General features: G+C 69.5%; 46 protein-coding genes and 9 pseudogenes (2 of these 55 only partly in view). 28 read left to right on the plus strand and 27 right to left on the minus strand.

Features of this window, described 5'->3' with window-relative positions:
- Positions 1-2,688, plus strand: partial view of an AAA family ATPase gene (locus ACFYXM_RS12700; protein ID WP_389289012.1) — the 3' portion only. It extends 102 nt beyond the left edge of the window; 2,688 of the gene's 2,790 nt are visible here — the last part of the coding sequence; its start codon lies beyond the left edge, outside the window; it ends in the stop codon at positions 2,686-2,688.
- 376 nt (positions 2,689-3,064) lie between these two features.
- Here ACFYXM_RS12700 and ACFYXM_RS12705 read toward each other — a convergent pair whose 3' ends face one another.
- Positions 3,065-3,931 carry an alkaline phosphatase family protein gene (locus tag ACFYXM_RS12705; protein ID WP_389289013.1) on the minus strand — a complete coding sequence of 289 codons (867 nt, stop codon included), beginning with the start codon at positions 3,929-3,931 and terminating at the stop codon, positions 3,065-3,067.
- Positions 3,932-3,997: 66 nt separating this feature from the next.
- Positions 3,998-6,124 carry an alpha-galactosidase gene (locus ACFYXM_RS12710; RefSeq protein ID WP_389289014.1) on the minus strand — a complete coding sequence of 709 codons (2,127 nt, stop codon included), beginning with the start codon at positions 6,122-6,124 and terminating at the stop codon, positions 3,998-4,000.
- 178 nt (positions 6,125-6,302) lie between these two features.
- Here ACFYXM_RS12710 and ACFYXM_RS12715 point away from each other — a divergent pair, with 178 nt between their 5' ends.
- From ACFYXM_RS12715 to ACFYXM_RS12755, 9 genes are all read left to right on the plus strand, one after another.
- A complete protein-coding gene (locus ACFYXM_RS12715; protein WP_389289015.1) occupies positions 6,303-7,493 on the plus strand; it encodes an ROK family protein in 1,191 nt (396 codons plus the stop codon).
- Positions 7,490-7,636, plus strand: coding sequence for a hypothetical protein (locus ACFYXM_RS12720; RefSeq protein ID WP_389289016.1), 147 nt, complete (start codon positions 7,490-7,492; stop codon positions 7,634-7,636). The genes ACFYXM_RS12715 and ACFYXM_RS12720 overlap by 4 nt, the downstream gene beginning before the upstream one ends.
- A complete protein-coding gene (locus ACFYXM_RS12725; RefSeq protein WP_389289017.1) occupies positions 7,633-8,916 on the plus strand; it encodes an ABC transporter substrate-binding protein in 1,284 nt (427 codons plus the stop codon). Before ACFYXM_RS12720 ends, ACFYXM_RS12725 begins: the two co-directional genes overlap by 4 nt.
- A 5-nt stretch (positions 8,917-8,921) precedes the next feature.
- On the plus strand, positions 8,922-9,926 hold the full coding sequence (locus ACFYXM_RS12730) for a carbohydrate ABC transporter permease (RefSeq protein ID WP_389289018.1): 1,005 nt from the start codon (positions 8,922-8,924) through the stop codon (positions 9,924-9,926).
- 7 nt (positions 9,927-9,933) lie between these two features.
- Complete coding sequence (locus ACFYXM_RS12735; RefSeq protein WP_351519150.1) at positions 9,934-10,779, plus strand: carbohydrate ABC transporter permease; 846 nt, start codon at positions 9,934-9,936, stop codon at positions 10,777-10,779.
- A gap of 116 nt (positions 10,780-10,895) precedes the next feature.
- Positions 10,896-12,836, plus strand: coding sequence for a glycoside hydrolase family 5 protein (locus ACFYXM_RS12740; protein WP_389289019.1), 1,941 nt, complete (start codon positions 10,896-10,898; stop codon positions 12,834-12,836).
- A 38-nt stretch (positions 12,837-12,874) separates the two neighbouring features.
- Positions 12,875-14,629 (plus strand): beta-galactosidase, encoded by a 1,755-nt coding sequence (locus ACFYXM_RS12745; protein WP_389289020.1) that lies wholly within the window; start codon positions 12,875-12,877, stop codon positions 14,627-14,629.
- 25 nt (positions 14,630-14,654) lie between these two features.
- Complete coding sequence (locus ACFYXM_RS12750; protein ID WP_389289021.1) at positions 14,655-17,708, plus strand: alpha-mannosidase; 3,054 nt, start codon at positions 14,655-14,657, stop codon at positions 17,706-17,708.
- Between the two features lie 53 nt (positions 17,709-17,761).
- Positions 17,762-18,421 (plus strand): HAD family hydrolase, encoded by a 660-nt coding sequence (locus ACFYXM_RS12755; protein WP_389289022.1) that lies wholly within the window; start codon positions 17,762-17,764, stop codon positions 18,419-18,421.
- A 62-nt stretch (positions 18,422-18,483) separates the two neighbouring features.
- Here the strand turns inward: ACFYXM_RS12755 and ACFYXM_RS12760 are convergent, their stop codons facing one another.
- Complete coding sequence (locus ACFYXM_RS12760; RefSeq protein ID WP_389289023.1) at positions 18,484-19,119, minus strand: response regulator; 636 nt, start codon at positions 19,117-19,119, stop codon at positions 18,484-18,486.
- Positions 19,116-20,342 carry a sensor histidine kinase gene (locus ACFYXM_RS12765; RefSeq protein ID WP_389289024.1) on the minus strand — a complete coding sequence of 409 codons (1,227 nt, stop codon included), beginning with the start codon at positions 20,340-20,342 and terminating at the stop codon, positions 19,116-19,118. Before ACFYXM_RS12765 ends, ACFYXM_RS12760 begins: the two co-directional genes overlap by 4 nt.
- A 169-nt stretch (positions 20,343-20,511) precedes the next feature.
- On the opposite strand from ACFYXM_RS12765, the gene ACFYXM_RS12770 reads away from it, so the two are divergent.
- From ACFYXM_RS12770 to ACFYXM_RS12785, 4 genes and pseudogenes are all read left to right on the plus strand, one after another.
- A complete protein-coding gene (locus tag ACFYXM_RS12770) occupies positions 20,512-21,600 on the plus strand; it encodes an ABC transporter permease (protein WP_389289025.1) in 1,089 nt (362 codons plus the stop codon).
- Entirely contained in the window at positions 21,597-22,319 is a 723-nt protein-coding gene (locus ACFYXM_RS12775) for an ABC transporter ATP-binding protein (RefSeq protein WP_389289026.1), read from the plus strand. The genes ACFYXM_RS12770 and ACFYXM_RS12775 overlap by 4 nt, the downstream gene beginning before the upstream one ends.
- A gap of 21 nt (positions 22,320-22,340) precedes the next feature.
- Positions 22,341-22,458: pseudogene (locus ACFYXM_RS12780) on the plus strand (IS6 family transposase); the annotation flags it as partial.
- Between the two features lie 533 nt (positions 22,459-22,991).
- Positions 22,992-24,275, plus strand: coding sequence for a hypothetical protein (locus tag ACFYXM_RS12785; protein ID WP_389289027.1), 1,284 nt, complete (start codon positions 22,992-22,994; stop codon positions 24,273-24,275).
- Here ACFYXM_RS12785 and ACFYXM_RS12790 read toward each other — a convergent pair.
- The gene (locus ACFYXM_RS12790) at positions 24,259-26,019 is read right to left on the minus strand and encodes an asparagine synthase-related protein (protein WP_389289028.1); all 1,761 of its coding nucleotides are present in this window, start codon (positions 26,017-26,019) and stop codon (positions 24,259-24,261) included. The genes ACFYXM_RS12785 and ACFYXM_RS12790 overlap by 17 nt on opposite strands.
- Before the next feature lie 61 nt (positions 26,020-26,080).
- A complete protein-coding gene (locus tag ACFYXM_RS12795; protein ID WP_389289029.1) occupies positions 26,081-26,704 on the minus strand; it encodes a lasso peptide biosynthesis B2 protein in 624 nt (207 codons plus the stop codon).
- Positions 26,705-26,774: 70 nt separating this feature from the next.
- Here ACFYXM_RS12795 and ACFYXM_RS12800 point away from each other — a divergent pair, with 70 nt between their 5' ends.
- Positions 26,775-27,008, plus strand: coding sequence for a hypothetical protein (locus ACFYXM_RS12800; protein ID WP_389289030.1), 234 nt, complete (start codon positions 26,775-26,777; stop codon positions 27,006-27,008).
- Here ACFYXM_RS12800 and ACFYXM_RS12805 read toward each other — a convergent pair.
- The 6 genes and pseudogenes from ACFYXM_RS12805 to ACFYXM_RS12830 all read right to left on the minus strand — a co-directional run bounded on the left by ACFYXM_RS12805 (position 26,995) and on the right by ACFYXM_RS12830 (position 32,964).
- Entirely contained in the window at positions 26,995-27,921 is a 927-nt protein-coding gene (locus tag ACFYXM_RS12805; RefSeq protein ID WP_389289031.1) for a M12 family metallopeptidase, read from the minus strand. The two genes, ACFYXM_RS12800 and ACFYXM_RS12805, sit on opposite strands and share 14 nt — an antisense overlap.
- 1,058 nt (positions 27,922-28,979) lie before the next feature.
- Positions 28,980-29,102: pseudogene (locus ACFYXM_RS12810) on the minus strand (endonuclease/exonuclease/phosphatase family protein); the annotation flags it as partial.
- A 272-nt stretch (positions 29,103-29,374) separates the two neighbouring features.
- A complete protein-coding gene (locus ACFYXM_RS12815) occupies positions 29,375-30,655 on the minus strand; it encodes a glycosyltransferase family 39 protein (RefSeq protein ID WP_389289032.1) in 1,281 nt (426 codons plus the stop codon).
- A complete protein-coding gene (locus ACFYXM_RS12820) occupies positions 30,652-31,842 on the minus strand; it encodes a glycosyltransferase (RefSeq protein ID WP_389289106.1) in 1,191 nt (396 codons plus the stop codon). The genes ACFYXM_RS12815 and ACFYXM_RS12820 overlap by 4 nt, the downstream gene beginning before the upstream one ends.
- Positions 31,843-31,951: 109 nt before the next feature.
- Complete coding sequence (locus ACFYXM_RS12825; protein ID WP_389289033.1) at positions 31,952-32,446, minus strand: hypothetical protein; 495 nt, start codon at positions 32,444-32,446, stop codon at positions 31,952-31,954.
- Positions 32,447-32,457: 11 nt separating this feature from the next.
- Positions 32,458-32,964 carry a SigE family RNA polymerase sigma factor gene (locus ACFYXM_RS12830; RefSeq protein ID WP_389289034.1) on the minus strand — a complete coding sequence of 169 codons (507 nt, stop codon included), beginning with the start codon at positions 32,962-32,964 and terminating at the stop codon, positions 32,458-32,460.
- A gap of 667 nt (positions 32,965-33,631) precedes the next feature.
- Here ACFYXM_RS12830 and ACFYXM_RS12835 point away from each other — a divergent pair.
- On the plus strand, positions 33,632-33,754 hold the full coding sequence (locus ACFYXM_RS12835; RefSeq protein WP_389289035.1) for a hypothetical protein: 123 nt from the start codon (positions 33,632-33,634) through the stop codon (positions 33,752-33,754).
- Between the two features lie 42 nt (positions 33,755-33,796).
- On the opposite strand, the pseudogene ACFYXM_RS12840 reads toward ACFYXM_RS12835, so the two are convergent.
- Positions 33,797-34,018 (minus strand): annotated as a pseudogene (locus ACFYXM_RS12840) (IS6 family transposase); the annotation flags it as partial.
- Positions 34,019-34,266: 248 nt separating this feature from the next.
- Between ACFYXM_RS12840 and ACFYXM_RS12845 the strand changes: the two are divergent.
- From ACFYXM_RS12845 to ACFYXM_RS12855, 3 genes are all read left to right on the plus strand, one after another.
- Positions 34,267-34,674, plus strand: a complete 408-nt coding sequence (locus ACFYXM_RS12845; RefSeq protein ID WP_389289036.1) for a VOC family protein — start codon at positions 34,267-34,269, stop codon at positions 34,672-34,674.
- A gap of 252 nt (positions 34,675-34,926) precedes the next feature.
- Positions 34,927-35,583: a CatB-related O-acetyltransferase gene (locus ACFYXM_RS12850; protein WP_389289037.1), complete on the plus strand. Its 657-nt coding sequence runs from the start codon at positions 34,927-34,929 to the stop codon at positions 35,581-35,583.
- Complete coding sequence (locus tag ACFYXM_RS12855) at positions 35,580-36,488, plus strand: virginiamycin B lyase (protein ID WP_389289038.1); 909 nt, start codon at positions 35,580-35,582, stop codon at positions 36,486-36,488. Before ACFYXM_RS12850 ends, ACFYXM_RS12855 begins: the two co-directional genes overlap by 4 nt.
- A gap of 221 nt (positions 36,489-36,709) precedes the next feature.
- On the opposite strand, the pseudogene ACFYXM_RS12860 reads toward ACFYXM_RS12855, so the two are convergent.
- The 4 genes and pseudogenes from ACFYXM_RS12860 to ACFYXM_RS12875 form a co-directional block, all read right to left on the minus strand.
- A pseudogene (locus tag ACFYXM_RS12860) lies at positions 36,710-37,312 on the minus strand (tyrosine-type recombinase/integrase); the annotation flags it as partial.
- A gap of 314 nt (positions 37,313-37,626) precedes the next feature.
- Positions 37,627-38,208: a DUF5707 domain-containing protein gene (locus tag ACFYXM_RS12865; RefSeq protein WP_389289039.1), complete on the minus strand. Its 582-nt coding sequence runs from the start codon at positions 38,206-38,208 to the stop codon at positions 37,627-37,629.
- A gap of 150 nt (positions 38,209-38,358) precedes the next feature.
- Positions 38,359-38,628, minus strand: a complete 270-nt coding sequence (locus ACFYXM_RS12870) for a hypothetical protein (protein ID WP_389289040.1) — start codon at positions 38,626-38,628, stop codon at positions 38,359-38,361.
- Positions 38,629-38,910: 282 nt separating this feature from the next.
- Positions 38,911-39,627, minus strand: coding sequence for a TetR/AcrR family transcriptional regulator C-terminal domain-containing protein (locus ACFYXM_RS12875; RefSeq protein ID WP_389289107.1), 717 nt, complete (start codon positions 39,625-39,627; stop codon positions 38,911-38,913).
- A gap of 172 nt (positions 39,628-39,799) precedes the next feature.
- Between ACFYXM_RS12875 and ACFYXM_RS12880 the strand changes: the two genes are divergently transcribed.
- Positions 39,800-41,428, plus strand: coding sequence for a CocE/NonD family hydrolase (locus tag ACFYXM_RS12880; RefSeq protein WP_389289041.1), 1,629 nt, complete (start codon positions 39,800-39,802; stop codon positions 41,426-41,428).
- Between the two features lie 23 nt (positions 41,429-41,451).
- On the opposite strand, the gene ACFYXM_RS12885 is transcribed toward ACFYXM_RS12880, so the two are convergent.
- On the minus strand, positions 41,452-41,736 hold the full coding sequence (locus ACFYXM_RS12885) for a hypothetical protein (RefSeq protein WP_389289042.1): 285 nt from the start codon (positions 41,734-41,736) through the stop codon (positions 41,452-41,454).
- A gap of 49 nt (positions 41,737-41,785) precedes the next feature.
- On the opposite strand from ACFYXM_RS12885, the gene ACFYXM_RS12890 reads away from it, so the two are divergent.
- Positions 41,786-42,511: a dienelactone hydrolase family protein gene (locus ACFYXM_RS12890; protein WP_389289043.1), complete on the plus strand. Its 726-nt coding sequence runs from the start codon at positions 41,786-41,788 to the stop codon at positions 42,509-42,511.
- A gap of 588 nt (positions 42,512-43,099) precedes the next feature.
- Here ACFYXM_RS12890 and ACFYXM_RS12895 read toward each other — a convergent pair.
- The gene (locus ACFYXM_RS12895) at positions 43,100-44,530 is read right to left on the minus strand and encodes an RICIN domain-containing protein (protein ID WP_389289044.1); all 1,431 of its coding nucleotides are present in this window, start codon (positions 44,528-44,530) and stop codon (positions 43,100-43,102) included.
- A gap of 552 nt (positions 44,531-45,082) precedes the next feature.
- Positions 45,083-45,226 carry a hypothetical protein gene (locus ACFYXM_RS12900; RefSeq protein ID WP_389289045.1) on the minus strand — a complete coding sequence of 48 codons (144 nt, stop codon included), beginning with the start codon at positions 45,224-45,226 and terminating at the stop codon, positions 45,083-45,085.
- On the opposite strand from ACFYXM_RS12900, the pseudogene ACFYXM_RS12905 reads away from it, so the two are divergent.
- Positions 45,226-45,669: pseudogene (locus tag ACFYXM_RS12905) on the plus strand (transposase); the annotation flags it as partial. The gene ACFYXM_RS12900 and the pseudogene ACFYXM_RS12905 sit on opposite strands and share 1 nt — an antisense overlap.
- A 389-nt stretch (positions 45,670-46,058) precedes the next feature.
- On the opposite strand, the gene ACFYXM_RS12910 reads toward ACFYXM_RS12905, so the two are convergent.
- Complete coding sequence (locus tag ACFYXM_RS12910) at positions 46,059-46,427, minus strand: hypothetical protein (protein ID WP_389289046.1); 369 nt, start codon at positions 46,425-46,427, stop codon at positions 46,059-46,061.
- Between the two features lie 436 nt (positions 46,428-46,863).
- Here ACFYXM_RS12910 and ACFYXM_RS12915 point away from each other — a divergent pair.
- Positions 46,864-47,193, plus strand: a pseudogene (locus ACFYXM_RS12915) (transposase); the annotation flags it as partial.
- 196 nt (positions 47,194-47,389) lie between these two features.
- Here the strand turns inward: ACFYXM_RS12915 and ACFYXM_RS12920 are convergent.
- From ACFYXM_RS12920 to ACFYXM_RS12930, 3 genes are all read right to left on the minus strand, one after another.
- Positions 47,390-47,731, minus strand: a complete 342-nt coding sequence (locus tag ACFYXM_RS12920) for a hypothetical protein (protein WP_389289047.1) — start codon at positions 47,729-47,731, stop codon at positions 47,390-47,392.
- A gap of 95 nt (positions 47,732-47,826) precedes the next feature.
- The gene (locus ACFYXM_RS12925; RefSeq protein ID WP_389289048.1) at positions 47,827-50,259 is read right to left on the minus strand and encodes an LCP family protein; all 2,433 of its coding nucleotides are present in this window, start codon (positions 50,257-50,259) and stop codon (positions 47,827-47,829) included.
- Between the two features lie 473 nt (positions 50,260-50,732).
- Positions 50,733-50,906: a hypothetical protein gene (locus ACFYXM_RS12930; RefSeq protein WP_389289049.1), complete on the minus strand. Its 174-nt coding sequence runs from the start codon at positions 50,904-50,906 to the stop codon at positions 50,733-50,735.
- Between the two features lie 40 nt (positions 50,907-50,946).
- Between ACFYXM_RS12930 and ACFYXM_RS12935 the strand changes: the two genes are divergently transcribed.
- Genes ACFYXM_RS12935 through ACFYXM_RS12945 form a run of 3 tightly spaced genes read left to right on the plus strand, consistent with a single transcriptional unit; the run spans position 50,947 to position 53,714 of the window.
- Entirely contained in the window at positions 50,947-51,600 is a 654-nt protein-coding gene (locus ACFYXM_RS12935) for a hypothetical protein (RefSeq protein WP_389289050.1), read from the plus strand.
- Complete coding sequence (gene istB, locus ACFYXM_RS12940; protein ID WP_389289051.1) at positions 51,597-52,421, plus strand: IS21-like element helper ATPase IstB; 825 nt, start codon at positions 51,597-51,599, stop codon at positions 52,419-52,421. Before ACFYXM_RS12935 ends, istB begins: the two co-directional genes overlap by 4 nt.
- Positions 52,422-52,472: 51 nt before the next feature.
- Positions 52,473-53,714 (plus strand): PP2C family protein-serine/threonine phosphatase, encoded by a 1,242-nt coding sequence (locus tag ACFYXM_RS12945; protein WP_389289108.1) that lies wholly within the window; start codon positions 52,473-52,475, stop codon positions 53,712-53,714.
- 350 nt (positions 53,715-54,064) lie between these two features.
- On the opposite strand, the pseudogene ACFYXM_RS12950 reads toward ACFYXM_RS12945, so the two are convergent.
- A pseudogene (locus tag ACFYXM_RS12950) lies at positions 54,065-54,403 on the minus strand (transposase); the annotation flags it as partial.
- Positions 54,404-54,634: 231 nt separating this feature from the next.
- On the opposite strand from ACFYXM_RS12950, the gene ACFYXM_RS12955 reads away from it, so the two are divergent.
- On the plus strand, positions 54,635-55,204 hold the full coding sequence (locus tag ACFYXM_RS12955) for a GNAT family N-acetyltransferase (protein WP_389289052.1): 570 nt from the start codon (positions 54,635-54,637) through the stop codon (positions 55,202-55,204).
- Positions 55,205-55,280: 76 nt separating this feature from the next.
- Positions 55,281-55,951 (plus strand): annotated as a pseudogene (locus tag ACFYXM_RS12960) (transposase); the annotation flags it as partial.
- Between the two features lie 58 nt (positions 55,952-56,009).
- On the opposite strand, the pseudogene ACFYXM_RS12965 reads toward ACFYXM_RS12960, so the two are convergent.
- Together ACFYXM_RS12965 and ACFYXM_RS12970 are read right to left on the minus strand one after the other, a co-directional pair.
- A pseudogene (locus ACFYXM_RS12965) lies at positions 56,010-56,120 on the minus strand (hypothetical protein); the annotation flags it as partial.
- 331 nt (positions 56,121-56,451) lie between these two features.
- Positions 56,452-57,671, minus strand: partial view of an aldehyde dehydrogenase (NADP(+)) gene (locus ACFYXM_RS12970; RefSeq protein ID WP_389289053.1) — the 3' portion only. It continues 340 nt past the right edge of the window; the window shows 1,220 of its 1,560 coding nt (coding positions 341-1,560); the start codon falls outside the window, past its right edge — the gene reads right to left on this strand; it ends in the stop codon at positions 56,452-56,454.

Below are 57,671 nucleotides of genomic sequence, written 5' to 3' on the forward strand. Positions count from 1 at the left end.
ATCGGCAAGACGGCGCTGCTGGACCACGCGGTCACGCTGGCAGCCGGTGTGCGGGTGCTTCGTGGCCAGGGGATCGAGACCGAGGGCGAATTGCCGTTCGCCGGCCTGCACCTGCTGCTCCACTCCGTTCTGGGAAGGGCGGAGAACCTGCCCGGTCCGCAACGCCGGGCGTTGATGGGGGCCTTCGGCCTGACCGCGTCCGAACAGCGGGCGGAGCCGTTGTTCGTGGGCCTGGCCGTCCTGTCCCTGCTGTCCGAACTGGCCGAGCGCGGCCCACTGCTGTGCGTGGTGGACGACGCCCAGTGGCTGGACCGCGGCTCCGCCGAAGCGCTGTTGTTCGCCGCGCGGCGCATGCGTGCCGAGGGGATCGTGATGCTCTTCGCCGCGCGTGGTTCCCGGGACGCGTTTCCCGGTCAGGGACTTGAGGAGCTCCACCTCGATGCCCTGGCCCCCCAGGACGCGGCCCGGCTGCTGGACCGGAGTGGGCGGGAGCTGCCCGCAGCGCTGCGCGACCAGGTCCTGGCCGTCGCGCACGGCAATCCGCTGGCGCTGCTCGAACTACCCGCTGCCATGGCCCATGGGACGACGGACGGGCAGCCGCTCGCCGGACCGCCCGAGGGCGCGCTGCCGCTCACCGATCGGCTGCGGCACACCTTCGGCGGCCAGTTGGACGCGCTGCCCGCCCCCACCCGGACGCTGCTGCTGCTCGCCGCGGCCGAACACCACGGAGACCTGGACCTCGTGGTGCGCGCCGCCGCACCGCTGGGCGCCGGGCCCGCCGACTTCGCGCCCGCCGAACGGGCCGAGCTCGTCCGGGTGACCGGACAGAGCGTCGTGTTCCGCCACCCCCTGGTTCGGGCCGCCGCATACCGGCAGGCGTCGTACGGCGACCGGCTCACCGCACACCGCGCGCTCGCCGACGCGCTGGCCGGCCCCGGAGCGGCCGAAACCGGAGCCACCGGTCCCGGTGCGAGCGGATCCGACGTGGCGGACCGCCGCGCCTGGCACCTGGCCGCCGCGACGCGGGGTCAGGACGAAACGGCCGCCGCCGACCTGCAGGCCGCCGCCGAACGAGCGCGGGCCCGGGGCGGCTACGCCGCCGCGGCGGCAGCACAGGCGTATGCCGCCCGGCTCACTCCGGACCTGGGCAGACGCACCCACCGGCTTGCCGTCGCGGCCGAGACGGCCGCGGAGGCCGGCGCTTTCGACCAGGCACGCGACCTGGCGCAACAGGCACTGGCGCATGTCGACGACCCCGCACTCAGAGCCCGGTTGCTCCAGGTACGGGCTGCCGCGGACTTCGGCAGGGGCGCCCTTCGCGACGCGAACGTCCACATGGTCGAAGGAGCGGCGCTCGCCGCCGACCACGATCCGAGCCAAGCACTCACGATGACCCTTGAGGCAGTGCACATCGCCTGGTTCATCGAGGACGGCGGCGTACGCCCCAGGACCGCCCGGCAGGTGGCCGCCTGCCCGATCCCGTCCGGGCACCCGCTGGTACCGGTCGCGGTGCTGCTGCAACGGCTGGTGTCGGTGTGGGAGGGCCGGAGCGAGACCGAGCCGTCCTTCGCCGAGGTCGTCCGCGACGCTCAGGAGGCCCTGGCCGACGAACCACGCGGCCTCGTCCTGGTCAGCGCCGCCATGCTGGCCGGAGCACAGGACGAGGAGCTGTACGAACTCGCCTCCACGCTCGTGTCCCTGGGCCGAGAGCACGGCAGAATCGGCTGGCTCCCGCCCGCACTGAGCTATCTCACCGCGGCGCAGTTCGCGCTGGGCCGGCCCCGCGCCGCGCTCGACAGCGCCAGTGAGGCGCTGCGCCTGAGCCACGACACCGGACAGACCCAGTGGACGGGACAGTTGAACGCGATCCTCGCCGTGATGGCCGCCGCCGCGGGCGACGGGGAACGCTGCCGTGCTCTTGCCGCACAAGCCCTCGACGCCACCCCGGCTCCCAACATCGGCGGCGCCCACTGGGCCCTGGGCCTGCTCGCGCTCGGCGAGGGGCGGGCTGCGGAGGCGCTGCCCCACCTCGAGGCGCTCGCCGAAGGCCCGGAGCGGTATCTGGCCCACTCCACGCGCAGCATCCCCGACCTGGTCGAAGCCGCGGTACGGGTAGGCGAGACGCACTCCGCGAAGCGCGCCTTCACCCGCCTGAGCGACTGGGCCCGCTGGGCACAACAGCCCGCTGCCGATGCGCTGGTGATGCGCTGCCGGGCGCTGCTGTCGGCCGGCGAGGAAGCCGAGAGGTATTACTCGGCGGCCTTGGAACTGCACGAGCGGGCGCCCCGGCCGTACGAGGAAGCGCGCACCCGGCTGGTGTACGGGGAATGGCTACGGCGCGACCGGCGCAAGGCAGAGGCAGGTGTGCAACTGCGTGCCGCGCAGCGTGCCTTCGACCGGCTCGACGCCGAGCCCTGGTCCCGCCGGGCCCGTACCGAACTGGGCGCCACCGGCATCCCGGCCCCGGACCAGCGGCCCGTCGGCGTCCTGTCCAGCCTGACCCCCCAGGAGTCGCAGATCGTACGAATGGCCGCGCGCGGACTGTCCAACAAGGAGATCGCGGCCCGGCTCTTCCTCAGTCCCCGGACCGTCGGACACCACCTCTACAAGGCGTACCCCAAGCTGAACGTCAGCTCCCGGGCGCAGCTCCCGGCGGTCGTCCCCGTCGACGACTGCCGCACTACGTGACCGCCGAGGCCACCCATCCGATCAGGGGAGAGAGAGGCCGCCAGGCGGACCGGCCGGCGGGCAGGGTCCGCTCCCACCCCGCGTCGGGATGCCGGAAACGGCGGCGTCACCGAGGGGGACGTCGAAGCGGACGTTGAAGCGGACGTCGACCGTGGTCGTCGCCTGCGCGGTGACGCGCACGAGGGACGGCCGCCCCGGGGGCCGTCCCCAGCGCCGCGCCGACGGTGCCGGCGGGGACACGGACGCCGACCGTCACCCCGTTGACGTGGAGGGCGCCGGGGTCCTGCCACCACTGGTCACCGAAGGGCGACGCCGCGACGGATTCCGCCGCGCCGAGCGGAGAGGCGGTGGTGTCCACGGAAGTCGTCCGGTCGGATCAGGCGGTGAAAGCGGTGCCGTCCAAGGTCCAGTGGGGGTCGGGGGTGATGCCGAGGGCGGTGTAGACATGGGCGGCGACGTCGGCGTGGTGGAGGGCCGACGGAGCCGTACCGGCGGGCAGCCCGGGACCGCACGCGGCGATCCAGGCCGTGCGCTCCTGCGGGCTGCGTCCGCCGTGGCCCCCTTCGTCGCGGTGGCCGTGGTCGGTCACCACGATGACCGTCCAGTCCTCCGCCGCATGGCCGGGACGCTGTCGTACGGCAGTGAGCAGCCGGCCGAGCCGCCGGTCAGCGGCCTCGATCGACCGGCGGTACTCCTGGCCGCAGCCGAGGAAGTGGGCGGTCTCGTCGACTGCACCGAGGTAGACGAAGCCGGCGTGGAGGTCGTCGTCCACGCCGAGGAGATGTTCCGCCTCGGCGGTCACCTTCTCGTCCACCTCCTCCCAGCCTTCGGGAGTGTCCTCGCGGGGAGCGATGTAGGCGAGCCGGGCCGGGGCGACGAAGAGCGGACCGCCCTGCTGCGCGAGGAAGAGCGGTGCCCAGCCTCCGACGGCGAAGGTCCGCCGTCCGCAGTCGGCGGCGAGACGGGTCGTGAAGTCGGGGAAGACGTCGAGGCGGTTGCCGTCGAAGCGGTTGGCCCACACGCCGTGCTTGGCGACACCGACGCCGGTGACGACGGTGGTCCAGCACGGGCCCGACATCGTGGGGGTCACGGAGTCCACCTCGACGGGCGCCAGGAAGCCCGCGCGGGCGATCCCGTCGAGGTGGGGCGTGGCGAGTTCGGGGAGCAGGTCGAGGCGTACGCCGTCGATGCCGACCACCAGTACGCGGGCGGTGTTCTGGGAGGTGTCCTGTGCGGTGTCCATGGGCGGATCCAGACGTGTCGTGGCGGGCGAGGAAGGCGGGGCGTGGGCGTGGAGGGGGCGTGCTGCTCAGGGGCCGACGCGGCGGAGCCGGATCAGGCTGCTGGCGTAGTCGCCGGCGGGAAGCCGCGGGTCGATGCCCTGGTGCACCAGGACGGTGCCGCTGTACACCCGGTCGAGGTCCGGGTCCAGGTAGTGGGCCCCGGCGTCGAGTGCGGGCAGCCGCACGGGGGCGGGGCGGTGACCGAACCGGGTTGTGGGGCGCCAGACGAGGAGCACGTGCTCGCTGTCGTCGGACGCCGCGTAGTGCACGGCGGTCACCGGGCCGGCCGGGGTGATGCGGTGCTGGTGCCCCCGCTGCACGAGCGGGCGGATCCGCTTGTACTGGGCGACGAGTTCGGCGGCCTCGTCGAGTTCCTCGTCGGACCAGGACGTCAGGTCTCCGCCGATTCCCAGCGCCCCGGCCATGGCGACGTGGAAGCGGAAGCGCAGCGGTGTGCGCCGGCCGGTGGCGGGGTTGGGGCTGTCGGTGACCCATGCGGCCATGGCCTGGGCGGGGAAGAGCTGACCGAAGCCGTGGTGGATGCCGATCCGGTCGACCGGGTCGGTGTTGTCCGAGGTCCAGGCCTGGTCGGTGCGGGCGAGGATGCCGAGGTCGATGCGACCGCCGCCGCCCGCGCACGCCTCGATGCGCAGCCCGGGGCGGGCGGCGCGGAGCCGGTCCATGACCCGGTGGACGGCCCGGGTGTGGTCGATCCACAGCCGGTCGGGGTCGGGGTGCCCGTCCCAGCCGGCCTCGGTGAAGGGCCGGTTGGCGTCCCACTTGAGCCAGTCGACATCGTGGTCGCGCACGAGCCGGTCGAGGGTCTCCAGGGCCCAGGCCTCGACCTCTGGCCGGGCGAAGTTCAGCACCAGCTGGTTGCGCAGCTCGGTCGCGTCGAGGCGGGGGGAGTGGACGACCCAGTCCGGATGGGCGCGGTACAACTCGCTGTCGCGGTTGACCATTTCCGGCTCCACCCACAGCCCGAAGGCCATGCCGAGGCGGTGCACCTCGTCGGCGAGCGGACGCAGCCCGCGGGGGAACGCCTCGGGGCGGGGAGTCCAGTCGCCGAGCCCGGACCGGTCGTCGCGGCGGGTGCCGAACCATCCGTCGTCCAGGACGAAGAGCTCCGCACCGAGCCGGGCGGCCAGGTGTGCAAGGCGGATCTGGCCGGCCTCGTCGACGTCGAATCCGGTGGCCTCCCACGAGTTGTAGAGGACCGGCCGGTCCCGTTCGGGCTCCGGCAGTACGTGCCCGCGTACGTAGTCGTGCCAGGCCCGGCCGGCCGCGCCGAAGCCGTGCGGGGTGTAGAGGCCGGCGTACACCGGTGTGCGAAGGCTCTCGCCCGCCCGCAGGATCCAGCTGAGGCCCTCATGGCCGAAGCCACCGGTCCAGGTGGTGCGGCCGACCGGATCGCGGTGGACCGTGACGCGCCAGCTTCCGCTCCAGGCCAGCGCGGTGCTCCACACCTCGCCCCGCTCCTCCGCCGCGGTGCCGTCGTCGAGGGCCAGCCAGGGGCTCGCATGGTGGCCGGTGAGTCCCCGACGGCTCGTCAGCACGGTTTCGGCGACGGGAACTCGGTCGCGGTGGAGCTGGAACTCGCTGTTCCAGCCGCCGACCAGATGGCTCAGCCGGTAGTCGGTCAGTGGGGGAGCGGTCCAGGAGGCCGAGTCCAGCCGGTCGACGGTGACCGGATCCGGCGGGCCGTCCGTGGCCCCGGTGTGGGTCAGCTCCGTCCAGCGCTCGACGACGTCGGTGCCGGGCCGGACGCGGTAGCACAGTTCGGCCCGCAAGGGGCGGTGCCGGTCGTCGAGGCGCAGTCGCAGTTCCCCGCCGTCGACGGTGTGACCGGCGAAGCGCCACTGGGCGCCTCGGGTGCCGTCGGCGAAGCGGACCTGAAGGCCGGCCGGTCCGAACCGCGCCCCGGTCTGCGGTGCGAGTTCGTCGGCGGCGGCTTCGGCCTCGAAGCTGCTCGCGGCCGGCGAGGTGGGTTCCGGCATCGCGACGAGGGCGGCGGTGTCGAGCGGGGCACCCCAATGGAGGTGCCGGGGGCTGCCGTCGGGGGCGACGCGGAGGGCGTACTGGCTGTTCGGTGTGCGCAACACCGCGAGGCCGAGATCGGGATCGAAGGTGACGGGCGGGAGCGTGGCGAGCACGGATGGGTCCCCTGACGTACGGAGAGGAACAGGGCCGTCCGGGGCGGTGCGGTGAGGGCACGACCGGACACCGCGATCCGGGGCCCGGGACGGGCACGGAGGCGGGCCTGAGCGTAGGACGGTCCCAACTCCTAAATCAATACTGGAAGAAGTTATTTATTTGCTCTACGTTGCACCCGTGCTTCGACATCACTCCCAGCCTCTGGTCAGTGCGCCCGCCGAGACTGCGGTCCTCGCCCTGCTCCTCGCGGAGGGACCGCTCAGCAGGGTGGAACTGGCGCGGCGGACGGGGCTCTCCTCGACAGCGGTCACCAAGGCAGCCAGACCCCTCATCGATGACGGCTACCTGTACGAACTCCCGCCGGAGCGCACCGCGCCCGGCGCAGGCCGGCCGGTCAACCCGCTCGCGGTCGCTCCCGACCGGGAGTACTTCATCGGCCTCAAGATCAGCGTCGACCAGCTCTTCGGCGCCGTCTGCGATCTGCGGGCCGGCATCCGGTGCACGGCTGCCCGGCCGCTCGACGTGTGCGCCCCCGAGGTCGTCGCAGCCCTCGTCGCCGATCTGGTCGACGAACTGCTCGACGCCGAGCCCGCGTTCCGGGACCGGACGCGCCACCTCGGCGTCGCCGTGAACGGCGACGTGGACCGCGACAGCGGCCGGCTCCGCCACTCCGGCCTCCTCGGCTGGCGCGACGTCCCGCTCGGCGAACTGCTCAGCGCCTCCACCGGCCTGGCGGTCACCGTCGAGAACGACGTCAGGGCCCTGACCGTCGCCGAGCACTGGTTCGGCGAAGGCATCGGCACGGGCTACTTCGCGCTGGTCACCATCGGCGCGGGCATCGGCTCCGCCCTCGTCGTCAACGGGCACCTGCTCAGAGGCGCCCATGGGGTCGCGGGCGAGGTCGGACACATCTGCGTCGACCCCGCCGGACCGCTCTGCCGTTGCGGTGCTCGCGGCTGCGTCGAGGCGATCGCCTCGACCGACGCGATCCTCGCGGCGGTCCGCCGCGCCGCCACGAACCCGCATCTCACATTCGACGAGGCCGTCGACATGGCCCGCGAGGGCCACCTCGCGGCCCGCGAGGCCTTCGCCCGGGCCGGACAGGCCATCGGGGTCGGCATCGCCGCGCTGGTCAACCTCGTCGGCCCGGAGCGTGTCGTCGTCAGCGGCGAAGGAGCCGACGCCTACGACCTGTTCAGCCGCCACATCCAGGACGCGTACGCCGCACACGCCTTCGGAGCGGCGTCCCGATGCCCGCTGTTGCTGCGCCCGCTGCCCTGGGAGGAGTGGGCCCGCGGTGGCGCCGCCGTGGCCATCCAGGCACTCTTCCCGCAGCCCGCGGCCACATCCACGATCGGCGCCGGATGACCGAAGCAGCAACCGTCGTCCTCGCGGCCGCCGAGTACCACTCCCTGGCCGCCGCCCTCCTCTGCCGGCAAGCACTGACGAGGGCGCCGACCAGGGAGAACATCCGCCCCGCACACGCCCTCACAAAAGGACATGCGACATGAGCGCACGCAGATCAGAGCTTAGCCGACGCGGATTCCTCACGGGATCGCTGCTCGTCACCGCCGGAACGGTCCTGACGACCGCCTGCAGCACCGACCCCACCGGCGGCTCGTCCTCCGGAGCGAAGACCACGCTCAACGTCTGGTACCACGCCTACGGCGAGGCCGGCGCCCAGCAGGCGGTGCTCCGCTACGCCACCGCCTTCACCAAGGCCAACCCGGACATAGCCGTCAAGGTGACCTGGGTTCCCGGCGACTACACGAGCAAGCTCTACGCGACCCTGCTGACCGACGCGGCCCCCGACGTCTTCGAGATCGGCGACTTCAGCGAGGCCCTCGCCCGCCGTGGCCAGATCGCCGCGCTCGACGACGTGTACGGCAGCGCCAAGAGCGACTTCAACACCAACGCCATCGAGTCGGTCACCGTCGACGGCAAGCCCTACGGCGTCAAGATGATCGACGACGTCATGATGCTCTACTACCGCAAGAGTGTCCTGGCGAAGGCCGGGATCACCCCGCCCACGACCTTCGACGGTCTCGTGGCCGCGGCGAAGGTCCTGACCACCAAGAAGAACAAGGGCCTGTTCGTCGGCAACGACGGCATCGGCGACTCCGCGCTCCTCAACGTCTTCTCCAACGGCGGCGACCTCGTGGCGCCCGATGGCAAGGTGGCGTTCGGCTCGGCCCGGGCGCTCGAAGCGCTGACCGGTCTGAAGCGCCTGCACGACGACAAGTCGCTGCTGCTGGGGTTCACCACCGACTGGTGGGACCCCGCCGCCTTCATCCAGGGCGTCGTGCCGATGCAGTGGTGCGGCCTGTGGGCGATGCCCGCCGTCTCGCCCGCGCTCGGCGACGACTTCGGCGTGCTGCCGTGGCCGGCGTACAAGGCCGGCGGCGCTCCCGTTGTACGGGTCGGCGGCTGGACCAGCTGCGTCAACGCCAAGGGCAGGAACGTGGCCGCGGCCAAGAAGTTCGTCCAGTGGCTCTGGGTCCAGCAGTCCGACCTGCAGAAGGACTTCGCCGAGAGCTACGGCTTCCACGTCCCGCCGCGCACGTCCGTGGCGGCAACGGCGAAGAAGCTCTCCGCAGGCAACGCCAAGGAGGCCGTGGAACTGGCGGCGAAGTACGGGAAGCACAACCCGGGAACCTGGGAGACCGCCGTGAGCAGCGCGTTCAACGCGACCGCGGCGGAGATCGCCGGCGGGCAGGGCGATCCGGCGGCTCTCCTGGCCGACGCGGTGAAGAAGGCCCAGCGTGAGATCGACAAGCAGCTCGGCCGATGAAACCGATGAACCCGGCGACCGACATCACGCCGAAGCCCGAGCGGGCCGGTCGCCCCGCGCTCAGCCCGCGGGGCGCCGCCCGCACCGGCCGGGCCCGTGCGGGCCGGCCCCGCGTCGGCCGGTCCGGCTGGATCGCGTTCCTCCTGCTGACCGCGCCGACACTGATCGGGCTCGGCGTCTTCAAGTACGTCGCGATCGGCTGGAGTTTCCTGCTCAGCCTCAGCGACGCGCGCGGCACCATCGCCCTCGGCCACTGGGTCGGACTCGACAACTACCAGACCCTCCTGTCCGACCAGGCGTTCCGCGACTCGCTGCTCGCGATCCTGCTGTTCACCGCCTTCATCGTGCCGGTCACCTTCGCCGCCTCCCTCGGACTCGCCCTGCTGGTGCACCGGATCCGCCGCGGCCGGGCCCTGCTGCGCACCACCTTCCTCATCCCCGCGGCCGTCTCGTACGTCGCCGCGTCACTGTTGTGGAAGATGTGCCTGTTCAACGGCCTGCCGTCGGGCATCGCCAACATGATCGGCGGATGGTTCGGAGCGGAGCCGGTGCCCTGGCTGCAGTCCACCTCGCCACCGCTCTACTGGATCGTCCTCGTCACGCTGCGTCTCTGGCTCCAGGTCGGCTTCTACATGGTGCTCTTCCTCGCCGGGCTCCAGGCCATCCCCAAGGAGATCTACGAAGCCGCCGCGCTCGACGGCGCCACCGGCCGGCGGCTCCTGACCAGGATCACCCTGCCCATGCTGCGCAACACCGCCGTCGCCGTGCTGATGCTGCTGTTCATCGCCGCCTTCCAGGCCTTCGACGAGTTCTACAACCTGTTCAACAGCGGGCTGTCGGGAACCGGCACCGCCCCCGTACAGACACCGCTGGTCCACCTCTACAACACCGCCATGGGCAGCCAGAACTACGGCCTCGGATCGGCCGGAGCCTTCGTGCTCACCGCCCTCATCGTCGGAGTGACCCTGATCCAGGGACGGTTCACCGGATTCGGCAGGAGCGGAGAATGAGAAGCGCATGATCACCCTGCCCGGACTGTCCCGAACCGTGCGCCTGCTGGCGCGCGGCCTGCTCATCGGACTGCTGACCGCGGTCTTCATGGCGCCGTTCTACCTGATGCTCCGCAACGCGCTGATGGACTCCCAGAGCCTGACGGCGCCGGAGTGGACGTGGTGGCCCTCGACGATGCACTTCGAGAACTTCACCGCCCTGTTCGACGACCCCGCCGTCGCCATGGGCCGGTCCCTCGGCAACTCGCTGTTGATCGCCGCCGTCACCGCGCCCGTCTCCACGCTCCTCGCCTCCGCCGCCGGCTACGCCCTCGCCAGGATTCCGGTTCCGGGACGCGGTGTGCTGCTCGCTCTGGTGGTGGCCACGCTGATGATCCCCGGCTCGGTCACCTTCGTGCCGACCTTCGTCGTCGTCGGCTCCATGGGAGGCGTCAACACGTTGTGGGGCATCATCGTGCCCGGCCTCTTCAACCCGTTCGCGGTCCTGCTGTTCCGCAACTTCTACCTCCAGTTCCCGCGGGAGATCGAAGAAGCGGGACGGCTCGACGGCCTCGGCTGGCTCGGCCTGTACCGCCGGATCGCCCTGCCGAGTTCCGGGGCGATGCTGGCCTCGCTCGGGGCGTTGTCCTTCATCGAAAGCTGGAACTCCTTCCTGTGGCCCTTGGTCATCGGCCAGGACCCGTCCGCCTGGACCGCGCAGATCGCGCTGTCCACCTTCCTCACCTCGCAGACCATCAACCTGCCCGGTCTCTTCGCCGGCGCCGTCGTCACCATCACGCCCCTGGTCGTCATGTTCCTCGTCGCCCAGCGCTACATCGTCGAGGGGATCGCCACCAGCGGCCTCAAGGGCTGATCCACCGCACCACACCGTTCCGCATCACACCGTTCCGCATCACACCGTTCCGCACCACACTGTTCCGCACCACACACAAGGCAGGCACACGTCCCCCACCCGCAAGGAGCTTCCCCGTGACACCTCGCATCACCCTGCTCCGACGCGCGACAGCGGCCCTCGCCACGTCGTCCGCGCTCCTCCTCTGCACTCTCACCCCCACCGCCGCCGCGGCGGACACGGGGACGGCACCGCAGCCCCCGGCCCTCACCGGCGCACAGCTCGCCGCCTCATGGACCGCCCCGCTGTCCACCCGGGACCGATACGTCGTCGACGCCGACGGCGACCGGTTCAAGCTCAAGTCCGGCAACTGGGCCGGCGCCCAGGGCACCTGGCAGGGCAGCGGCGACATCGGCGACGTCGCCAACCACCAGGCGAGGCAGATGTCCCACAACATCCCGCTCGGCCTCGACCGGAAGCCGATGGCCCAGATCCTGGCCGACTTCCACGCCCTCGGCCTGAACAGCATCCGGCTTCCGTTCGCCAACGCACTCATCCACGACACGAGCGCCGTCCCGGACTCGGCCGTCGCCGCCAACCCGCAGCTCAAGGGCAAGACCCCGTTGCAGGTGCTCGACGCCGTCGTCGGAGCCCTGACCGCAGACGGCTTCGCCGTCATCCTCAACAACCACACCACCAGCTACCGCTTCTGCTGCGGCCTGGACGGCAACGAGCGCTGGAACAGCGGCCAGTCGACCCAGCAGTGGATCGACGACTGGGTGTTCCTGGCGAAGCGCTACCAGGCCGACAAGCGGGTCGTCGGAGCCGATCTGCGCAACGAGGTCCGACGGGACACCTGGGACGACGCCAACTGGGGCTGGGGCGACGACCACGACCTCAACAAGGCCCTGGAAGAAGCCGGCAACAAGATCCTGCAGGCCAACCCGGACATGCTCGTCATCATGGAGGGCATCAACTGGCAGGGCATACCGACCGACCTGACCCCCCACGGCCGCCCGACACTCACCCCGGTCGCCACCCTGTCCAACACCCTGATCCGCTCCGACAAACTCGTCTACGCGGCCCACTTCTACGGCTACACCGGCCCGAACCACACCGGTGCCACCGGAACGGGCGAGACGCACGACCCGCGCTACGAGGAACTCACCCCCACACAGCTCGCCCAGGTCGTCGACGACCAGGCCCTGTTCGTCACCCGGTCCGGCCAGCACTTCACCGCACCCGTGTGGATCAGCGAGTTCGGCGCCGCCGGCCGCGGCGATATCGACGCCAAGGAACGTGCCTGGTTCGGCAACTTCACCGACATCCTGGTGAAGAACGACACCGACTTCGCCATCTGGCCCCTGGTCGGCTGGACCGACACGAACGGCACACCGCAGGACTCCTGGGCCATGGTCAACTACAGCGCGGACGGCACACGGCTCGGTGTCATGGACGCCGGCGACTGGCGCGCCACCGACTGGAACAAGCTCGTCAATGCCCCCGGCAGGACCGGCCGGATCGCCCCCGCCCCCCGCTGGAACATGCTCAACCTGGACTACGCCGACTACAACGTCTCCACCACCATGCTGGCGAAGCCGGACTGGTCCCCGGGCAACCGCAAGGGCAACTGCCCGGACAGCCAGCGGCTGACCGGCCTCGGCCGCGGCGACAGCCGAGGACTGTGCACCGACGCCGGCGGGCCGACGAAGGGCAACGGCGCCTGGACCGTCGTCACCGACGAGCGGTACGTCACCGGGGGCGACTGGGCGTCCGGATACAACAAGCTCCAGTGCCCCGACAACACCTTCGCCGTCGGCTACAGCGTTCGCAGCAACGCCATGGCGGCCCTCCTGTGCGCCCCCGCAGCCGGCTCCCTGCCCACCACCGGCCGCGCGCTCTGGTTCGACCGCGGTGACAACCGCCCCGCCACCGGCGGCTCGACCGGCAGCGACTGGGCCCCGGGCCACCACAAGGGCCAGTGCGCCGACGACGAGTACCTCGCAGGCGTCGCCTACACGTGGAAGTGGAACCACGGAGGCGTTCCCGACGCCCTGCTGTGCCGACCGCTCGGCTGAACCAACCGGATCCGTACCCCCTGAGGAGCACCACAGCCATGCCCCGACTGGAGATCGCCGACGACGGTTTCCGTCTCGACGCCCGACCGTTCCGCATCATCTCCGGAGCCCTGCACTACTTCCGCGTCCATCCGGAGCAATGGGCCGACCGGCTCCGCAAGGCACGGCTGCTGGGCCTCAACACGGTCGAGACCTACGTACCGTGGAACCTGCACGCCCCGCGCCGCGGGGAGTTCCACCTCGACGGAGGTCTCGACCTGCCCCGGTTCCTCGACACCGCGGCCGCCGAAGGACTGCACGTCCTGCTCAGACCCGGCCCGTACATCTGCGCGGAATGGGAGGGCGGCGGCCTGCCCTCCTGGCTGCTCGCCGAGGACGATCTCACCCTGCGCAGCCGCGATCCCCGCTTCCTGCGAGCGGTCGACGAGTACCTGGGCGCCCTGCTGCCCCCGCTCCGCCCCTACCTGGGAAGCAACGGCGGGCCGATCCTCGCCGTCCAGGTCGAGAACGAGTACGGCGCCCACGGCGACGACACCGCCTACCTGGCCGAACTCGCCGCCATGCTGCGCCGCCACGGCGTGGACCTCCCCCTGTTCACCTGCGACCAGCCCTCCGATCTCGCGCGAGGCAGCCTCGACGGCGTCCTGCCCACCGCCAGCTTCGGCAGCCGCGTCGCCGCCGGGCTCACCGCCCTGCGCGAGCACCGGCCGCACGGCCCGCTGATGTGCACGGAGTTCTGGATCGGCTGGTTCGACCGCTGGGGCGGCATCCACACCCGCCGCGACGCGGCCGACGCCGCCGCGGACCTCGACCGCCTGCTCGCCGCGGGCGCCTCCGTCAACATCTACATGTTCCACGGAGGCACCAACTTCGGCTTCACCAACGGAGCCAACGACAAGGGCACCTACCGTCCCACCGTCACCTCCTACGACTACGACGCCCTTCTCGACGAAGCCGGCGACCCCACCCCCAAGTACAAGGCCTTCCGCGACGTCATCGCCCGCCACGCACCCGTCCCCGCGCAGTCCGTGCCGCCCGCCGCACCCAAGGCCGCATACGGGCCGGTGGAACTCACCCGCACGGCCGGCCTGCTGGAACAGGCCGACACCTTCGGCACCCCCGTGGCCGCCGACCGCCCGCTGACCATGGAGGAACTCGGCCACCCCTTCGGATTCGTCCTCTACGAGACCGACCTGCCCACGCCCGGACCAGCCGTCCTGCACGTCGAGCGGGTCCACGACCGCGCCCAGGTCTTCGTCGACGGCCAACCGGTCGGCGTCCTGGAGCGCGAGAACCACGAACACGCCCTCGCCTTCACCGTGCCCCGCCCGGAAGCCCGGCTCGCCGTACTCGTGGAGAACCAGGGCCGCGTCAACTACGGACCCGGGCTCCACGACCGAAAAGGCCTCCTCGGCCGCACGACGGTCAACGGGCACCCGCCCGCCGCCTGGCGGAGCCGCGCCCTGCCTCTCGACCGCCCCGACACCTTCGTCCACCGAACCGCCGATCCCGCGCGGCGGCCGGTGGGGCCGGCGTTCCACCGCGGCACCTTCACCGTGGACGAGCCCGCCGACACCTTCCTCCACCTGGACGGCTGGACCAAGGGCCTCGCCTGGATCAACGGTTTCCCCCTGGGCCGCTACTGGTCCCGAGGACCACAGAGCAGCCTGTACGTTCCCGGACCCGTCCTCGGACCCGGACCCAACGAGATCACCGTCCTCGAACTCCATGCCGCCACCACCCGCCACGTCCACCTGCGTGACACACCCGACCTCGGGCCCACCGAGGAGTGACCGCCCCCGTCTCACGGAGCACGCCATGCACAGCAACCGACGCCTCACCGAGCAGCGGCTCGACCGCGTGCTGGGCCGGCGCATCCGCCCGGCCGTCCACGCCCGCGCCACGCCGCTCCAGGTGGAGATCTGGAACACCCCGGGCGAACCCGTGCCCGTGCCGGACGCACTGACCGCGCCCTACCGACCCGTCACGGTCGGCCACCGGTGGGGACCGGCCTGGTCCACCAGCTGGTTCAGGATCAGCGGACGGATTCCGCCGGAGTGGGCGGGGCAGCGGGTCGAGGCCGTACTCGACCTCGGCTTCGACGTCACCGGCCCCGGCTTCTCGACCGAGGGCCTCGTCCACCGCCAGGACGGCACCGTGGTCAAGGCTCTCAACCCGCGCAACGCGTGGATCCCCGTCGGCGACCCGGCGATCGGAGGCGAAGAGTTCACCTACTACGTCGAGGCCGCCGCCAACCCCACCGTCCCCCTTCCCGGTGAACCGCACCACGCACCGACGCGGGCGGGGGACCGGCCCCCCTGGCTGACGGGCGGCGATGCCACCGGCGATCCGCTCTACCGACTCCGCCGAGCAGACCTGGCCGTCTTCGACCGGGAGGTGTGGGAACTCGCCCAGGACCTGGACGTCCTGGGGCAGCTGATGCACGAGCTGCCCGAAGGCTCCGAGCGCCGATGGCAGATCCTGCACGCCGTCGAACGAGCCCTCGACGCCGTGGACGTGCAGGACGTCGCCGGAACCGCGGCCGTCGCCCGGGAGGTGCTCCGCCCCGCCCTGGCCGCGCCCGCCGCCGGCAGCGCCCACCGGGTCTCCGCGATCGGCCACGCGCACATCGACACCGCCTGGCTGTGGCCGCTGCGCGAAAGCGTGCGCAAGGTCACCAGGACCATCTCCAACGTCACCCATCTGATGGACGACCACCCGGAATTCCGTTTCGCCATGTCCCAGGCCCAGCAACTGGCCTGGCTCAAGGACCAGCGCCCGGATGTCTACGCACGCGTGCGCCGGAAGGCGCAGTCGGGCCAGTTCCTGCCCGTGGGCAGCCTGTGGGTGGAACCCGACACCAACATCACCGGCGGGGAGGCCCTCGCTCGCCAGCTGATCCACGGCAAGCGGTTCTACGCCGAGGAGTTCGGCGTCGAGACCGAGGAGATGTGGCTGCCCGACACCTTCGGTTACAACGCGGCGATGCCCCAGCTGATGAAACTGGCGGGTGTGCGCTGGTTCCTCACCCAGAAGATCTCCTGGAACACCACCAACAAGTTTCCCCACCACACGTTCTGGTGGGAGGGCATCGACGGCACCCGCATCTTCACGCACTTCCCGCCGGCGGACACGTACAACAGCGAGCTGACCGGAGCGGAACTCGCCCACGGCGTACGCAACTTCCAGGACAAGGGCCCGGCCAACCACTCCCTCCTGCCCTTCGGATACGGCGACGGCGGTGGCGGGCCGACCCGCGAGATGCTCGCCCGCGCCGAGCGACTGGCCGACCTGGAGGGTTCCCCCCGGGTCGTCATCGAGCGGCCGGCCGACTTCTTCGCCCGCGCCCACGCCGAGTACCCCGACGCCCCGGTGTGGCTGGGCGAGCTCTACCTGGAGTTCCACCGGGGCACGCTGACCAGCCAGCTGCGGACCAAGCAGGGCAACCGGCGCAGCGAGCACCTGCTGCGCGAGGCCGAACTGTGGTCGGCGACGGCAGCCGTGCGCACCGGCTTCCCCTATCCGTACGACGCACTCGACCGGCTCTGGAAGACGGTGCTGCTGCACCAGTTCCACGACATCCTGCCCGGATCCTCCATCTCCTGGGTGCACCGGCAGGCGGAGGAGACCTACGCGGCGGTCCGCACCGAACTGGAGGACCTGGTCGACGCCGCGCAGCGGACGCTGGCCGGCCCCGGACCCGGCACGGTCGTCTTCAACGGCGCGCCGTTCGCCCGGGGCGGCATCGACGCCCTCGGCGCCGTACTCCGCACCGGGGACCCCGCACCCACGGTCACCCCGGCGCCGTACGAGGGCGGCCACGTGCTCGACAACGGCCTGGTTCGTTTCGTGATCGACGCCCGCGGACTCGTGGTCTCGGCCGTCGACCTCGCCGCCGGCCGCGAAGCCCTGCCTCCCGGCGCCGTCGCCAATCTGCTCCAACTCCACCAGGACTTCCCCAACGAGTACGACGCCTGGGACATCGACGCCTTCTACCGCAACACCGCGCGCGACCTCACGGACGCCGACGACGTGACCGCCGTCGACGGGGGCGTGGAGGTCCGGCGCGGCTTCGGCGGTTCGCGCATCCGGCAGCTGCTCTCGCTGCGGGAGGGCTCGCGGCGCCTCGACATCGACACCGACATCGACTGGCACGAGCGGGAGAGCCTGCTCAAGGCGGCCTTTCCCCTGGATATCCGGGCCGACCACTCGACCGCCGAGATCCCCTTCGGCCATGTCCGGCGCCCCACCCACACCAACACCAGCTGGGACGCGGCGAAGTTCGAGATCTGCGCCCACCGGTACCTCCACGTCGGCGAGCGATGCTGGGGTGCGGCCCTGGTCAACGACTCCACCTACGGCCACGACGTCACCCGGGACGTACGCGAGGACGGCGGCACGACCACGACCGTCCGGCTCTCCCTGCTGCGGGCCCCCCGCTTCCCCGACCCGGACGCCGATCAGGGAGCACACCGGCTGCGCTACGGCTTCGTCCTCGGCGCCGACATCGCCGACGCCGTACGCGAGGGCTACGCCTTCAACCTTCCGGAGCGCTCCGTCCCCGGGGCGACGGGGGTGACCCCCCTCGTCACCACGGACGACGAGGCCGTCGTCATCGAGACCGTCAAGCTTGCCGACGACCGCTCCGGCGACCTCGTCGTCAGGCTCTACGAAGCCCACGGCGGACGCGCCCGGACCACGCTGAACACAGCCGTCCCGTGGGACACCGTGACCGAGACCGACCTCCTGGAACGCCCCCTGGACGGAGCGGCACCCGCCCGGCCGAGCACACCGCGGAGCACATCGCTCCACCTCACGCTGCGCCCGTTCGAGATCCGTACCCTCCGGATCGGGCTCCGGGCCCGTCCGTGACCCCGGGCCCGGCCGCAGGCCGGGCCACCCGAACCCATTCTCAGGGAGCCTCCGTGCACACCGAACTCCAGGCGGTCCTCTTCGACATGGACGGCACACTCGTCGACACCGAGCGGCTCTGGCGGCAAGCGGTCGAGGAGGAGGCCCTCGGGCTGGGACTGGTCCTCGCGGACGCGGACCTCCCGTTCGTCCTCGGCCGCGCGATCGAGGACAGCGCCGCCCACCTCGCCTCCCGCGCGGTCGGCCGGGCCGGGGAGGCGTGGCTCGCCGCGTCCCTCGAACGACGCTTCACGCAGCTCGTACGCGAGCAGGTCGTCCCCCTGCCGGGGGCCGTGGAACTCCTCGCGGCGGTCCACACCGCGGGCGTGGCCACGGCCCTGGTCTCGGCCTCGCCCCGGCCGGTCGTGGACATCGTCCTCGACGTCCTCGGGCGGCACCGGTTCACCACTTCCTTCGCCGCGGGGGAGACCCCGCGCACCAAGCCGTTCCCCGACCCCTACCGGGCGGCTCTGGCCGCCCTCGGCGCCACCCCCACCGCATGCGTCGCCGTGGAGGACACCCCGACCGGCGTCGCCTCCGCGGAGGCGGCCGACTGCACGGTCCTGGCCGTGCCCTCGCTCACCCCCATCCCCGCAGCACCGCGCCGGACTGTCGCCCACAGCCTGCAGGACGTGGACCTCGGCCTGCTCCGACGACTCGTCGCCGAGTCATGAGGTCGTCGAACCTGCGACGAGGATCACTCGTCGCCCGACGGCGCAGCTCGCAGCCGGTTCGGTCAGCGGCGGATGAGGCCGAGGTCGGTGGCGGTCGCCACGGCGGCGGTGCGGGAGTCGACGCCGAGTTTGGTGTAGACGCGGGCCAGATGGGACTTGACGGTTCCCTCGGTGAGGTGGAGCCGTTGGCCGATCGCCTGGTTGGACAGGCCCTCGGCGACCAGCGCGAGGACCTCGGTCTCGCGCCGGGTCAGGGCGGCGGCCGGGGCACGGAGCCGGTTCATGAGGCGGTCGGCGACCGCGGGGGCCAGCGTGGTGCGCCCAGCGGCGGCGGTGCGTACGGCAGCGGCCAGGTCTTCGGGCGGGGCGTCCTTGAGGAGATAGCCGGTGGCGCCGGCCTCGATGGCGGGCAGGGTGTCGGCATCGGAGTCATAGGTGGTGACGATCACGACGCGGGGGGCGCCCGGCCGTGCGGTGATCCGGGCGGTGGCCTCGGCGCCGCCCATGCCCTTGCCGAACTGCAGGTCCATCAGGACGACATCGATGTCTCCTTCGGCGGCGCGGGTGATGGCGTCCTGGGCGGTGGCCGCCTCGGCCACCACCGTGAGGCCGGGTTCGGTCTCCAGCACCGCGCGGAGCCCGGCGCGCACCACCGGGTGGTCGTCGGCCAGGAGCAGGCGGATGGGGGTGTCGGTCACGGGCGGGCCTCGGGTTCGCTGTCGGCGGGTGGGGCGAGGGGGAGCTGGGCAGCCAGGGCGGTGCCCTGGCCGGGGGCGGATTCGACGGTGAGGGTGCCGTCGAGGGCGCGCATACGGGCGCGCATCGCGGCGAGTCCGAAGCCGCCGCCGTCCTGTGCGGGGGCCGGTGGCCGATCGGGGTCGAATCCGGAACCGTCGTCGACGATGTCCACGGCGACGTGGTCGCCGAGGTAGCTGAGGGTGACCTCGGCGGTGCTGGCGTGGGCGTGGCGGACGGTATTGGCCAGGGCGGACTGGGTGATCCGCAGCAGCGCGACCTCGTAGGCGGTGGGCAGCGTCACGGGAGTGCCGGTGAGGTGGAAGCGGGCGGTGATCCGATGGCGCGCGGAGGTGGTGGCGCACAGGCGTTCCAGGGCGCCGGCCAGGCTGGTGTCCTCCAGGGCGGGCGGGGTGAGGGCGGCGACGAAGCGGCGTGCCTCGGCGAGGTTGTCCACGGCGGCCTGGCGGGCCTGGCCGACGTAACGGGTGGCGGCCTCGGGTTTTGCGGGCAGGGCGCGTTCGGCGGCGCGCAGCAGCAACTGAATGCTGGAGAGCCCCTGGGCGAGGGTGTCATGGATCTCGCGGGCCAGGCGTTCGCGTTCGGCGAGCACTCCGGCGGTGTGCTGGGCCTGGGCCAGGTCGGCGCGGGTGGCGGTGAGTTCCTCGATCAGCCTGCGGCGCTGTTCGCTCTCGCGGTACAGGGCCTGGTATCCCCACACCACCGCTACGGCCACGGCGGCACCCAGGGCCGGGCCGATCGCCATGGCGACACTGAAGGAGTGCTGGTGGGCGGCGAAGCCGGTGATCGCCGCGAGTGCGGTCGCCGTGACCGCGGCCAGGCCCGCCCAGCGCGACAGCAGGTGGAGCTGGAGGAAGTACAGAGGGAAAGCGACCCATACGCCGTCGGCGGACAGGGCCAGCAGCAGCAGCCAGCCGACGCCCGTGCACGCCAGCCACACCGCCGCGGCACGGCGTGAGGCGTGCACCCGGGGCAGCAGCGGCCCGGCCGCATACACCAGGCCGCATGCCGCGGCAGCCGCGGTGGTCATCCCGGCGTGTGGCAGGCCGTCGGCCACGGCCCGGCCGGCGGCCAGGGCGAGCAGGCCGAAAAACAGCAGGTGCAGGCACCAGGCCAGCACCCGGCTGGTCGGGGTCAGGGCGGAAACGGGGGCGGAGACGGTCACAGTGTGTACAGCCTACGAAAACAGACCCCGAGACGGCCTCCATCGAAAGTTGCAACCGGTGTGCTGTCCTTCGATCCGCGAAGTGCCGCCTGACGCCAGATGCCCGGACAAGGGGGCAGCCGCGATCGTGGAGACATACCGATTCCACGTTGAAGGGGCAGACCAAGCCGTGTTCGTCGCCTGGAGAGACCTGAAGTTCGCCAAGGGGCGGTTCGCCTTGATGGGGACCGTCATCGTGCTGATTACTCTGCTGGTCGGGCTGCTGTCCGGGCTGACGGCCGGACTGGGCCAGCAGAACATCTCCGCGATCACCGGACTGCCCGCCGACAAGATCGCCTTCCAGGCCCCCGCCGACGGGGAGGACCTCTCTTACTCCAACTCTGCCGTCACCGCCGAACAGTGGCAGCGGTGGTCCAAGGCGCCTGGCGTCGAAAGCGCCGAACCGCTGGGTATCACCACCACCAAGGCCACCGCCGGGGAGAGGAGCACCGGGGTCTCCGCCTTCGGCGTGACGCCCGGCTCCCACCTGGCACCGGACAGGGACAAGATCGACGACCGGTCGGTGGTGCTGTCCACCGCGGCCGCCGACGACCTCGGTCTTGCCCCCGGGGACTCCTTCACCGTGGCCGGGCAGCGGCTGACGGCGGCCGCCGTGCGGGGCGATGCGTCCTTCAGCCACACCCCGGTGATCTGGACCAGCCTGAACACCTGGCAGAAGATCGCGCCGCCCGCCGACAACGGCGACCGTCCGACCGCTACCGTGATCGCGCTGAACACCACCTCCGGGGTGGATGTGGCGGCCACCGACAAGCAGGCCGGCACCAAGACCGTCTCCACCGACGACTCGCTGTCCGCGATCGGGTCCTACACGTCCGAAAACGGCTCCCTGCAGATGATGCGCGGCTTCCTGTTCGCCATCTCCGCACTGGTCATCGGCGCCTTCTTCACCGTGTGGACCATCCAGCGCAGCGGCGACATCGCCGTCCTGAAGGCACTGGGGGCCTCCACCGCCACCCTCCTCAAGGACGCCCTCGGCCAGGCCGTCGTCCTCCTCGTCGGCGGCACCCTGGTCGGTACCGGCATCGCCGCCGCCGTCGGCGCCCTCGTCGTCGGCAGCGCGGTGCCGTTCCTTCTCACCCCCGCCACCGTTCTCGTCCCCGCCGCCGTGATGATCCTTCTCGGTGTCCTCGGGGCGGCCCTGTCCGTTCGCCGCATCACTTCCGTCGACCCGCTGACCGCCCTGGGGAGCGCCCGATGAGCCTGAACCTGACCGATATCACCCTCACCTACCCCGACGGCGACACCCGCCTTACCGCCCTCGACAAGGTCGCCCTGGACGTGCCCAAGGGCAGCCTCACCGCCGTGGTCGGCCCCTCCGGCTCCGGAAAGTCCAGTCTTCTGGCCGTCGCCGCCACCCTGATCACCCCCGACGTCGGCACGGTCACCATCGACGGAACCTCCACCACCGGCATGAGCCGCGGTGAGCTCACCGACCTGCGCCGTCGAAAGATCGGCATCGTCTTCCAGCAGCCCAACCTGCTGCCCTCCCTCACCGCCGCCGAACAGCTCCAGGTCATGGCCCAACTCGACGGCCGCAGCCCCGCCAGTGCCCGCACCCGCGCCCTCGAACTCCTCGACGCGGTCGGCCTGGCCGACCAGGCCCGGCGCCGTCCCCACCAGCTGTCCGGCGGCCAGCGCCAACGCGTCAATATCGCCCGCGCCCTGATGAACGACCCCACCGTCCTCCTGGTCGACGAACCCACCAGCGCCCTCGACCACGAACGCGGCGCCGCCGTCCTCGACCTGATCACCCGCCTCACCCACCAGCAGGCCACCGCCACCGTACTGGTCACCCACGACCGCACCCACCTCACCGCCGTCGACCAGATCGCTGAAGTCCACGACGGACGCCTCCGCCCCATGGCTCTCACCGGCACTGTCACGTTGGCGGATGGCGTGGGAGGATCCTCGGGCTGATCACGGTGGAGGGGATCGTCGGTGGGGAGCGCGTCGCCGTCGTACACGGGGCCGGTACCCGGTCGAGGTGATCTCCCACTGCGTGTGGCTGAATTTCCGCTTCCCGCTGAGCTTCCGTGAGGTGGAGGAGCTGATGCTCCTCGCGCGCCTGTTCATCACTCTCGTCATCCAGGGCGTCCACGACACGACGCACCGGCTTCGCCGGTCCCACTGGAGACGCTGCCACTGGGCTCGTTCTCAGCTCAGCCACTATCACCGCCAAGCCGCTGCCCCAGCGTGATCACGATCTACCGCTGGGGCAGCCGCTGTTCCAGCGTGATCACGGTCCACCGCTGGGGTATTGGGCCATCCGGAGGCATCCGGATGGTGAACCGACGGACTACCGCGGACGATGGTGCTCGAACCACCTGGCAGCGCCAGGTTTCCCCGGGTCCGCTGCGGGGTCGGAAATCCGCGACGCACCGTGAGGTACGTGCCGCAGGAATTTGGCAGGGATTTGTCGGAGGGCGCTTGACCTGTTCAGTGCCCCAGTAACGGTCGAAGGAGACACCCCGTGGGTCCTCTCGGCGTACGCCGGTGCCGACCGGCGGGACCTTTCCCGGTCGCCTTCAGGCGCGACTCCGGTCGCCGTCGGCGCAGCCGAGGCATGGTGTGCGGCCTCAGGGTGATCACGTGAAAATCCCCTCCAAGTCGGTCACCACCACCCGCCTGCGGGCGCAACGGAACATGGTGAAGAACAGACGCTCGCGGGTCTCCATGGTGGTGATCCTGCTGGTCCTCCTCGTGACGACTGTGGTGCTGGGCCGGTTCGGCATTGAAAACTTCAGCGGGGCCCTGACCTTCCCCGGTCGCATCACCGGTGCCGTCCTCATCCTGGTCGCCCTCACCACGTTGCTGGGCGCTGCTGCGGTTATGGACCACTGGGTCTGGCACAGCTTCCCCTACTCCGGACTGGTGGCGCTGATCGGCGCGTTGGCTGCGTTGTTGACCAACATTCTGCTCCTGGCCGACGTACTGAAGAACGGCGATTCCGTGGCCTACCCGGTGCTGATCGGCGCGCTCACGGCAGGCTCGGCATGGGCTGTCTTCGCGGTGTGGCGGACATCGGTCGTCATCCCCGCTCCGAAGCGGGTGGCTGCGGCACTGATCGTCTCTTCCGTTATCGCGATGGCCAACTTCGGCTACCAGAACCTCTACCTGCCGTCTCAGCACGCGGTCAGGCCTGTCATCAGGTTGACCGTGGGAAAACCTGTGACGAGTCAGGACCACAAGGCATTCTCAATTCCTGTCGACATCACGCTTGAAAACCGCAAAAATGCGAATTTCTACGTGCTCGGAACGGAATTCCACGCCATGGCGACGCGGGTGCCGCTCAGCCCGAAGGACCGGCTCCGCCGGCAGTGGCGAACTGACGCCGAGAAGTGGACCAGGTACCAGGAGATCAACCCGCTCTCCCGCAGGGAGATCAACCAACCCGGAGAGCTGATTGAGGCGCAACCGTGGCTGCCCATCGGACAGTGGATCGAGGCGAACGACACCTTCGCCACCCGGATGGTCGTGCAACTTCCCATGGACACGCCATACGACCAGGTGGCGTTCTACGCCAGCGCAAGTCTCGCCCGCAAGGACCGCGTCATCCTGAAGCAAATCGATTTCCAGGGGTATTCCTGGAGTGGCGGCGAGGTGCCCTCATGGATGAATACGAAGGAGTTCGACTCCCTCATCTATCGCGGCAGGTTGCACGAAAACAATGCGATCGACGAGCACACGAGGGTTCCTCGCTTCGTAACTGTCTATTGGACCTTCGGCGCGCAGGGCGCGGGCATCCGGGAAACCATCACGCGCCAAGGGAAAGAAGATCGCGCCCAGACAGAATTGGTGAGCCGGTATGGTCTTGTCGACGTCCTGACGGGCCCGATCAAGCGAACCCTGTGGGACATCAAGAGTCGGCGATGACCGGCACGGCTGCGCCGAGTGCGGGGGGACGGTGGTCCAGTCGCTCCAGCCACACCACCAAGGCGAGCGAGCTGTTGAGACGATCCCAGGAGTATGAGTCCCCCAGGCCGAGTTGAGCCTCCCTCACCGCCTGGCACAGCGCGTCGATGGCGAACATCTCCGCAATCAGGGGATGCCTGGCGGAGCGGCAGAGGTCGATGAGTTCGTTGCCGTGTGTCCGCAGGCCGCGGGCGTAGAGGTCGTTGAAGGGGATCTTGACAGCCCGGCCGCGGATGCCGGGCGGGAGCAGATCTGCCATGGCCTCGCGCAGAACCGCCTTCGGGCGGCCCGGATGGAACGTCGCTTCGGTGGGGAGGCGGCGCATCGTGGCGATGACCTCCGGGTCGAGGAACGGGTGCGAGAGGAAGAATCCGTCCTGTGGCGCGCGGCTCCAGGACAGGGAGTCGGGAGCGGCAATGTAATTGGCCGCGTCGTAGCGGGACTGTTCCGGCTTGCGCCCGAACACGAAGCGGCTCTCCGCGACGCTGGCCTCGCGGTAGCCGTGAGCCCGCGCGAATTCGGACCGCAGCCATGGGGGGCGGGCGAAGTTGCCGAGGCCGCCGAGCACCGTGCCGCGGTGGCGGATGAGCGCTGTGACCCGTTCGGCAGCCAACGGAAGAGCCGGCTGCACTACGTATGTGGAGACGACGTCCCACAAGCCCCGCTCACTGCCCACGGCCCAGGCGCGTGCGTCCTTCGCCATCTGCCGGAGTTGTGCTGTACGGGCCAGCCTATGCAGGTGAAGCGGGTTGGCATCCACGATCGGATCGGCTCCGCAGCCGGTCAGGAGGGTGTCACAGCCCAGATCCGCCGCAGCGCCGTGCAGCCTGCTCCAGAACGGTGCGCGGAAGGCGTGCGCGTGAGGCTCGTCCGCGTCCCCCGCGTGGTGCTGGAAGTCGTCGAAGTCGGCTACATCGTCGGCATCGACGATCACCGGACGGGCTGCCGGTGCGTGACGGCGGATCGCTTCCACCGCCTCGTGGAGGTACGACTGCTCCCCGCCCAGCTCTCCCCTGCTGAAGCGTCCGGCGAGAAGAACGAGTTCCCCCAGGTGGCCCTGGCCCGCAGCCAGCAGACGTGCTGCGAGCAACGCGATGCTGGTGGAGTCCGTGCCGCCGGAGACGTGGCATGCGGTCACCCTGCCCACACGGCACCGGACAGCGCTCTCCAGTACGAGGCGCAGATTCCTCGCCGCCCCGCTGAGGTGTTGTCCGTCTGCTGCTGGTACCGATGGGTCGTGGGCCCGACGGAGTCGGCGCACCACCCGACCGTGCATCTCTCCGCTGATCGACAGTTCCACCACCTCGCCGCCAAGAACACGGTGCACCGCGGCGAACGGGGTGAGATCCGAGTGCGGTTGCGCCATGTTCCCGGTCAGGTAGCGGCAAAAGTAGCGACGTTCCAGCTCTGCGATGCCGCCCAGGCAGCGCGCCGAGGTGCTCACCGCGGTCACACGGCCACCGGACTCCCTGAAGAACAGAGGGATACGTGCCTGCTCGTCCCGCACGAGCAGGACCCGGTCGCGGCACACCAGGACGGCCGCGTAGTCGCCGGTCGGCAGACGCGGTACGGCTCCCGGTTGGCCGAAGTCCTTGAGAAGGCCGCGTGCGCCCGCCACACGGTCACGGACTGAGCCGACCCAGCCAACGACCGCCGCGGTGCCGGCATACGAGGAGACGGTCGTCACGAGTCCCTGCCGCGCCATGGCCTCGGCTGTCCAAAGCCTAGGTGTGCCCCCGGCCCATGCGAGGCGGAGCGCTTCCATGTCAACGTCTCCCGCAGCCGATCGAGAGAACCGGCGTGAAGGCGTGCCCTCGTGGATCGGAGTCAGGGATGCACAGGCCGGCCGAAGACGTCCAGGCGTGCAAGGCGAACGGGTGCTCGCGCAGACCGATGTGAAGCGTGGCCTCCAGGCCGCGCCGCCGCAGCAGGACAAAGGCCGTTACGGCCTCGGCCTTGCAGTCGTCGTTGACGAACCAGCTTCTGCGGCCGTGTGATTGCACTGCTCGCTTCAGCCGCGCGACATCCTCGGCCGAGGACGGGTCCGCACGAGTGTAATCGGGGGCTGCCAAGGACAGGAGCCTAAGGACGCGCCCGAATCCCATGGTCCGGATCAGCAGGTGCACTCCACGCAACCAGAGCCCGGTCTCGACGTGCGAATGCCTCTTCTGGCGGGCCCTCGCACACCCGGCGCGAATGAGACTCGTGACGAGCTCCGCGCGCCCCTCAGGGCTTCCGTCAGCGAACTTCTGGACGTCTGCCGTCGCCATTCCGAGAAAGCGCGTCCGTCTCCAGTCCGCAATCAACGCTCCGCCGGACGTCCTGACGACATGGCAATGCGGTGACAGGATCCGCGCCATGACCACCAGGGCATCGCTGTCCTCTGCCACCGCACATCCTCCAAGCTCGGCCTGTCGACAGCGCCTTTGCGGCGGGCGGGCGGTGTCAGGACTGGTATCCGTGACCGTCGTAGAGGCCGCCGCTGAAGCCCCGGATGAGTCGGCCGTTTCCGAGGAAGACAAGCCCATGCGGCCTACGGCGCCGCAGCAGTCGGAAAAACATCGCTACCTCCTGAATTCAGGCAACGCCGGTCAATTCAAGGCTACTCTGCTCCGGGTGGCCCGCAACCGGACTGCCGGGTGCCGCGACGCGCAGCACGAGTGGTTCGACCGGCCGATGGTCACCAGTACATGACCGACGCGTTCCCCGAACCCCACGTGGAGTACATCCGGACGCGGAGGACATACCGGCGCCCCTTGAGGAGTTTGACCTCGAAGCGGCCATTGCGGTCCTCGCCGCTGTCGTCCTCACCCGTGACGTAGCGCAGGTTCTCACCTTCGGTTTCTTCGAAGAGAACCATCTTCACATCGGTGTTCCCGAAGGTGCCGAACTGATACTTCTGGCTGTTCTCCGGGATAACCTCGTAGTTGGCCTGCTCTCCTGATGCGAGGCCGAGGACCGCCGACTGGAATGGCTTCAACTCGTCCATGTGAGGAGCCAGCGATGGATACCACATGCGCACGTATTCCTTGTCCGGATCGGACAATTTGAGGGGGGAAGGAATGCCGTTCTGGTATGCCTCCGGCCGCTTGATCAGACCGGGCCCGAACCCGTATTCCATGATTGACGTCACGTCCCACTGCGAACCGGTCACCTGGTCCGTGGGAAGTTTGCGGATGACGTTGTCGTAGGTCGTCTGCCGTGGCCAGAAATTGGGTGGGCCGGCCATGTATGCGTAGACCTTCTCCTCGTCCCACTCGATGCCGGCGAACGGATTCTGGTGCTCATGACAGAAACCGATCGAGTGCCCTATCTCGTGCCGGACCGTGGCCTTGCCGTAGGGCGAGGTCGGATCCCATCCGAAGTTCATCGTGGCTTGTTCGGCACTGATGCCGAGACAGTCCGTTCCGACGTACGACCAGGATCCGTCATCGGCAAAGGTGATCCGGATCTCCGATTCCGCAGAGTTGTCCTCGGGGCGAAAATGCAATCCGATGCCAAGGCTCTCCCACTCCTCGAAACCGTTATGAACCTCGGTCAACCACGCCTTTGCCACACCGTCGTCGGCGCCGTCGAGGAAGCTGTACCGCAACTGGGTGCCGTTCACCCACTTCGCATGATTGGCCAGTATCGCCCTGGTCCGTGGAAGACTGAGACCCGGGGGCAGTGCCGGTATTCTCTGCGGAGGCTGGGCGCAGTAGCGCTGAGTGTCCTTTTCATGTTGAGCAACCATGGCGATGCTCCTTCCTGCTCGTGGTGGGGGCTCAAACCCGGTGCCTCCTGGAGCAGTTCGGCGGCTGGCTCGAAGCTCTGGAGCGGTGCCGGGACACCCTTCGGTTGATTGCTGGACATAACAAAACACCCATTGCTTCCCGGGACAGGCATGCCGGGGCCGGGCGTCATCGACCGCTGAAAGGTCATTCCTGGCGTAGGGTCTTGGAACGATCGACGGTTGATCGCAGCTGTGCGCTGGCTCGAACAACGCGGGCTCGAACAACGCGGGCTCGAACACGCCCGCCGACTACATCGCTACCGCCCGCCTCGCCCTGGCTCAACCACCCAAGTCCTGGGGCTGTCCCGTAATCCGTGGTGGACCAGCGCGCGGCGTCGGATGTGGTGCATCGCAAGGCGGAGGGGCGTCCGCGTACTGGCTGTATGCGGAGGTTCCGACAACGCGGCGAGGTGCCGCAGCTGTCGTCGCGCGCCCGCCAGGGATTACGGGACAGCCCTTGGGGCATTTCGCTGCGCCGTCGACCCGGTATCGCCCAAAGGTGCGATGGATCTCCTGATTCCAGGGTGCATCCATCTTTCGGAAGTTTCCACTCGCCGATCCAGTTCCACCAGGAGGAATATCGCTACCGCAACATCGTCGAACGCCGCTTCAGGGGACTTCACCGGCGTCGGGAGCTGGTCCGATCCGGGCCTCGGACTCCGCACGGACTCCGGCTTCGTGAAGCAATGCAGCGCTGCCTTCGAGGCGGTGCGGGAACAGGCGACACCGCATGACCAGTACAACCTCTAAAACTGACAGGACTGCCCCACCACCATGCCCGTCTCCCCGTCGTCCTCCGCTCAGACTGCCCGTGAAGGCGTGGCCCGGCAGCTCCGTGAGCGCCGCCGAGCGGGCCATGACCTGGTTGCCCCGGGCCCAGCAGGATCACCGTTCTCAAGCCTCTCGGCGGCGATGGCCCGGCCCAGCAGGACGGCGCTCTCGTCGCGCCAGGAGGATGCGAGGCCGCTCGCCCGGACGCGGATCGAGGGCAGGTGCGCAGCATACGCCGCGACCTCGCTGCCGGCTGCTGCCCTGTCAGGCCCGCGTCGGCTCGGAGGTTGCGCAGGCGAACCGTCACGCGGTCCCGCGCCTCCTGAACGCGGGCTGAGCTTTCTACGCGTGCACCGCCGTCATGATGCGGCCGTGCCGCACGGGAGATGGAATACGAGTGAAGCCTCGCAGGGGTGCGGCACCCGACCGAGGTGATCACGGTGTGCCGGACTCGAGGTTGATTGCTTGGCGGTGAGCAGGGTCGTGGTCATCGGGCATCCATTTCTGGGGCCATCGGTCACGGGACGCCGAGTTCGAAAAGGCCGTAGCCCGCGTATGAGCCGGAAGCCAGGGCCGCGATGCCGAGGAGCATGAGCTGGTGGGTCGGGCTGAGGCGGCGCAGGGCGAGGGCGAGCGGAAGAAAGAGCGGGAAGAGGGGGAGCAGATAGCGGGAGACGTTGCCGAATATCTGCTGGCTGCCAAGGACGAGGACAAGGGTGAGGACGGTGTAGACGATCAGGACGGCTGGGGGACGCAGTCGGATCAGCAGCGAAAGCAGTGCGATCGCGAGCAGGACGACACCGACGCCGATCAGGTCCGCGAAGGGCCAGGCGAAGAGATAGTCGGCTTGGCCCACTGGGACGGATGTGAGGACATCGAGGGTGTGTCGGCCGTAGTCCCACTCGTGGGCCCAGGCACCGGACTGAAGTCTGAAGTAGCCGCTGTAGTCCCCCATTTGGTGACCCACCCAGCCGAGATAGGCGAGGAGGCCGAGCGGGGCGACGGCCATCGCGGCCACCGGACGAAGGATGCCGTCCCGGCGACGGTGGAGCGCGAGCAGGGCCGCGACGCCGACGGCGGCGATCAGTGCCACGGCGGTGGGCCGGTTGAGCCCTGCCACGCAGGTGAGGAGACCGGCGGTGAGCCAGCGGCGGCTCAGGACGGCATGGCAGGCCCAGACGGCCAGGGCCACGTAGAGGGAGTCGGAGTAGACCGCCCACTCCACGCCGGAACCGGGCCAGACGGCCCAGAGTCCGGCCGCTGCCAGCCCGGCCCGTCTGCCGCCGAGGCGTTCGGTGATGGCGTAGATGCCCAGGGCGGCGGCCAAGGAGGCGACGATGGAGACCAGCAGGCCGGCGCCGTACGGACCGAGGCCGGTGAGCTCGGAGACCAGCCGCATCAGCGCCGGGTAGAGCGGGAAGAACGCCGCCGAGTTTCCTTCGAGGGTGATCGGGCCGGTGGCGCCGGGGATCGGGACCAGCTGAGGGTCGTAGCCGTGCGCGGCGATCTGCTGGTACCACCAGCCGTCCCAGCTGGCCAGGACGTCCCACGGGTGGGCGCCGCCGCCGAAGCGCGGATTCTTCGTGCGGTAGTCCCCGGCGGAGTGCAGCAGCCACATGAAGGAGGCGAAGCCGATGAACTTGAGCGTGCCGTAGACGGCCAGTACGGGGCCGTAGTGCTCGGCTGTGTGGCGCAGCCGGCGCCGACGATCGGGGCCCGTGGTGGCGGGCTGCTCAGACAGCCTCGCGTTCCAGCTCAGGGTGCCGGTCTCGGTCTTACGGGCGGCGGTCTTGATCATGCGCGGAACACCCACGCTCGGAAGAGCAGGAACCGCAGCAGCATGGCGGCCAGGTTGGCGGCGAGGAGTACGGCGAGTTCGGTGGCCTGCCCGGCCGAGGGCATCGCGTGGTGCAAGGCGGCGAGCGATCCGCCGGTGATCGCCAGGCCGATCAGGAGAACGAACAGGCCCCTGCCCTGGTGGCGCAGCACACCGTCGCGGCCACGGAGGCCGAAGGTGAGCCGCCTGTTCACGGCCGTGTTGGCGACGGTGCAGACCAGCAGCGCGAGTGCGTTGGCGGCCTGGGATCCGGCCACTGGGCGCAGCGCCGTGTAGAGGAGCAGGTATACGAGGGTGCTGACGGCTCCTACGGCGGCGAAGCACACGAGTTGGGTGGCGAGCCCGCCCGGTGCGGCGGCGCCACCGTCGCGGAGCGACCCGCCCGGCGGCAGCGTGCCCCGCGCCAGTGCCCTGGCGATCCTGGCGATGCCGCGCAGGTCGGCCAGTGCCGTGGCGAGGATGTCGACCCGGGTGTCGGGATCGTCCACCCAGTCGACCGGCACCTCATGGATGCGTAGCCCGGCACGTTCGGCGATCACCAGCAGTTCAGTGTCGAAGAACCACTCCGAGTCCTGTATGAGGGGCAGCAGTCGCTCGGCCACATCACGCCGCACCGCCTTGAATCCGCACTGCGCGTCGGAGAAGCCCACGGCGAGGACGGAGCGCAGGAGGGCGTTGTAGCAACGAGAGGTGATCTCTCGTTTGGGGCCGCGTACCACCCGGGAACCGGGAGCCAGGCGGGTGCCGATGGCGATATCGGAGTGGCCGGAGAGCAGCGGGGCCACGAGCGGCAGCAACGCCGTCAGTTCCGTGGACAGGTCCACGTCCATGTACGCGAGTACGGGGGCCGGCGACAGCGACCAGGCGGTACGCAGCGCCCGGCCGCGCCCCTTCTCGGCCAGCCGAAGCCACTGTGCTTCGGGCAGTTCGTCTGCCAGCCGAGCGGCAATCCGCGGGGTGCTGTCCGTGCTGGCGTTGTCGGCGATGGTGATACGGAACGGGTAGGGGAAGGTCTCGCACAGGTGTGCGTGGAGCCGCCGCACGCTCGGCTCCACATCTCTCTCCTCGTTGAACACGGGGATGACCACGTCCAGGACGGGCTCCGGGTGGTGTGTTGCCACCGATGCGCGGTGCGGCAGTCGGCTCAGGTCCTTCAGGGCAAGTGAACCTTGTTTTCTCACGTTTTCTCCTTTTTGTGACTTGGCGCGGGGCAGGCCGAAGACACTCGGGGCGGCGGTGTGTTACGGGGTTACGGGGTTACGGGGTGACGAGCGAGGACGAGGTGGTCAACGGCTGGTTCCGCGCGGTCGCCATGCCCGAAGGCGGGGCCGAGGTCGAGGGCGGCGACGCGCCCTCCGTGCTTCCCGGCGGAGTTTCGGTGGCCGTGGCCGTACTCCCGGTCGTGGCCGGCGGCGCGATTGTGGCGGTCCCGTCCGGGGGCGCGGGGGCGGTGGAGGTGCCCGAGGAGGGGGATGCGCTCGGGGACACGTCGGGTATCGCGGGCGGGCTCGTCGCGGGCTGTGGGCCGGGGTGGCTGGGATCGACCCGGGCCGCATGGCCGGGCAGCAGGGACAGCCCGACACTGAGGCCGACGACGGCCAGGACGGAGCCGACTGCCCTGCGCGCGGCCCGTCTCCGATGGCGGACACGCACCCCTGCCCAGATACGTTCCCGGTGCTTCGGCTCGAACGGTGCGGGCGCCGCCTCGGTGTCGCGCATCATCTGCGCCAGCTGCCGCTCGAAGTGATCCATGGGGTTCTCCTTCACCGCACCGGCTCGTTCACATTGCCCAGGAGCTGCCTCAGCCGGGCCACTCCGCGTGCGGCATGGGACCGAGCCGTGCCCACCGGGCACCCGAGCACCTCCGCCACCTGCCCCTCGGGCAGGTCCTGGTAGTAGCGCAGCACCACCGCTACCCTCTGCTTCGGCGACAACTGGGCCAGCGCGGCCTCCAGCCGGGAACGCTCCACCACGTCCGCGGACACATCACCGACAACAGCCGTCTCGGGGAGCTGTTCGACGGGGCGTTCACCCCACCAACGCCGCTGTCCCGAGCGTGCCGCCGCACGCATCATCACCTTGCGGACGTACGGCTCCGGTGCCTCATCCGCGACCTTGGGCCAGACGAACCAGAGCTTGACCAAGGACTCCTGCAACAAGTCCTCGGCCCGATGCCGATCGCCTCCGACGAGCAGACGGGCCAGGTGGACCAGCACCGACCATCGGGCAGCCACGAACTCGTCGAACGCACGGGCTCGACTCTGCTCCATCCGCACTGTCCTTGTTCTCGCCGGTCGCCTACACCCTGTAGAAGGCACTGGCACGCGGCCCACGATGCACCTGCGGACCATGATCTGGATCACAGGGCATATCGACGACAAGCCCCTTCGGTCGCAGGGGGCCCGTATCTCCAGGTGGGAGGACGGCGCGGTCGTCCATGGGCGAGGTCCTTGGGGCAGTGTTGGGCGGCTTTGGTCCAGTTGTCGGAGAGCTGCGGATTGAATCCGCAGAGGCGCTCCAGCGGTGGGCCATCTGCGAGCAGGGCATCTGTTGCGGCGATGTCGCCGACCCGTTCTCCTGCTCCTGCTCCCGGGCGTCTCTGTGGGGGTGGGTCCGCGGCACCACTGCGGCATCAGGGTCGGCGCCGCCGTCCGCTCCGTACTCCGCTCGTCACCGGCGGGCACACGGAACCGCCGCGAGGCTCCGGAAGCCGGCCGACGGCACCGGGGCGCCGCGTCACCGAACCGGCCTGGCGGCAATTTCTCGGAGTGGGACGGCTGACGCACCGTCCGCCCGCTGCCGACAGGCTGGAAAGGCAGGCTGTCCGAGTAGGAGGTCGCGCGCATAGGTGAAGTTCCACCTCTGATCTGGACAGCCTGATACTGGGATTTGTAGGTCCCGGAGGAAGCAGTCCAGGTAGTGAGCAAGAAGAGCAATATGAGCAAGCGGTACACGGCCGAGTTCAAGCGGGACGCGATCGCGCTGATCCATTCCTCCGGGCGGACGGTGACCGAGGTGACCCGGGGGCGTTGTCACGTTGTTGGGTGCGTGGGTGTCTGACGGCGTGTTCGGGTGCGGTTTCCCCTGCGGCGGGATCCCGGGTCAGGCCGCGGCTGGCCGGCTGATGTTCTCGGTGATCCGGTCCCAGATGGTGAAGCGGATGGTCATCTCCAAGCGGTGTTCGGCGGCGGTCATCAGGTGTCGGCGGGGCCGGAAATGGGGTGAGATGCCGCTGAACGCGGACAGGAACCTTTGGGCTCCACCGACGCTGCGGAAGCCCTTCATCGCTCGTTCGCGCCGGCGGGTGGGCTGGTGGCTGTTCTCCTGCCCAAAGGCAGCGGGCGGTCGCGCCGGTACTGCGTCTCGGCCTGCCGTACAAGGGCCTGACGGGTGACGCGGGCCCGCTGGGCGGCGATCGACGCCAGCAGTGAGGCGATGCGGACTTCCTCGGATGACGCCTCGACAGCGTGAGCGTTGCTGTTTAGGATCACGGGCACGGCATCGCGTGTCGGTCACCGGCTGGGTGAGGCATGGAGGTGCCCGTGAGATTGCCTTGCGGAGGCATTCCACACATGTCAGTTGAGTTGAATCACAGCATCATCCATGCCCGGGACAACCGGGAGTCGGCCGAGTTTCTGGCGCACATCCTGGGGCTTGAGGTCGGGATCAAGTGGGGCCCCTTCATTCCCGTGGCCACCGGCAACGGGGTCACCCTGGACTTCGCCGCCATCCCGCCGGCGGAGTCGATCGTCATGCAGCACTACGCGTTCCTCGTCTCCGACGAGGAGTTCGACGCTGCCTTCGCGCGAATCCAGCAGGCCGGGATCACGTACTACGCCGATCCGCATCTGAAGCAGCCTGGAGAGATCAACCACCACCACGGTGGGCGTGGTCTGTACTTCATGGATCCGGCCGGGCACGGCATGGAGATCATCACACGGCCCTATGGCAGCCACCAGGATCAGCCGACGGCATCCTGAGGCAGTGGCAGGCCAGGGTATTCCCTGGCCTGCACTCCGTGGCGGGGTTCAACTGCCGTGCGAGCGCCTCTTCCAGGTCACCGACTCCAACGGGCCTGATCGTCCAGTTCGTCGAGTGAGTCACTCCGTCCGCCCCCGAGAACGCCTGAGGTCCCGCCGCGTCAGGCCACATCCGAGCCATGCCCCGGCAACGCCCGGCTCCCGACCGCGTGCGACATCAGTATCCCGCAACCCCCGCAAAGGACTCCGGCCTTGTCACCTGACCCGACCACCGTTCACCCGCTGCCCGCCCACGACCGCGTGGTGTTCCTCAACCCGCTGGTCACCTCACCAAACATCGCCGTGGGCGAGTACACCTACTACGACGACCCGGACGGCGCCACGGACTTCGAGCACCGCAACGTCCTCTACGCCTACGGGCCGGAGCGTCTCATCATCGGCAAGTACTGCGCGATCGCCTCAGGGACCACATTCCTGATGGCCGGTGCCGAGCATCCGGCGATGGGGGTGTCCACATACCCGTTCACCATGTTCGGCAGCCGGTGGGCCGAGCAGACTCTGGACATCGTCACAGCCATGCCCAGCCGCGGCGACACGGTCGTCGGCAACGACGTCTGGTTCGGCTACCGGGCAACCGTCATGCCCGGCGTACGGATCGGCGACGGCGCCATCATCGCGGCCGGCGCCATGGTCACCGCCGACGTGCCGCCCTACACGATCGTCGGCGGCAACCCGGCCAGACCGATCCGGCAACGGTTCGACGACGCCGGCATCGAGCGGCTGCAGCGCGCCGCGTGGTGGGACTGGCCCGCCGACCTCGTCACCGAACACGCCCGCACCATCATGGCCGGAACCCCGGCCGACATCGAACGCATCGCCACCGAGCACGGATTGGGGAAGCCCCTTTGAGTCATTCGCCCCAGGTATCCATCGAAGAGCACGCGGTGGCCGACAGTACGGCCGGACCCTACGCCCTCACCACGGGACCGGACGGCGCGCTGTGGTTCACCCTCGTCCACAGCGGCCGGATCGGTCGGCTCGTCCCCGGCGAGAAGCCCACGAGCCACCGGCTCGACCCCGACTGCGGGCCGACCGTCATCACCCCCGGCCCCGACGGCGCCCTGTGGTTCACCCAGTACCGGGCGGACCGGATCGGGCGGATCACCACCGATGGTGTCATCGACGAATTCGGCATTCCCACCCCTGGCTGCGGGCCGTTCGGCATCGCGGCGGGACCCGACGGTGCGCTGTGGTTCACCGAGACCGCCGCCGACCGCATCGGCCGTATCACCGTCACCGGCCACATCACCGAGTTCCCGCTGCCCGTCACCGGCGCGTTTCCCTCAGCGATCACCGCCGGTGACGACGGCGGTATGTGGTTCGCCCTCAACCAGGCCAACGCCATCGGGCGGATCGACATGGACGGTGCGGTCACCCTCCATCCCCTGCCGACGGAGGCGGCAGCGCCGGTCGGGATCGCCGCAGGCCGCGACGGAGCGCTGTGGTTCGTCGAGATCGCCGCCGGGCAGATCGGACGGATCACTCCCGACGGGCAGATCACCGAGTTCCCGCTGCCCGACCGCACCGCCCGACCGCACGCCGTCACCGTCGACGGCGGCGGCACCGCATGGTTCACCGAATGGGGTGGCAACCGCGTCGGCACGATCACCCCCGACGGTTCCCTCGCCGTCCACGACCTGCCCACCCCTCACTCCGAACCACACGGCATCACCCCCGGCCCCGACGGAGCCCTGTGGACCGCACTGGAGATCGGCGCACTCGCCCGCATCGCCCCAGCAGACAGCACCACCTGACCAGGCTGCCCACTCACACCCCGGCATTGTTCACGAGTCGCTCATGAGCAATGCCACACACCCCATCAGTCCCCTCGATCGAGGTCACACCACTCCGTCCCAAGACGAAACCCGACGTCACCACCAACGACACTGGGCCGAACGGGTGCGAGGGATGCTCAACGCTCCGAGATCATCCCGTGGCGGGTTTCTGGTGCATCTGGGGCACACCCCAGCAGGGCTCAGCGGCGCGCGTCGCCAGGCGCGAGCAGGCTCGTCAGCTCCGAGATCGCCTCAGGGGACGGCTTGAAGTAGCGGCGGACGTTCTCCGGCTTCTTGTGCCGGGACTTCGCCATCAGCATCAGCAGGGAGGCGCCCTGCTCGCCGAGGTGGGTCAGGGCGGAATGGCGGTACTCGTGCAGGTCCCAGCCGGTGCCCGGCCCGCGTACGGCGGTGTGCTCGTCCAGCAGCGCGCGGGCCTGGCCGTAGGAGAGGCGGGCCAGGCCGGTGTCCGGGCACACGTCGTGCGGGCTGGCGACCTTCCCCGGGCCGGGGCGGCGGTGGGTGACGAACACCGGGCCCCTGGTACGGCCTTTGAGCAGTCGGGGCAGGAGCCGGGCGGTGTCGGCGTCCCAGTAGACGGTCTCCAGGACGAAGTCCTCGCGGGCCTGGCCCCGGCGGCGGGCCTTGCTCCGGGCGCCCTTGGCCTTGACCGGGCAGCGGCGCGTGGCGAGGTCCAGGTCCTCGATGTTCACGCCGAGGATCTCCTCCGCGCGGGCGGCGGTCTCGTAGAGCATCCGCCACAGCGTCTTCTCCCGCAGGTGGACCTCGCGCCGGGCGATGACGGCCTCGGTACTGGTGGGCTCGCGTATTCAACCGTCGCCGATTCACCATGGAATCCACCCTGTTAATGACCGTGTGTGGTCGCCGGAGGCATGCTGGTTCCGGGCTCCACCGAACTCTGGTGCGAAGCGGGATGTGAGGACGCGGCGCGCGGTGGCAGACAGGGGTGGCGACGGAGGCGGATGTCCCAGGGCCTGCTTTCGGATTGCTGCGGTGCGGCTGGCAGTCTTGGGGGACGCCGAGATCGTCGATCAACTTGGAGAGCGCGAAGGGATGCAGCGGCTGACCGGCCCGCCGACCGGGAAACAGCCAGGGCTCAAGAAGGCTCAGACCGAAGGGTCTCCGGCCTGAGCCTTCTGCGCTTGCTGGAGGATAGATGACCCTCCACCGGTTCCGGCGAGGCGTTGACCGTCAGCCTGGAGTTGCGCAGGACCTTCGCCTTCGCGGCGGAATCCTTGGTGATGTAGTCACCGTCGTTGGCCAGGGCGTGGGCTCTCACGGTCCAGGTCCCGGCCGTCGTGTTGTCCTGGACGTGGATGCGCGGGTTGATTTTCAGCGTGTAGGTGCAGGTGGTCGTGGTGAAGCTCTGGCGCACGCACTTGCCCGCAATGTTGTCGGGCATCACGAGACCGTAATAGTCGCCGTTCGGGAGGGGCGTGTGCCACATGACCGGGAAGGTTCTTCCGACCTCGATGCCCGAGTCGTCCGTGGCGGTCACCGCGATGGTGAACGTCTTCACGTCCGTGGTCCCCAGGACGATGTCCTTCCCTCCGTTGCCGACCACCTTCGTGATCCTGATGTCGCCCGAGAAGTCATCCGCCTGGGCGGCCGCCGGAATCGTGAGCGCGGACAGGGCGAGGGCCCCAGCGAAGCCCACCACGGTGGTGCGGTGATGCATGAAGGTGTTTCCCCCATGTTCCAGCGCCTCAGGAACGTCCCGAGGCGGAGCTGACAACGCCCACCCAGTACGCGGGTGGCATAGACATGACCGCCAGGTCGCAGGGATGGTTGCCCATCGATCACACGGCTGCCAGGGCGAGCGCGGGGCTCACGCCATCTTCCGGCCTCGGTTTACTGGTGGGCTCTCGTATTCAACTGCCGTCGGTTCCCTGAGGAATCCAGCCCGCTGGTGACCGGCTGTGATCACCAGCGGCGTATCGGCTCCAGGTCCCACCGGTTTCCCGTAGGAGGCGGCTGGTCGTCTTGTCGTGGGGAAGTCCGGCACCGTGCGCTCGTTGTGGCTGTCGATGTAGGTGAGCGGGGAGCGTTCGGCCGACCACTCCAGAACCTCGTCGGGGATGTTCTCGTTGGACAGCACCTGGTCGAAGATCCGCTGGGTCTACTCGCTCAGCCGGGCGTTCTGGGTGGCGCCCAGCAGCAGCGCTGCGACGGACGGCTGGTCCTCAGCGGCGGCCTCCGTATCCGAGTTCCTGCGCCAGCCCGAAGTAGTCTTCGCGACGCGGGCCTACCTGCACTGTCCCGGCCTCGTGAGGGTCGCCCGCGCACCCACACTTGGTACTCCGCGACCTGGACGTCGTCGTCCTCGGTGTTGCGGTATGTGGGCAGGCCCACCTCGTGCGCGGTGAAAGGCGGTGCGGGATCAGTCGGTGTCGAGGCCGTCGATCAGGCGGTTGAGGAACCGGGTGAAGGTGGCTTCGGGGGTGAGGGGGCGTCCGGGGGCGGAGAGGGCTTCGGCGAGTTCCGGGTGGTGGCCGTCCGCGGCAACAGTGGCGAGGTAGCGGGCTTCGGCTGTGGCTCGGTCGGGGGACTGCGCGGCTGCGGCCTGCGCGATTTCGTGGGCGACGTGCCCGGCCACGAATGCTGTGAGTTGGGCGAAGATCTCCAGCTTCGCCGTACCGTCCAGTCCAGTGGGCCGCAGGGCGGCGAGCGCGTGTTCCAGGAAGGCCAGGGTGTTGGGTCCGGGGATGCGTCGGGTGGACAGGGCGGCGGGCAGCCAGGGGTGTCGCAGCATGTGGGTGCGCTGGAGGTGGGCGATGGCCTTCAGGTCGGCGCGCCAGTCGCCGGTGGGCGTGTTCGTGGTCGGCAGTTCGCCGCTGACGTGGTCGACCATCAGGTTCAGCAGCGTCTCTTTGTCGGGGGCGTAGCTGTAGAGCGACATGACGCCGGCTCCGACCTGTGCGGCGACTTTCCGCATGGTGACCGCTTCGAGCCCCTCGGTGTCCGCCAAGGCAACGGCCGCCGCGGTGATCGCCTCCCGGCTGTAGGCAGGCTTGCGACCTCTGCGCGGCTGGCCAGAGGTCAGCCAGAGCTGTTCAGGGTCGACGCCTGGGGCGCCGGCCCCTCCGTCACGGGGCATGGCCATGCTCCTTCCTTGATCGGCGGCCCTTGCGGGCCTCAGTCAAGCATCCCCTATTCTCGTACATCGTACGGAAATCGAGGAGGGAACGATGACGTCACGCACGCACGGTTCTGCGTCGAGGCCGACCTGGGCACCGCCTTCCGGTAAGCCGCCACTGGCCTCACGGATAATGAGGGCGACCTGGCGCGGCCTCCCGGCCAAACAGCACGATGTCGGGTGGGAGCCGGGGCTGGTGGTGCCGGCCGCCGACGGCAGCCCGCTGATCACGGACCACTACTTTCCGCGCGCCGAGGGCGACTTCCCCACCCTCCTGGTGCGCTCGCCGTACGGCAGGGGCCTGCCGTGGTCCCCCATGTACGGCCTGCTCTTCGCTGAACAGGGCTTTCACGTGGTCCTGCAGAGCTGCCGCGGCACCGGCGGTTCTGGGGGCGCGTTCGACCTGTGGCGCAATGAGGCCGCCGACGGCCAGGCCACGGTGTCCTGGCTGCGCGAGCAGCCCTGGTTCAACGGCACACTGGGCACCGTCGGCCCCAGTTATCTGGGCTACGTGCAATGGGCCCTCGCCGTGGACCCGCCGCCAGAACTGAAAGCAATGGTGGTGCAGGTGGGCCTGCACGATCCCCACGCCCTGTTCCACGCACACGATGCGCTACGCCTGGAGACGGCACTCGCCGTCGGCGTAGGTATGACCTACCAGCACCAGGGCATGGCACCGTTCCTGAGGGCGACACTGCGCCTGCAACGACGCCTGCGTGATGTCACCACCGCGCAGCCGCTGCGCGGGGCGTACGCGTCGGCCCTCGGGGGCGAAGTGCCCTGGCTGGACGACGTGATGACACACCCGGACGCCAAGGGCGCGTACTGGCGCGGCGCGTCCCTGGCGCAGGTGGCGGAGCGGCTCAGCGTGCCCACGAGTCTGATCACCGGATGGCACGATGCGCTGGTCGACCAGACCTTCGAGCAGTACACCCGGCTACGTCAGGCCGGATGCGAGACCGCCCTGCTTGTCGGCCCCTGGACCCACACCTCCGCCCTGCAACAGGGATGGCCCGAGGTGTTCGCCGAGAGCCTCACCTGGCTGCGCGCTCACCTGTACGCCGACCCCTCCGGCCTGCGTCCCACCAGGGTGCGCGTGCACATCGGCGGCGAAAACGCCTGGCGGGACCTCGACGACTGGCCGCCGACCACGGCCGTGGGCTCCTGGTTTCCCACCGTGCAGGGGCATCTCACCCGGCAGGCTCCCACGGACTCCGCACCACTGGCGTCGTTCCGCTACGACCCGGGCGACCCCACCCCGTCTCTCGGCGGCCCTCTGCTCTCCCGTACCGCCGGTCCTCGCGACAACAGCAGCCTGGAGGCTCGGGAAGACGTCCTGACGTTCACCGGCCCCCCGCTGACCGAGCCCGTGGACATCCTCGGGCCGGTCTCGGCGCGGTTGAGTATCTCCACGGACACCGGTCATGCCGACGTCTTTACCCGCCTGTGCGACGTGGACCCACAAGGCCGCTCCGTCAACATCTGTGACGGGCTGGGCCGACTGCGGACGGACGGGCAGGAGCCGTCGCAGATCATCGTGCCGATGAGCTCAACCGCCCACAGATTTGCCGTCGGTCATCGCATACGCTGGCAGATCAGCGGAGGCGCCCATCCACGCTACGCCCGCAATCCCGGCAACGGGGAGTCGCCGGTGGACGCCACCACCTTCATACCGGTGCGCATCACGCTCCACACCGACTCGGCGCTGATGCTTGCGATGCTCGCCCACAGTTCCGGGCTCAGCCCTGCGGTGAACGGCTGACCAGCCGGACCCGACGGCCCGGCTCACTCCTCGGCGCCGTCTTTGTCGTCCAAGCCGACCGCCTCCGGGTTGCGCAAGGCGCGCAGGCCGCCGCCGGCCGGGGTGGAAGGGCGGAAGGTGTAGCAGCCCAGCACGTTGAGGTTCGCGTGCTCGAGCGGGGAGAGCCGGGCCACGTCCTCGTCCAGGACATCGTGCTCGCGCGCTTCGGCGGGCAGTGCCCGCAACCGTTCGACGGAGGCGTCCATCGTTTGACGACAGGCGGACGACGCGTCCGGGTGATGTAGTCGGGACAGGCTGCTGTCTGCCATCGGCGAACACCACCCCGAGCGGGCCCAACGGTCATTACCGTCCCGTCGCATGACGACGGTCACAACCCGTACGGTCGAATACCCGGCCGACAACCTGACAATGATCGGATACCTCGCGCTCCCGGCCGGTGCCGAGCGCCGGCCCGCAGTCCTGATCGGACCCGAGGGGACGGGGCTCAGCGATGTCGAGCGCCGCCGGGCCGAGGCTCTCGCCGAGCTGGGGTACGTGGCGCTGGCCTTCGACCTCCACGGCGGACGCTATTTGGAAGACCCAGAGGAAATGTTGGCCCGTTGCATGCCACTGCTCGCCGACCCCGACCGCATGCGAGGAATCGGTCACGCCGCGCTCAACGTGTTGCGTGCCGAACCACGGGCCGACCCTGACCGGACCGCCGCCGTCGGCTACGGCACCGGGGGCGCAGTCGCACTGGAACTCGGTCGCGATGGCGTCGACCTGCGCGTGATTGGGACAGTGAACGCACTGACCACGGGTCGACCGGGCGAGGCGGCGCGCATTCGCTGCCCGGTATGGGCCGGGGTCGGGTCGGAAGACCCGATCATGCCGCCCGCGCAACGGGAGGCGTTCACCGCAGAGATGGAGGCTGCGGGCGTCGACTGGCGCCTCGTGGTTTACGGGGGAGCCCTTCACGCCTTCCACCATCCACCGGTCGACCACACCGTGCGTCCCGGCGTCGGCTACCACCCACGGCACGCACAGCGAGCCTGGCGTGACGTCGTCGCTCTGCTCGCCGAGTGCCTGCCCGTCACGGATTGATCCGATCGGCTCCTGATACTCACTCCTGCCCGCTTCGTCGTCTTCGTCCAGTTCTGGGGCGTCCGGGTCGCGCAGCGGGCGCAGGGCGCCGCCAGCTGGGAGGCTGGCGGTGAAGCTGTAGCGGCCGAGCAGGTTCAGGTTGCAGTGGTCCGACCCGTACGCGCAGGGGATGACCGGGTGCGCTCGTCGGCCGTACCGGTGAACAGCGGTCCGGCCCGTACACGCAGGGGATGACCGGCCATCGGCTACGTCGAGGACTTCGAGCTCCCCATCCCGGACTCCGACTTCACCGACCGCATCCGCACCCTCACCGCCGACACCACACCCGCCCCCACCCACCCCGTCCGCAACCACCTTCAACGCCGCCCCAGAAGAACGGGCCCCTGCATCTCCGGGGCGCGCCGACACGTCATGAGGAGTTCTTGGGCCTGGGGGTGACCATTCCCCTGGCCAGCGTTCGCGGTGGGTTCCGGCGTAGACGGTGATGGCCGAAGGGTGTTCACCCTTCTTGTTCTTGCCCGAGGCGATGACGAGCTGAGGGACCGCAGCGGTGGCTGCCGTCCCCTCGTGCCTGTGTCGTCAGTTGTGCTACCAGTCCTGGTCCGGGATGGGTTCCAGGCGGAACAGCTGATTGTCCCCTGTGCCGGGGGACCACTGGACGACGGCGGTGCCGTTGTTGGTGGAGGCGCCAGCGACATCGAGGGCCTTGCCGCTGTGCCTGGCGATGATGCGGTAGTAGCCGTCGGACACGGTGTCCAGGCGGAAGACTTCGTTGGCGTCGGCGCCGCGGCCCCACTGGATGAGCGCCGCGCCGTCGTCGCGGGAGGCGGCCTGGACGGCGAGGATCTTCCCGCTGTGCTTGACCACCAGACGGTAGTAGCCGTCCCCGGCGGATTCGAGAGTGAACTTCTCGTTGGCGTCGGCACCCCGGTCCCACTGGATGAGCGCCGCGCCGTTGTCCCGGGAGGCGGCCTGGACGGCGAGGACTTTCCCGCTGTGCTTGGCCACCAGGCGGGCATGCGGAGGAATGCCGCCTGCTTGGCCGTCAGCGTCGGGGTACTGGGCGTGGTGGAAGGCATCACCGTCGAAGCGGAGCTGGGTGCCCGCCACGGTGCCATCTGCCCGCACGGTGCGCAGGCCGTAGGAGGCCACCCACAGGGCGCCGGCGGTGTTCTTGGGGGTGACCAGGCGGCGGGTGACGGTACGGGAGCGGAACTCCGAGACCGAGGTTGAGGATTCGTAGCCGAGTTCGGCGCTGACGGTGGCACTTACCGAGGCGCCGACGCCGAAGACCTTGACGCCCGCTTCCGCTGTGACGGCGATGCCGGTGTTGGCGCGGAAGGTTTCGCTACTGGTCTTCTCCACCCCCACCGTCACCGCGTCCTCGACGGTCTGGTCGCTTGAGGTGCGGTTGTCGTTGAACAGCAGCAGTGACCACCACACCCTGCGCTCGATGGTGTAGTAGGGGGAGTTCTCGACGCGCCAGGCCAGTGACTTGGCATCGTCGCGGACTGCGGTGAGCGGGACGCGCACGCTGTGGTCGGTGACCGCGGGCGTCTGCTGCGCGGGGCGGGTGCGGCCGGTCAGCCGCGGCGGCTCAGGTGCGGGCCCGGGCTGCCCGGACGGCAGCGGCAGGCACAGCGCGTACAGCTCGGGCGGATCAGCCGGCAGGCGGTAGCCACCGGCCGCAGCGAACGCCTGCGGGGCGATCACAGCCAGGGTGGAGCCCGGTGCGTCGTCGACGGATCCCTCCGGGGCCAGGATCTGCCAGGCCGCGAAGTCGTACTTGCCGCCGCCGCCCGAGTCGTTCCAGATCACTTCACCGACCCGGGCCCGCACCGTCAGCTCGTCCTTCACACACATCACGGCGTCCAACGGCGGCTTGCTGTAGCCGTTGACGAAGACATTGCCCAGCGCCCGGTAGCCGGACGGCGGCACCGGCCGCCAGCACGTGCCGTCGGTCTGCCCCCCGGTTCCTGTGTCATCCCAGACCCAGGTGTAGTCCACCGGATGGGCCAACAACTCGCCTCCGCTGCCAGGTACCTGGCGGACACACGGCACCACGAGCTGCCCGTTGGGATCAGTGATACCCGCCAGCCCCACACTCGCCAGCGCGTGAAACCCCGCCGGTGGCTGGGTGGTAGAAGGACGCGCTCATGCCGGTGCGCTTGCCCTTGCTGTCGAACCCCAGCCTGAACGCTGTCGTGAACCCGATCTCCAAGTCGCCTAGTCGCAGGAACGCCACCACAGGCCACACCCCTTTTCCTCACAAAACGCAGACAGCACGCTGCGCACGCGAGTCACTACCCAGGGTGCCTGACGTGGAACCCGCCCCCTTGGGCTGCGGCCGGTCTCGCTCGGCGGATTCCTTTCCCTACGGAACAGGGACGTGCGGGTGCCGCATGGCACGGACCACGCCTCCCAGCAGCACCGCACCGGCAGCATCCGCCCGAGCACAGAGACCACGGGAGCGGTAGGAATGGCCGGAATCGGCCACGCCGCCAGCACGAAGGGCACGGCGTCCCCCGGCGAGCCGAGCTGCCGACGCCCTGGCCAGCCCAACAGGGGCGATCAGGCCCGGAGCGCGGCCGTCGCGCGGGCCATCGACAGCAGGTCGAAGCCGCGCAGCGCGAGTACCGCGTCCAGGCGGGCAGTGGCCTGTTCGAACTCGCCGAGGGAGGCCTGGGCGACGGCCGCCTGCAGGTGGACGAGCAATGCTCAACGCCCTTTCGAAGTCCGCACAGTCAGGCGCGACGAAGGCGATGCAGGAGATCTGCAACGCCGAGGACCGCGCCCACGCCGAGCAGGCGATCGACGCGTTCACGAAGACCTACGGCGCCAAGTTCCCCAAAGCCGTCGCGAAGATCACCGACGACCGCGAGGAACTGCTGGCGTTCTACGACTTCCCGGCCGAGCACTGGATCCACCTGCGGACCACGAACCCCATCGAGTCAACCTTCTCCACGGTCAAGCTCCGCACCAAAGTCACCCGCGGCGCGGGCAGCCCGGCCGCCGCGCTCGCCATGGTGTTCAAGCTCGTCGAGTCCGCCCAGGCCCGCTGGCGCGCGATCAGCGGCGCCCACCTCGTGGCCCTGGTCCGCGCCGGCGCCCGGTTCGAGAACGGCGTCCTGGTCGAGCGCGACGAACTGGCGGCATGAACACGCGTCCGAGTGCGGTGCCGCGGGTACGGCGTGCCGAGGAGAGTGAAGGGGGGTGGGATCGGGCGTCTACTCCGATCCCCGAGGCGTACCAGAGGGACCGTCCAGCCACCCCCCTTTGCCCCAGGCCGCCCATGGCAGACACTGCGGGCCGGAACCCGAGCGGGCGCCGCCCACCCTAACCCGCCCCGGCACGAAGATCGTCGGGGATATCACTTACATCGTGAGGACCTGGACGCAGTCGCCGCCGAGTTCAACGGCCGCCCACGCAAAACGCTCGGCTGGGAAACCCCAGCCGAGCGTCTCTCTACACTGCTTGCAGCCGCCTGAAACTGATCACGTGTTGCGACGACCGCTGGAATCCGCCGCTTCCTCGCGCCAAGGGGGCGTCACGCGTAGGTCGTGTACTCCTTGTCGATGAACTTGCCCTTGGTGTTCATCACGCGCAGCCAGAGGGTGATCTTCTCGTTCTCCCGTGTGTCGGTGCCCGCCAGGGTGCAGCGCTTGCTCTTGCCGGCACCCTCCGCCTTACAGGTCAGCGCCCCGCCGGGCCACGCCTTGTTGAAGACGATGACCTCGGCCCAGGCGTCATCCTTCTTGGTGTCCGTCACCGTCAGGATGTTGCCGCTGTCGATGTAGGCGAACGATCCACCCGTCACGCTTCCGGTCTTGTCCGCGGCCATCGCGGCGGACTGGGCTCCCAGTACGAGCCCGCCTGCGGCTGCCAGCACGGTCGCTCCCCGGACGATTCTGTTCATCACTGCTCCCCGTCGATCAATCAGCGTGGTCACTTTCGCTCTCACCCTAGTGCCGCTCCCGGCAACGTTTGCCCCGTCGCGCCGCCCAGCACGCACGCTCGCGGCGTTGGCCAAAAGCCCACGTAGCCCCGCTACGAGGGCTTCCGGCCGCCTTGCGATCGCCCGGACCGGACGACGCTCCTTACGGGGCAAACCTTGCCGGTCACGGCACTAGTGATCAACCCGGGGGGTCCTTCCTCCGCCCCCGGCCGGGCCGTACATGACGGCCCCTCATGCCCAAGAGGCCCCACGTGCCCAGCAGGGTGCGCGACAGGGAAACGGGCCCTGGGTGCCCCGTGAGGCGGGAGAGGTGCCACCAGGGCACTGTCAAGTTGAGTGAGTGGTCTCCGGGCTGGGATGGTGGCCGGGTTTGTTCATCGTTCGGGAGGAGCTGGTGGTGGAGGGCGCCGGGGACGGGCCGTCGTGCAAGGGGTTCCGGTTGCCGGCGGGGGTCATCTCCCACGCGGTGTGGTTGTACTACCGCTTCCCGGTCTCCTTCCGCGAAGTTGAGGAGCTGCTTCTGGCCCGTGGGATCACCGTCTCCCATGAGGCGATCCGCCGGTGGTGCGACCGGTTCGGCCCCCGGTACGCGGCCGCCCTGCGCCGCCGCCGGCCCCGGGCCGGCGGCGGGTGGCACCTGGACGAGGTGTTCCTGAAGATCAACGGGGCGCGGCACCACCTGTGGCGGGCCGTGGACCAGGACGGCGCTGTCCTCGACATTCTGCTGCTGACAATATCCGCCGCCTCCACACCGCCGTCCTCACGGCCTTGGCACGACGGCAGCCCCACGAGGTACAGCCAGCCCGTCTCGGTCTGTCGCCGCCTCCAGAACCGCGCGACGACCTCCTGTTCCGGGTGCCCGAGCACCGGATCGGCGGGCAGCGCAACCCGCGCCGGCTTGGCCGCGTCATCGGAGGAAGTGGTCACGACCCCACAGTAAGCACCGCCGCTGCCAGCCGGTCGGGCATCAGCGCATGGTCCACATGCTGATGCTCGTACCGCTCGCCCGCCAGCTCGGCGCGCAGCACGGCGACATCGTCCTGGTCGTGCTCCTGGTGGTGCTCGCCAATCCTGGCCGGGAGGCGACGGGGGCGCCGGGGCCGGAACCTGACGGCGAGAAGGTCCTTGACCGGAATCAGCCACCCGTGGTGTGGGTCCCTGACCGCGGAGGGCAGGGCGCTGGCCTCGCGGCGGCGGATGGCCGTGCGGCTGACACCGTACGCGGCGGAAGCCTCCCGCTGGTTCAGCATTGGACGCGAGCTCATGAGCCCGTCCCCCGCCGACACCTCTGCTCATGGTCCAACCCCGTCGCCTGACTGGCGGAGGGGACCGCCCGGCCCACTGCTTCTGGAGGCCGCGGCTATTGCACGCAGACGGCCTCGTTCGCCTGGATCTGCTGGCCGGCCGGGGTCTGGTCCGGGGCCGTAAGCGGGGTGCCCGCCTCCGTGAAGTCGGGGCCCAGGGTCAGCACCATCGGCTCCGTGGCGCCCGCGTCCGTCTTCGTCGGCTTGAGGGCCGCGGCTGGCAGGCCCATCAGGTCGGCCAGCCGGCGTGCCTGGTCCGCCTGGTTGGGTGCGTAGACGAGCTGGGTCTCCTCCACATTGTCTGCCGCATTCCCCATGTTGGCGGACTTCCGCACGCCTTCTTCGTTCTGCAGCCATACCAAGGCGCTCTGCGAGGAACCGACGGGGGCGCCGCCGTTGTAGACGTCGACCCGTACGTCCGCCGGGTCGGCCATTTCGCCCTTCAGCCTGGCGTTCTCCTCGGCCTTCTCCTTCTTCTTCACCTCGGTGAAGGAGACGTCCTCGCGCAGCATCGAGAAGACGTGCGGCGCCTTGGACTCGTCGAGGGTGACGGACGTCTTGCCATCCGGGTCATCCAGCACCGGGACTGTGGTGAAGGTGATGTTCTTGGGGTCGACCGAAGCCAGCTCCATACCCAGCTCGCGCAGCTGGTTGATGTCGCCGATGTGGTTATCGACGGTGAGCGCCTTTGCGGCCGCCTCCGCCAGCGACCGCATCTTGGTGCGGCTGGTCAGGGTGTCGTTGGACTTCAGCTTGCGCATCAGCGAGCCCATGAACAACTGCTGGATTTCGATGAGGCTCAGGTCGTCGCCGGATCCGACGGAGTGCCGGGTACGCAGAAAGGCCAGGGCCTGCTCACCCTGGATGGTGTGCTCGCCCTTGGACAGCTTGAGGTGGGAGTCCTTGTCGTTGATGTCCTTGGCGAGGCAGATGTCCACGCCACCGACAGCGGTCGTCAGCGTCTTGACGGCGTTGGAGTCGGCCACCATGAAGTGGTCGATCCTGATGCCGGTGAGCTCCGTGACGGTCCGCATGGTGCAGCTGGGGGTGCGCTCGTACTGTCCGAGGCTGGTGCCGAAACGCCCGCCGGGAGTCCCCGGGATGTTCTTCTTCCCGTTCTCCAGGGTCGTCGGGCAGTCGGGGATGTTCGTTATCAGGTTGCGCGGGATGCTCAGTGCAGTCGCATTCGTGCGGTCCTTGGAGACGTGGAAGAGGATGTTGGTGTCGGCGTTCCCATAGCCCTCGTTGCCCTTGCCGACGCGCTTGTCGGTGCCGATCACCAGGACGTTGATGGTCCGGTCCTTACTGAAGCCGCCGGTGCCGGCCCCGTCGGTGGAGACAGCCGTGATACTGCCGTCGAAGTTCTCGTAGACGAGATAGCCAACGGTGCTGCCACCCACGAGCAGGAAGGCGAGTATCCCACCGGTCCACACCAGGACCTTCTTCTTCCCGGACTTCGTGGGGTTCGCTTTGCGGCGTCCCGCAGCAGGTTCTGACGCTCGGGCGTGCTGGGTGGTGACGGGTCTGCGGATGCTCCGGGGGCGACCTTCCTCCGCAGTCTCGGACGTCATACGGGCCTGTTCGAGTACCTCGGAGAGCACCGTTCCGTGCTGTTCGCGGTCTGTCCTGATGAGGTCGATCCGCTCGTCCATCCGGCGGTCGATTTCCGCCCCCGACATATCCAGCTCGGGTGGACGCTCCGGCAGGAGATTTGGCTCGGTCTCACCTCTGGTCTGATCCGGATCGGCTGCGGCCTGTGTGTCTCTGGCCGGCCCCCGGACCAGGGAGAGGTCACCGACCGCACCGACGGAGCGCCGTTGCGGACGAGGGAGTCCGAGCCCGGCCAACTCTTTGTCGACGTAGCGGTGCACCTCGTCCAGGGTGAGTGGGCCTGGAACTGTCAGCGCCTGCAGCATGGCCCCGGTGAACGCTGTATGGGCGGCGCCGGGCGGGGCATGGGAGGGGGCGGTGGCCGTGGTGGACGTCAGGGTGTAGGTGCCGGTCAGGTTCAGCTGTCCCAGGGCCAGACCGCTTGGTCCGGCCATAGCCGAGACCGCCTGTCCGGAAAAGCAGCAATCCAGCACGAGCACTCGGGCCTTGGCGCGGGCCCGGCCGACCGTCCGCTTCACCAGGTCGAGGTGGATGGCGGAGAAACCTACGTGCTCGGGGTCGGTTCCAGTAAGGGCGAAGTGCAGCACCCCATCATCGAGCAGGCCGTGCCCGCAGTAGTAGACCAGCAGCAGGTCCTCGGCCTCATCGACCGCTCGGGACAGCGCCGCTCCGACGGTGTTCGGGTCCTTGGGGTCATCCACCACCACGCAATACTCAGGCGCGAACACACCATGAACCGGGTGAGTGAGGGTCCGCCGCAATGCGTCCAGGTTCGCCCGCACGGCAGGGATATCAGGCAACTCGGGATCCTGGAACGTACCTGCCCCGATGAGCACCGCCCGGCTGGCCGCGCCATCCGGGAAACGTGGGCCACTCACCTGGGCTGCTCACTGGATGCCGGGAACCGTTCCGCAACCTCCCTTTTTCGGCAAAGCGGCCCGGGGAGGAAGCCGAGGTCGACTTCGCGGACGTGTGGGTGGACCTGGCCGGGCAGCGGCGCAAGTGCGTGCTGTTCACGCTGCGGATGTCGTACTCGGGCAAGGCCGTCCACCGCGTCTACGCCACCGCCTCGCAGGAGGCCTTCCTGGAAGGGCACGTCGAGGCGTTCACCGTGCTGAGCGGGGTGCCCACGGTCCACATCCGGTATGACAACCTCAAGCCCGCGGTGAAGCAGGTGCTGTTCGGCCGTTCCCGCACCGAGTCGGGCCGCTGGACCGCTTTTCGATCTTGGTATGGTTTCTCGCCCTTCTACTGCACCCCGGGAGAGGCGGGCGCCCATGAGAAGGGCGGGGTGGAGCACGAGGGCGGCCGGTTCCGGCGGCGGCATCTGGTCGCGCCGCCAGAGGTGGAGTCACTGGCGGAGTTGAACGAGCGCCTGGCGGCGGTCGATGCCGAGGAGGACGCCCGCCACATCCACGGTCGGCCCACCTCGGTCGGCTTCGACTTCGAGCAGGAGCGGCCGCTGCTGGGGCCGCTGCCGGCGGATGAGTACGACACCGGGATCGACCTGACTCCGGTAGTCCACCGCAACGGCCGGATCACCGTCCGCCCAGAGCTACTACTCGGTGCCGGCGAGGTTCATCGGCGCCAAGGTGCGGGTGAAGCTCAAGGCAAACGAAGTGTGGATCTTCGACGGGCGGAAGGTCGTCGCCCGCCATCCGCGGCTGACGCGTCGTTACACCTCGCACGACATCCTCGACCACTACCTGGAGATCCTGCTGGTCAAGCCCGGCGCGTTCGCTGGGGCCGCCGCGCTGGCGCAGGCCCGCGCGGAAGGGGTCTTCACCAAGACACACGAGGCGTTCTGGGCCGCGGCGAAGACCAAGTGCGGCAACCGCGAGGGCACCCAGATGCTGATCGAGGTGTTGCTGCTGCACCGGACTCTGCCCGCCGAGGCGGTCATCGCCGGGATGGCCACGGTGCTGAAGGTCGGCGCGATCAGCACCGATCTGGTGGCCATCGAGGCCCGCAAGGCCCTGGAGAACGCCGAGACGGAGCCGGACGAGGAGCCTGCCGACGATTTGCTCGACGAGGACGACGGCAGCAGCGGTGAGGCCCCTGGGGAAGACGGCGCGAAGGTGATTTCCCTGCACACCAAGCGGCTGCCACCCGATCTGCGGCCCGGGTTGCCGGACATGAGCAAGTACGACCGGCTGCTCAAGCCGGTCACCACCAAGAGGAGCACGGCGACGACGCCGCAGAAGGGCACCAGCGCATGACCCCCACCAGCACCGTCGAGCAGCACGCGGCCGAGGTCCCAGCCACCAGGATGCCGCTGCCCGGCGATCCGGAGGACGCCGCGATTGACGAACTCTGCCGGGACCTGCGGCTGCCGGCTCTGCGCGAGCGGTTCATCGAGGTGGCCACCAGCGCCCGCCGTGAGCAGCTGACCTACAAGCAGTTCCTGCTGGATCTGCTCCAGCTCGAACGCAACGACCGGGAACTTCGCCGCCAGCAGCGGTTGATCCGGGCCGCGCGTTTCCCCCGGCCGAAGCGGCTTGAGGACTTCCGGTTCGAGAAGAATCCCCACGTCTCGCCCGAAATTATCGGCGAGCTGAAGAATCCCGCCTGGGTTCAGGATGGCCGTCCCCTGGTCCTGATCGGTGACAGCGGCACCGGCAAGAGCCATCTGCTGATCGGGATCGGCACCGCGATCGCCGAGGCCGGCCTGTCGGTCCGCTACACCACCACTGCCGCGCTGGTGAACGAGCTCGCTGAGGCCGCCACCGCCAAGCGTCTGTCCTCCGTGATCGCCCGCTACAGCAAGGTCGACCTTCTGTGTCTGGACGAGTTCGGCTATCTCGACCTGGACAAGAAGGGTGCCAAGCTGCTGTTCCAGATCTTCACCGAGCGGGAGGAACGCAAGGCGACCGCGGTCGCCACGAACTCCCCGTTCAACGAGTGGGAGGCGATCTTCAACGAGCCCCGGCTCTGCGCGGCCATCGCTGACCGGATCACCTTCCGCTGCACCCTCATCCAGACCGGCACCGAGTCCTACCGGCTCCAGGCCACAGAAGCCGAACACCACACCGCCCGGTGAATCGCCCCTCTGCCGAGCGAAATGAGGCCAGCGGGATGGAAGGGCATGGCTATGACGGAAGGTGAGCGGCATCCGGACAAGGGTGTGGTGGACCGGTCGGAAGGCTTCGGTGAGCGGCTGCTGGGGGTGCTGCTGGACCGCGCGCACGAAATGCCGCCGCAGCTGATCGCCCCGCTGATCGCGGAGGAGGTGAGCAGGGTCGGTGGCCGGGACGTCTCGATCCTCTTGCAGGACTACGGGCAGCTGCATCTGGTGCCGCTGCCCGGCAGGCGGCTGGTCGTCGGCGAGCCCGAGCCGATCGGTGACTCCCACGCCGGCACGGCCTTCCTGCGTGCGACCCGCGTCGAGGTGCCGCAGGCCGGCGGCGTCCGGATGTTCCTGCCGTTGCTGGACGGAAGCGACCAGGTGGGAGTGCTCGCCCTCACCCTGGACGCTGTCGATGACGACGACCGACGGCTGCTGCGCAGGCTGGCCGGTCTGGTCGCAGACATCTTGGTCACCAAGCACCACTACACGGACCAGTTCTTCCTGGCCCGGCGCCGCGAACCGATGAGCGTGGCCGCGGAGATCCAGTGGTCCCTGCTGCCGCCGCTGGCGATGTCCGTCCCGCAGGCCGCGGTCGCTGGCATCCTCGAACCCGCCTACAACGTCGCCGGCGACAGCTTCGACTACGCCCTCAACGACGACATCCTGCACCTGGCCATTGTCGACGCGATGGGCCACGGCCTGGACGCCGCCACGATGGCGACCGTCGCCATCGGCGCCTACCGGCACGCCCGACGCGCCAGCATCGGCCTGGCCGAGATCTACGCGTTCATGGACCGGGCCGTCGCCGAGCAGTTCGGTCCCGACCACTTCGTCACCGCGCAGATGATGCGCCTGAACATCACAACGGGCCAGCTGCAGTGGGTCAACGCAGGCCATCCGGCGCCGCTGCTGATCCGCGATCATGAGGTCGTCCAGCAACTGCACAGCCCGACCACTTTGCCGGTCGGCTTCGGCGGCGATGAGCCTCGGGTCAGCGAGCAGACACTCCAACGCGGCGACCGGGTGCTGTGCTACACCGACGGCCTCATCGAAGAGCGCGGAGCCGGTGGTGAGCAGTTCGGCGAGGAACAACTCATTGACTGGGTCAGCCGCATCGAGCACACCGAGGAAGGCGTGCGCGCGGTGGTGCGCTCCTTGTCCCACGCCCTGAAGCAGGAACGGGGCGGGATCACCAGCGACGACGCGACGCTCTTCCTGATCGAGTGGCGCGGGGGCGCCGCCGACCACCTCGCCACCATGGAGTGAACCGATACCCACACCACCACTGACGGAGCCGACGAGGCACAGGCCCCGCAGCCCGCTCGACCGCGGCCACACGAAGCCGGGCCCTCACGAGCCGTGCCTGTCAGGGACGCGGCCCGAGGGGACCCGGGAACATCAGCCTATCCGGCTCCACTCCCCGCTGCTGTCGCGAACACTCCCGAGCCATCACGGCCACAGCCACAAGTCACCCGATCGGGGTGGCTCTCAATCCCGTTGCCGATCATGGACTTGTGTCGCCTCCATTCCCACCACGGACGGAGTAAAAGTGGCTCTCGATCCCACTGCCCAAGTGGTTCTCATCCACCCTGTCGAAAACAGAGGACATCTGGGTCCAGGTGCATTCCGGCTGCGTCGTGGTGGGCGCGCGCGGTGGTGGAGTCGATGCTGACCAGCGACAGGCCGACCTCGCCCCGCTTCGCGGCCTCCGCGATCACGCCCTCCAGCAGGGCCTCGAACACGCCGGCGTCACGCCACTGCCGGAAGCGGTTGGAGACGGTCGACCAGGCGCCGAACTCCTGCGGCATCTCCCGCCACTGGCCGCCGGTCCTGAACCGCCAGATCACGCCCTCGAACTGCTGCCGCAGGCGTTCGGGGTACGGGCCGTACTCGCCGATCGGCAGGTACGGCTCGATGAACTCCCACTCTTCGTCCTTCAGTTGCACGCCCGTCACACAAGACGATCTACCGGATCAGGCCTCGGCATGAGGGACAAATCCAAAGATTGATCACGACTCGATACGCGCTGGGAGCGTGGGTCAGTAAACAACTCCTGGAATGCCGCGCCTCGTGGTGGAGCGGGGCTGTCCTGTCGGGCGCTGCTGTTGAAAAGGCGTGGCTGCCCGTCAGCCGTGATGCGACAATCTGTCCGCATCTTGATCCAAATCCGCGTCCCGGAGGTCCGCATGGACATCGCCTCGTTGCTGCCGATGACCACGCCCCGGTTGTCGCTGCGTCTGTTCACTCCCGGCGACGCCGACGACCTGTACGCCTACCAGAGCCTGCCGAGCGTGGCGCGCTACTTGTACCGGCCGGCGCACACGCGGGAGCGCAGCGAGCAGGTTGCGGCCGAGCGCGCGGCGCACTCGGTTTGGTGCGCCGACGGGGACAAGCTGGCGCTTGCTGTGTGCCGACGCGATGAGCCCGGCGTCCTTGGCGAGGTGACGCTCACCCTGGCCGATGCCCGCGCCGCCCAGGCCGAGATCGGCTGGACTCTCGACCCACGTCACCAGGGGCACGGCTATGCGACCGAGGCGGCCGTGGCGCTGGCCGGGTTTGCCTTCGACAAGCTGGGCGTGCACCGGCTCTACGCACGGCTGGATGTGGAGAACACCGGGTCTGTGCGGGTCTGTGAGCGCCTCGGGATGCGTCGGGAGGCGCACCTGGTCGAGAACGACCTCGACGGGGATCGCTGGGGCAGCGAGTACATCTACGCGGCGCTGGCCGCGGACATGGGCGGTCAATCAGGCAGTTGAGCCCGGCGCCGCCTCCTGTTCGTGATCTTCCGGATGGAAGGATCCTGGTATGTCTGGTGGGGATGGCCTGTTCGAGGTGGATACGGCGGCGGTGGTGGAGCCGCAGACCGCGCCGACGGTGCCGGTGAAGAAGACGTTCCGGGTGTTCGTCCCCGATCAGATGTTGCTGCCGCCGTCGCTGGATGAGTAGTTGCCGCAGGACCATCTGGCGCGGTTCGTCGCCGAGTTGGTCGACGAGATCCTGGACCTGGCCCCGATCCCGGCGGCCTGCACCGAGAAGCGCGGGTTCCCACCGTATGACCCGCGTCTGATGGTCCGGCTGCTGATCTACGGCTACACAACCGGGATGCGCTCGTTGCGGGCGATCGAGCGCAGGTGCGTGGACGATGTGGCGTTCCGCCACCTGCCGCCGGGGCCGGCCCGGATTACCGGTCGATATCCAGGTTCCGGGCCCGGCACCTGGACGCCCTGGCCGGGATCTTCACCCAGTCGCTGCACCTGGCGCAGAGGCTGGGCAAGGTGAAGATGGACAGGGTGGCGTTGGACGGCACGAAGCTTGAGGCCAATGCCTCAAAGCACAAGGCGATGAGCTACGCCCGATTGGTCGACAAGGAGCAGCACGTCGAGGCGGAGATTGCAGAACTCGAAGCCGCTGCGGCCGCGCTGCTGGCCGACGCGGCTGCCGTCGACGCCGCCGAGGACGAGAAGTTCGGCCGCGGTGGCAAGGACCCCGATCTGCCCGCGAAGACGGGCGAGCAGCGTCCTGAAGTTCCACCCTGATCGTCGAGAGCGGGTCACGCAGCCGCCGCTGCACCGTCCGTGTCTCCGCCAGCACCGCATCGACCACCTCGAACGGCACGACGGCCGTCAGTTCGCCGAGGTGACCGGGGGCGAACCTCCCCGCGGCCACGGTCATCGTACGAGTGATAGCCGTCAGCGGCGACGGCAGGACAGAATGCAACAGCAACGGAGCTCCTCGGGAACAAGCTGTCTTGGTCGACTGCCTGTACCAACGAGCTCCGTTGCGCTTTGTCCTCGCCCCCTCAACGCGCTTGCGTGACCTGCGAACACGCTAACTTCCCTGCCTTGGGGGAAGCCCCCGACCTGTACGAACATGACCGAGGCCGAGGCGGTCCGGACGCCTGAGCCGCAGCCGACGAAGGCGGTGGACGACCGGCTGATCGATGAGTTGTCGGGACGGGCCCAGGCCGGGGCCTGCAGTTGACGGGCGCGGGCGGTCTGCTGGCTTACCGGGGCAGGTGGGCGCCGTTCATGAGGCGGGGGATCCGCAGGGGGTTGTCGTCGCGGAGTTCGGGGGGCAGGAAGGGGTCGGGAAAGGACTGGTAGCAGACCGGGCGCAGCCAGCGCTCGATGGCGAGGGTGCCGACGCTCGTCGTTCCGGGTGAACTCGTCGCGGGCCACGGCCCCCCGTGCACCATCGCGTGGCAGACCTCGACCCCGGTGGGCCAGCCGCCCCACAGGATGCGGCCTGCTCGCTCCTCCAGCACGGGCAGCAGTCGCAGGGCCGTGGCCAGGTCGGCGTCGGTTCCCTGCAGGGTGGCTGTCAGCTGCCCCTCCAGATTCTCCAGCAGGGAGAGGAGTTCTTCCGTCCCGGACCAGCGCACGATGAGCCCCGCGGCGCCGAAGACCTCGCCGGTGAGATCCTCGTGCGCGGTGTACGTGGCCGCGTCGCATTCGAGGACCACGGGGGCGGGCGCGTACGGGCCGTCCCCGGCTGTGCCCCGGGCCACCTCCCGCACCCCTTCGACGGCCGCCCACCGCTGCACCCCCTCTGTGTACGCCCGGGTGATTCCCGGGGTGAGCATGACCTGGCCCTCCGTACTCGCCACGGCCTGAGTCACGGCGGCGAGGAAGGCGTCGCCCGTCGGCCCGGCCGGCAGCAGCAGGAGGCCGGGGTTCGTGCAGAACTGCCCCGCGCCGTTGGTCAGCGACGCCACGTATCCCTCGGCCGCCGGTCCCGGCTCGGCGAGGGCCCCGTCGAGCACGATCACGGGGTTGACTGCGGACATCTCGGCGTGGACCGGGACGGGCGTCGGGCGGGACTGCGCGGCGGCGACCAGCGCCAGCCCGCCGGCCCGGGAGCCGGTGAAGCCCACGGCCGCGATCCGTGGATCGCCGACCAGGGCGAGACCGACCTCGTTGCCCCGGCCCACCAGCAGCGAGAACACACCGGCCGGCACACCTGTGCGCGCGGCGGCCGTCGTGACGGCGCGGGCCACCGCCTCGCTGGTGCCCGGGTGGGACGGGTGTGCCTTGGCCACCACGGGGCAGCCGGCGGCCAGCGCGGACGCGGTGTCTCCGCCCGCGACCGAGAACGCCAGCGGGAAGTTGCTCGCGCCGAACACCGCCACCGGACCGACGGGAATCCGGCGCAGCCGTACATCCGTCCGGGAGGCCCCGGAGTCGATCCTGGCACCGAGCGCGGTTCCACCTCTGACCAGATCGG

The sequence above is a fragment of the Streptomyces sp. NPDC002476 genome (assembly GCF_042889785.1).
GTDB lineage: Bacteria > Actinomycetota > Actinomycetes > Streptomycetales > Streptomycetaceae > Streptomyces.

Bases quoted from the DNA above. Each gene is read 5' to 3' on its own strand.
- ACFYXM_RS12730 (WP_389289018.1), top strand. From the start codon at position 8,922: ATGAACCCGGCGACCGACATCACGCCGAAGCCCGAGCGGGCCGGTCGC.
- istB (WP_389289051.1), top strand. From the start codon at position 51,597: ATGACCCCCACCAGCACCGTCGAGCAGCACGCGGCCGAGGTCCCAGCC.
- ACFYXM_RS12920 (WP_389289047.1), bottom strand. From the start codon at position 47,731: ATGAGCTCGCGTCCAATGCTGAACCAGCGGGAGGCTTCCGCCGCGTAC.
- ACFYXM_RS12750 (WP_389289021.1), top strand. From the start codon at position 14,655: ATGCACAGCAACCGACGCCTCACCGAGCAGCGGCTCGACCGCGTGCTG.
- ACFYXM_RS12830 (WP_389289034.1), bottom strand. From the start codon at position 32,964: ATGGAGCAGAGTCGAGCCCGTGCGTTCGACGAGTTCGTGGCTGCCCGA.
- ACFYXM_RS12845 (WP_389289036.1), top strand. From the start codon at position 34,267: ATGTCAGTTGAGTTGAATCACAGCATCATCCATGCCCGGGACAACCGG.
- ACFYXM_RS12865 (WP_389289039.1), bottom strand. From the start codon at position 38,208: ATGCATCACCGCACCACCGTGGTGGGCTTCGCTGGGGCCCTCGCCCTG.
- ACFYXM_RS12825 (WP_389289033.1), bottom strand. From the start codon at position 32,446: ATGGATCACTTCGAGCGGCAGCTGGCGCAGATGATGCGCGACACCGAG.
- ACFYXM_RS12745 (WP_389289020.1), top strand. From the start codon at position 12,875: ATGCCCCGACTGGAGATCGCCGACGACGGTTTCCGTCTCGACGCCCGA.
- ACFYXM_RS12880 (WP_389289041.1), top strand. From the start codon at position 39,800: ATGAGGGCGACCTGGCGCGGCCTCCCGGCCAAACAGCACGATGTCGGG.
- ACFYXM_RS12885 (WP_389289042.1), bottom strand. From the start codon at position 41,736: ATGGCAGACAGCAGCCTGTCCCGACTACATCACCCGGACGCGTCGTCC.
- ACFYXM_RS12720 (WP_389289016.1), top strand. From the start codon at position 7,490: ATGACCGAAGCAGCAACCGTCGTCCTCGCGGCCGCCGAGTACCACTCC.
- ACFYXM_RS12815 (WP_389289032.1), bottom strand. From the start codon at position 30,655: ATGATCAAGACCGCCGCCCGTAAGACCGAGACCGGCACCCTGAGCTGG.
- ACFYXM_RS12775 (WP_389289026.1), top strand. From the start codon at position 21,597: ATGAGCCTGAACCTGACCGATATCACCCTCACCTACCCCGACGGCGAC.
- ACFYXM_RS12735 (WP_351519150.1), top strand. From the start codon at position 9,934: ATGATCACCCTGCCCGGACTGTCCCGAACCGTGCGCCTGCTGGCGCGC.
- ACFYXM_RS12875 (WP_389289107.1), bottom strand. From the start codon at position 39,627: ATGCCCCGTGACGGAGGGGCCGGCGCCCCAGGCGTCGACCCTGAACAG.
- ACFYXM_RS12910 (WP_389289046.1), bottom strand. From the start codon at position 46,427: ATGAACAGAATCGTCCGGGGAGCGACCGTGCTGGCAGCCGCAGGCGGG.
- ACFYXM_RS12945 (WP_389289108.1), top strand. From the start codon at position 52,473: ATGACGGAAGGTGAGCGGCATCCGGACAAGGGTGTGGTGGACCGGTCG.
- ACFYXM_RS12790 (WP_389289028.1), bottom strand. From the start codon at position 26,019: ATGGCGCGGCAGGGACTCGTGACGACCGTCTCCTCGTATGCCGGCACC.
- ACFYXM_RS12705 (WP_389289013.1), bottom strand. From the start codon at position 3,931: ATGGACACCGCACAGGACACCTCCCAGAACACCGCCCGCGTACTGGTG.
- ACFYXM_RS12890 (WP_389289043.1), top strand. From the start codon at position 41,786: ATGACGACGGTCACAACCCGTACGGTCGAATACCCGGCCGACAACCTG.
- ACFYXM_RS12835 (WP_389289035.1), top strand. From the start codon at position 33,632: ATGAGCAAGCGGTACACGGCCGAGTTCAAGCGGGACGCGATCGCGCTG.
- ACFYXM_RS12955 (WP_389289052.1), top strand. From the start codon at position 54,635: ATGGACATCGCCTCGTTGCTGCCGATGACCACGCCCCGGTTGTCGCTG.
- ACFYXM_RS12725 (WP_389289017.1), top strand. From the start codon at position 7,633: ATGAGCGCACGCAGATCAGAGCTTAGCCGACGCGGATTCCTCACGGGA.